General features: G+C 65.6%; 47 protein-coding genes, 1 pseudogene and 1 CRISPR repeat array (2 of these 49 running past the window's edge). Of the genes and pseudogenes, 24 read left to right on the forward strand and 24 right to left on the reverse strand.

What is annotated here, in order from left to right; all coding sequences use genetic code 11:
- The 3 genes from SRAA_RS05795 to SRAA_RS05805 all read right to left on the reverse strand — a co-directional run.
- Positions 1–1,468: the 5' portion of an amidase gene (locus tag SRAA_RS05795; protein WP_045531427.1), read on the reverse strand. The gene continues 38 nt to the left of window position 1, outside the view; 1,468 of the gene's 1,506 nt are visible here — the first part of the coding sequence; it begins with the start codon at positions 1,466–1,468; its stop codon lies beyond the left edge, outside the window.
- Positions 1,469–1,554: 86 nt separating this feature from the next.
- Entirely contained in the window at positions 1,555–4,146 is a 2,592-nt protein-coding gene (locus SRAA_RS05800; protein ID WP_082039938.1) for an ABC transporter permease, read from the reverse strand.
- A gap of 44 nt (positions 4,147–4,190) precedes the next feature.
- Entirely contained in the window at positions 4,191–6,050 is a 1,860-nt protein-coding gene (locus SRAA_RS05805) for an acetate--CoA ligase (protein WP_082039939.1), read from the reverse strand.
- A gap of 26 nt (positions 6,051–6,076) precedes the next feature.
- Here SRAA_RS05805 and SRAA_RS05810 point away from each other — a divergent pair, with 26 nt between their 5' ends.
- The 9 genes and pseudogenes from SRAA_RS05810 (at position 6,077) to nadB (ending at position 15,713) form a co-directional block, all read left to right on the forward strand.
- Positions 6,077–7,057, forward strand: a complete 981-nt coding sequence (locus tag SRAA_RS05810; RefSeq protein ID WP_045531428.1) for an alpha/beta fold hydrolase — start codon at positions 6,077–6,079, stop codon at positions 7,055–7,057.
- A gap of 72 nt (positions 7,058–7,129) precedes the next feature.
- Positions 7,130–7,506: pseudogene (locus tag SRAA_RS05815) on the forward strand (type II toxin-antitoxin system RelE/ParE family toxin).
- Positions 7,487–7,813, forward strand: coding sequence for an XRE family transcriptional regulator (locus SRAA_RS05820; RefSeq protein WP_029461519.1), 327 nt, complete (start codon positions 7,487–7,489; stop codon positions 7,811–7,813). Before SRAA_RS05815 ends, SRAA_RS05820 begins: the two are co-directional and overlap by 20 nt.
- A 96-nt stretch (positions 7,814–7,909) precedes the next feature.
- A protein-coding gene (prfB, locus tag SRAA_RS05825) for a peptide chain release factor 2 (RefSeq protein WP_144318716.1) occupies positions 7,910–9,014 on the forward strand; the annotation gives its coding sequence in 2 pieces (ribosomal slippage) (positions 7,910–7,990 and positions 7,992–9,014; 1,104 coding nt in all).
- Positions 9,015–9,050: 36 nt separating this feature from the next.
- The gene (gene pepN / locus SRAA_RS05830) at positions 9,051–11,798 is read left to right on the forward strand and encodes an aminopeptidase N (protein ID WP_045531430.1); all 2,748 of its coding nucleotides are present in this window, start codon (positions 9,051–9,053) and stop codon (positions 11,796–11,798) included.
- Between the two features lie 62 nt (positions 11,799–11,860).
- The gene (locus SRAA_RS05835) at positions 11,861–12,922 is read left to right on the forward strand and encodes a class 1 fructose-bisphosphatase (RefSeq protein ID WP_045531431.1); all 1,062 of its coding nucleotides are present in this window, start codon (positions 11,861–11,863) and stop codon (positions 12,920–12,922) included.
- Positions 12,923–12,981: 59 nt separating this feature from the next.
- On the forward strand, positions 12,982–13,194 hold the full coding sequence (locus SRAA_RS05840) for a DUF3460 family protein (protein WP_045531432.1): 213 nt from the start codon (positions 12,982–12,984) through the stop codon (positions 13,192–13,194).
- 54 nt (positions 13,195–13,248) lie between these two features.
- Positions 13,249–14,082, forward strand: coding sequence for a segregation and condensation protein A (locus tag SRAA_RS05845; RefSeq protein ID WP_045531433.1), 834 nt, complete (start codon positions 13,249–13,251; stop codon positions 14,080–14,082).
- A complete protein-coding gene (nadB, locus tag SRAA_RS05850) occupies positions 14,079–15,713 on the forward strand; it encodes an L-aspartate oxidase (protein WP_045531434.1) in 1,635 nt (544 codons plus the stop codon). The genes SRAA_RS05845 and nadB overlap by 4 nt, the downstream gene beginning before the upstream one ends.
- 17 nt (positions 15,714–15,730) lie before the next feature.
- On the opposite strand, the gene panD is transcribed toward nadB, so the two are convergent.
- The 4 genes from panD to SRAA_RS05870 form a co-directional block, all read right to left on the reverse strand.
- Complete coding sequence (gene panD / locus SRAA_RS05855; protein ID WP_045531435.1) at positions 15,731–16,111, reverse strand: aspartate 1-decarboxylase; 381 nt, start codon at positions 16,109–16,111, stop codon at positions 15,731–15,733.
- Positions 16,112–16,215: 104 nt separating this feature from the next.
- Positions 16,216–18,147, reverse strand: coding sequence for a phosphomethylpyrimidine synthase ThiC (gene thiC / locus SRAA_RS05860; RefSeq protein WP_045531436.1), 1,932 nt, complete (start codon positions 18,145–18,147; stop codon positions 16,216–16,218).
- Positions 18,148–18,253: 106 nt separating this feature from the next.
- Positions 18,254–19,351, reverse strand: coding sequence for a quinolinate synthase NadA (gene nadA, locus SRAA_RS05865; protein ID WP_045531437.1), 1,098 nt, complete (start codon positions 19,349–19,351; stop codon positions 18,254–18,256).
- 41 nt (positions 19,352–19,392) lie between these two features.
- Positions 19,393–19,626 carry a TIGR04438 family Trp-rich protein gene (locus SRAA_RS05870; protein WP_045531438.1) on the reverse strand — a complete coding sequence of 78 codons (234 nt, stop codon included), beginning with the start codon at positions 19,624–19,626 and terminating at the stop codon, positions 19,393–19,395.
- A gap of 126 nt (positions 19,627–19,752) precedes the next feature.
- Between SRAA_RS05870 and SRAA_RS05875 the strand changes: the two genes are divergently transcribed.
- On the forward strand, positions 19,753–20,076 hold the full coding sequence (locus SRAA_RS05875; RefSeq protein ID WP_045531439.1) for a c-type cytochrome: 324 nt from the start codon (positions 19,753–19,755) through the stop codon (positions 20,074–20,076).
- Positions 20,077–20,255: 179 nt separating this feature from the next.
- Here the strand turns inward: SRAA_RS05875 and acs are convergent, their stop codons facing one another.
- Positions 20,256–22,250 (reverse strand): acetate--CoA ligase, encoded by a 1,995-nt coding sequence (gene acs, locus SRAA_RS05880; RefSeq protein WP_045531440.1) that lies wholly within the window; start codon positions 22,248–22,250, stop codon positions 20,256–20,258.
- 170 nt (positions 22,251–22,420) lie between these two features.
- Here acs and SRAA_RS05885 point away from each other — a divergent pair, with 170 nt between their 5' ends.
- A complete protein-coding gene (locus SRAA_RS05885; RefSeq protein ID WP_045531441.1) occupies positions 22,421–23,971 on the forward strand; it encodes a fumarate hydratase in 1,551 nt (516 codons plus the stop codon).
- Between the two features lie 48 nt (positions 23,972–24,019).
- Here SRAA_RS05885 and SRAA_RS05890 read toward each other — a convergent pair whose 3' ends face one another.
- The gene (locus SRAA_RS05890; protein ID WP_045531442.1) at positions 24,020–24,643 is read right to left on the reverse strand and encodes a DUF6806 family protein; all 624 of its coding nucleotides are present in this window, start codon (positions 24,641–24,643) and stop codon (positions 24,020–24,022) included.
- Positions 24,644–24,840: 197 nt separating this feature from the next.
- On the opposite strand from SRAA_RS05890, the gene SRAA_RS05895 reads away from it, so the two are divergent.
- The 7 genes from SRAA_RS05895 to mnmC1 all read left to right on the forward strand — a co-directional run bounded on the left by SRAA_RS05895 (position 24,841) and on the right by mnmC1 (position 32,912).
- Positions 24,841–25,113, forward strand: coding sequence for a type II toxin-antitoxin system TacA family antitoxin (locus tag SRAA_RS05895; protein ID WP_045531443.1), 273 nt, complete (start codon positions 24,841–24,843; stop codon positions 25,111–25,113).
- A complete protein-coding gene (locus SRAA_RS05900; protein WP_045531444.1) occupies positions 25,110–25,604 on the forward strand; it encodes a GNAT family N-acetyltransferase in 495 nt (164 codons plus the stop codon). The genes SRAA_RS05895 and SRAA_RS05900 overlap by 4 nt, the downstream gene beginning before the upstream one ends.
- Before the next feature lie 117 nt (positions 25,605–25,721).
- Positions 25,722–27,404 (forward strand): site-specific DNA-methyltransferase, encoded by a 1,683-nt coding sequence (locus tag SRAA_RS05905; protein WP_045531445.1) that lies wholly within the window; start codon positions 25,722–25,724, stop codon positions 27,402–27,404.
- Positions 27,401–28,474 carry a virulence RhuM family protein gene (locus SRAA_RS05910; protein ID WP_045531446.1) on the forward strand — a complete coding sequence of 358 codons (1,074 nt, stop codon included), beginning with the start codon at positions 27,401–27,403 and terminating at the stop codon, positions 28,472–28,474. The genes SRAA_RS05905 and SRAA_RS05910 overlap by 4 nt, the downstream gene beginning before the upstream one ends.
- On the forward strand, positions 28,471–31,242 hold the full coding sequence (locus SRAA_RS05915; RefSeq protein WP_045531447.1) for a DEAD/DEAH box helicase family protein: 2,772 nt from the start codon (positions 28,471–28,473) through the stop codon (positions 31,240–31,242). Before SRAA_RS05910 ends, SRAA_RS05915 begins: the two co-directional genes overlap by 4 nt.
- Positions 31,243–31,373: 131 nt before the next feature.
- The gene (locus SRAA_RS05920) at positions 31,374–31,649 is read left to right on the forward strand and encodes an oxidative damage protection protein (RefSeq protein WP_045531448.1); all 276 of its coding nucleotides are present in this window, start codon (positions 31,374–31,376) and stop codon (positions 31,647–31,649) included.
- Between the two features lie 27 nt (positions 31,650–31,676).
- Entirely contained in the window at positions 31,677–32,912 is a 1,236-nt protein-coding gene (mnmC1, locus tag SRAA_RS05925) for an FAD-dependent 5-carboxymethylaminomethyl-2-thiouridine(34) oxidoreductase MnmC1 (RefSeq protein ID WP_231849347.1), read from the forward strand.
- Here the strand turns inward: mnmC1 and SRAA_RS05930 are convergent.
- On the reverse strand, positions 32,890–34,743 hold the full coding sequence (locus tag SRAA_RS05930; RefSeq protein WP_082040088.1) for a PHA/PHB synthase family protein: 1,854 nt from the start codon (positions 34,741–34,743) through the stop codon (positions 32,890–32,892). The genes mnmC1 and SRAA_RS05930 overlap by 23 nt on opposite strands.
- Before the next feature lie 265 nt (positions 34,744–35,008).
- Here SRAA_RS05930 and SRAA_RS05935 point away from each other — a divergent pair, with 265 nt between their 5' ends.
- The 6 genes from SRAA_RS05935 to SRAA_RS05960 all read left to right on the forward strand — a co-directional run bounded on the left by SRAA_RS05935 (position 35,009) and on the right by SRAA_RS05960 (position 41,912).
- Entirely contained in the window at positions 35,009–36,838 is a 1,830-nt protein-coding gene (locus SRAA_RS05935) for a nitrite/sulfite reductase (RefSeq protein ID WP_045531449.1), read from the forward strand.
- Positions 36,839–36,866: 28 nt separating this feature from the next.
- On the forward strand, positions 36,867–37,295 hold the full coding sequence (locus tag SRAA_RS05940) for a DUF934 domain-containing protein (protein WP_045531450.1): 429 nt from the start codon (positions 36,867–36,869) through the stop codon (positions 37,293–37,295).
- Positions 37,292–38,977: a sulfate adenylyltransferase subunit CysD gene (cysD, locus tag SRAA_RS12850; RefSeq protein ID WP_082039940.1), complete on the forward strand. Its 1,686-nt coding sequence runs from the start codon at positions 37,292–37,294 to the stop codon at positions 38,975–38,977. The genes SRAA_RS05940 and cysD overlap by 4 nt, the downstream gene beginning before the upstream one ends.
- Positions 38,977–40,302 carry a sulfate adenylyltransferase subunit 1 gene (locus tag SRAA_RS05950; RefSeq protein WP_052467505.1) on the forward strand — a complete coding sequence of 442 codons (1,326 nt, stop codon included), beginning with the start codon at positions 38,977–38,979 and terminating at the stop codon, positions 40,300–40,302. The genes cysD and SRAA_RS05950 overlap by 1 nt, the downstream gene beginning before the upstream one ends.
- Positions 40,303–40,419: 117 nt before the next feature.
- Positions 40,420–40,749 (forward strand): ferredoxin FdxA, encoded by a 330-nt coding sequence (fdxA, locus tag SRAA_RS05955; protein ID WP_045531451.1) that lies wholly within the window; start codon positions 40,420–40,422, stop codon positions 40,747–40,749.
- A gap of 41 nt (positions 40,750–40,790) precedes the next feature.
- Positions 40,791–41,912: an NAD(P)/FAD-dependent oxidoreductase gene (locus SRAA_RS05960; protein ID WP_045531452.1), complete on the forward strand. Its 1,122-nt coding sequence runs from the start codon at positions 40,791–40,793 to the stop codon at positions 41,910–41,912.
- Between the two features lie 94 nt (positions 41,913–42,006).
- Here the strand turns inward: SRAA_RS05960 and SRAA_RS05965 are convergent, their stop codons facing one another.
- From SRAA_RS05965 to cas3, 14 genes are all read right to left on the reverse strand, one after another.
- Complete coding sequence (locus tag SRAA_RS05965; protein ID WP_045531453.1) at positions 42,007–42,942, reverse strand: LD-carboxypeptidase; 936 nt, start codon at positions 42,940–42,942, stop codon at positions 42,007–42,009.
- A 110-nt stretch (positions 42,943–43,052) separates the two neighbouring features.
- Positions 43,053–43,337, reverse strand: a complete 285-nt coding sequence (locus tag SRAA_RS05970; protein WP_045531454.1) for a phage protease — start codon at positions 43,335–43,337, stop codon at positions 43,053–43,055.
- A 203-nt stretch (positions 43,338–43,540) separates the two neighbouring features.
- Complete coding sequence (locus tag SRAA_RS05975) at positions 43,541–44,005, reverse strand: phage virion morphogenesis protein (protein WP_045531455.1); 465 nt, start codon at positions 44,003–44,005, stop codon at positions 43,541–43,543.
- On the reverse strand, positions 44,002–44,730 hold the full coding sequence (locus tag SRAA_RS05980; protein ID WP_045531456.1) for a DNA methyltransferase: 729 nt from the start codon (positions 44,728–44,730) through the stop codon (positions 44,002–44,004). Before SRAA_RS05980 ends, SRAA_RS05975 begins: the two co-directional genes overlap by 4 nt.
- A 191-nt stretch (positions 44,731–44,921) precedes the next feature.
- Positions 44,922–49,292: a CRISPR direct-repeat array (repeat unit 29 nt; unit sequence CGGTTCATCCCCGCGCGAGCGGGGAACAC).
- 178 nt (positions 49,293–49,470) lie between these two features.
- Positions 49,471–49,767 carry a type I-E CRISPR-associated endoribonuclease Cas2e gene (cas2e, locus tag SRAA_RS05985; RefSeq protein ID WP_045531457.1) on the reverse strand — a complete coding sequence of 99 codons (297 nt, stop codon included), beginning with the start codon at positions 49,765–49,767 and terminating at the stop codon, positions 49,471–49,473.
- A complete protein-coding gene (gene cas1e, locus SRAA_RS05990) occupies positions 49,748–50,668 on the reverse strand; it encodes a type I-E CRISPR-associated endonuclease Cas1e (RefSeq protein ID WP_197538522.1) in 921 nt (306 codons plus the stop codon). The genes cas2e and cas1e overlap by 20 nt, the downstream gene beginning before the upstream one ends.
- A complete protein-coding gene (locus SRAA_RS05995) occupies positions 50,668–51,036 on the reverse strand; it encodes a DUF5615 family PIN-like protein (RefSeq protein ID WP_052467506.1) in 369 nt (122 codons plus the stop codon). The genes cas1e and SRAA_RS05995 overlap by 1 nt, the downstream gene beginning before the upstream one ends.
- Positions 51,033–51,272, reverse strand: coding sequence for a DUF433 domain-containing protein (locus SRAA_RS06000; RefSeq protein WP_045531459.1), 240 nt, complete (start codon positions 51,270–51,272; stop codon positions 51,033–51,035). The genes SRAA_RS05995 and SRAA_RS06000 overlap by 4 nt, the downstream gene beginning before the upstream one ends.
- A gap of 35 nt (positions 51,273–51,307) precedes the next feature.
- Positions 51,308–51,934, reverse strand: coding sequence for a type I-E CRISPR-associated protein Cas6/Cse3/CasE (gene cas6e / locus SRAA_RS06005; RefSeq protein WP_045531461.1), 627 nt, complete (start codon positions 51,932–51,934; stop codon positions 51,308–51,310).
- Complete coding sequence (gene cas5e / locus SRAA_RS06010) at positions 51,925–52,605, reverse strand: type I-E CRISPR-associated protein Cas5/CasD (protein ID WP_045531462.1); 681 nt, start codon at positions 52,603–52,605, stop codon at positions 51,925–51,927. The genes cas6e and cas5e overlap by 10 nt, the downstream gene beginning before the upstream one ends.
- A gap of 4 nt (positions 52,606–52,609) precedes the next feature.
- Entirely contained in the window at positions 52,610–53,737 is a 1,128-nt protein-coding gene (cas7e, locus tag SRAA_RS06015; protein ID WP_045531463.1) for a type I-E CRISPR-associated protein Cas7/Cse4/CasC, read from the reverse strand.
- The gene (gene casB, locus SRAA_RS06020) at positions 53,734–54,192 is read right to left on the reverse strand and encodes a type I-E CRISPR-associated protein Cse2/CasB (RefSeq protein WP_045531464.1); all 459 of its coding nucleotides are present in this window, start codon (positions 54,190–54,192) and stop codon (positions 53,734–53,736) included. Before casB ends, cas7e begins: the two co-directional genes overlap by 4 nt.
- Entirely contained in the window at positions 54,189–55,703 is a 1,515-nt protein-coding gene (casA, locus tag SRAA_RS06025) for a type I-E CRISPR-associated protein Cse1/CasA (protein ID WP_045531465.1), read from the reverse strand. The genes casB and casA overlap by 4 nt, the downstream gene beginning before the upstream one ends.
- Positions 55,690–57,540 carry the 3' portion of a CRISPR-associated helicase/endonuclease Cas3 gene (gene cas3 / locus SRAA_RS06030; protein ID WP_045531467.1) on the reverse strand. Its footprint extends 801 nt past the window's final position, so only the last 1,851 of its 2,652 coding nucleotides appear in the window; its start codon lies beyond the right edge, outside the window; the stop codon is at positions 55,690–55,692. The genes casA and cas3 overlap by 14 nt, the downstream gene beginning before the upstream one ends.

The raw sequence follows: 57,540 nt of genomic DNA on the forward strand, positions 1-57,540 counted from the left end.
GCAGTTCGCGCTCCAACTGGCCGGCCAGCCGCAGCAGGCAAGCCTCATCAAGGTAGCGGGCGGTGAACATCATGCCTATGGGCAGCCCCGCGCTGCAGTGCTGCAAAGGCAGCGAGATACTGGGGTTGCCGGTGAGGTTGGCCAGCGGCGGCGCGGCCACCCAGTCGAAGTTTTTTTGCACCAGCGTGGGCAGCATGGAATCGAGCAGCCGCGTCAGCGGCCCCAGGCCGGTGTGGGTCGCGAGCCAAGCGGCTATTTTGTCCATACCGTGCAACTCAAATTCGCCGTGCGGCACCGGCGGCTTGGCCAGCGTGGGTGTGAGGAACGCATCGAAACCCTGCATGAAGCGCTCGAACAAATAGCGCTGCTGGTGCAGATCGCGCGCCACCAGCTCCAGCCGGGCGCAAGAGAGCGATTCACCAAAGCGCGCCAGCAGCCAGGTGGCGGGCTCGAAATCGTCGGGCTGCAAGCGCCGGCCGAGCAGGCGGCGCGCTTCGCGCAGGTCGGCGGCGGCGGCGCACATCACGCGCAGCACATAGCTTTGGCCCACCACGGCGCGGTCGATAGTCGGCGCGGCCTCGACCAGCTCGTGCCCCAGCGCCTGCAACTGCGCCACCGTCTGCTGCAAGGCGCGCTGGCACTCGGCGCTGATCTCGCCCTGGCGCAGCAGGGGTTGCGCGCTCCAGGCAATGCGCAAGCGGCCCGGCGGCTGCGCGACTTCCTGCAAAAAGGGCCTAGGCGGCGCAGGCGCGGTGTAGGGGCAGCCTAGGTCTGGCCCACAGGTGGCGTCGAGCGCGGCGGCGCTGTCGCGCACGCTGCGGCTGATCACGCCCTCTTGCACCTGGCCAAACCAGGGCTCGCCGACCAGCGGCCCGTAGGGGTTGCGGCCGCGCGAGGGCTTGAGCCCCACCACGCCACAGGCCGAGGCCGGAATGCGCAGCGAGCCGCCGCCGTCGCCGCCGCTGGCCATGGGGACGATGCGCGCCGCCACCGCCGCCCCGGAGCCGCCGCTGGAGCCGCCGGCCGAGCGCTGCAAATCCCAGGGGTTGCGCGTGATGCCGTGCAGGCGCGATTCGGTGCTGCCCAAGTAGCCGTTTTCGGGGCAACTGGTCTTGCCAAAAATCACCAGCCCGGCGGCCTTGAAGCGGCGCACCATTTCGCTGTCGCGGTCGGGCACGTAGTGCCTCAAGGCGCGGCTGCCATGGGTCAGCGGCACCCCGGCGTAGGCGGCCAGCAGGTCTTTGAGCAGAAAGGGCACGCCATGAAAAGGCCCCTCGGGCAGGCCGGCTTCGATGGCCGCATAGGCCTGCTCGTCCATGGCCTGCACCACCGCGTTGAGCTGCGGGTTGAGCGCGTCGCGGCGGCGGATCGCCTCGTCGAGCAGGTCGCGTGCGCTCACCGCGCCCTCGCGCACCAGTTCGGCCAGGCCGAGGGCGTCGTGTAGTTCGTAGTCGGTGAAGTTGGGCATTGGGCTGACCGTTGTAAAACCGCGTTGCCCGGTATTAGAGCGCAGTTGCGCCCTTGGGAGGCTGCGCACAACCCCTACCGGGCACCCTACTGAGCGGCCTGGCGCAGTGTCTGCACCACTGGGGTGCGCAGCACGGAGCGCAGCCCAGCCCACCCCGCCGCCAGCGCCAGCACGGCGCCCGCCACGGCACCGGCCAAGGGCACCCACAGCGCCGGCGTCCAGTCAAAGCCAAACACCCAGCGCGCCAGCGCCCAGTTCGTGGCCAAAGCCGCCAGCCCCGCCAGCAGGCCGGCCAGCAGACCGACCCCGGCCAATTCGGCCCGCTGCACACCCCGCAACAGGTCCGTCTGAGCCCCTAGGGCACGCAGGATCGCGTACTCGCGCTCGCGCTCGCTGCGCGTGGCCCCAATGGCGGCAAACAAGACCACCAGCCCCGCCGCAAGGGTGAAAGAAAACAGGAACTCCACCGCACGGGTCACTTGCGTGAGCACCTGCTGCAACTGCGCCAGCGTGCCGCTCAGGTCGATCAGCGTGACGTTGGGGTAGGCGCGCACCAAGTCGGCGTCAAAGCCTGGCGTGGCCGGGGCGCGAAAGGCGCTCAGGTACGTCACCGGCACATCGGGCAACTGCGACACCGGAAACAGCACAAAAAAGTTGGCCCGCATCGACGACCAATCGACCTCGCGTAGGCTGCTGATGCGCGCCTGCACCGGCGCCCCGGCGATCTCGAACGTCAGGCGATCGCCCAATTGCAGGCCCAGCTCTTCGGCCAAACCCTCCTCCACGCTGATGCTGCCTGCCTCTTCGGGCTGCCAGCGGCCGGCCACGATGGCGTTGTGGGTGGGCGCCAGCGCGCTGTGCGAGAGGTTGAATTCGCGCTCCACCAAGCGGCGGCCGCGCTCGGTCGGGAGCGCATCGGCGTCCACCGGCTGATCGTTGATGGCCACCAAGCGGCCACGAAACATCGGGTACCAGTCAAAGCCTTCGATGCCCTGCGCGCGCAAACTGGCCTGAAAGGCATCGGCCTGATCGGGCTGGATGTTGATGACGAAGCGGTTCGGGGCGTCGGCGGGCGTGGCCTGCTGCCAACTGCTGATGAGGTCGGTGCGCAGCAGCACCAGCAACAACAGCGCCAGCAAGCCGATGCCCAGCGCGCTGATTTGCAGCACCGCATAGGCGGGCCGGGCCGCGATCTGGCGCGTCGCCAGGCGCAGCCAGGTGGGGGCGGTGGCTTCATTGACAAAGCGGCGCAGCAGCCGCACCGCCGCATAGCTGGTCACAGCAAAGAGCGCCGCCGCCGCCGCAAAGCCGCCCACCGCGATCAGGCCCATTTGCAGGTCGTGGCTGACGCCCAGCAGCAGCGCGGCAAAACCCAGCCCCCCCAAAAGCAAAACCCCGAGCGAAGCCGGCTTGATGCCGCCCACCTCGCGCCGGATCACGCGCAGCGGCGGCACCCGCGCCAGTTGCAACACCGGGGGCAGGCCAAAGGCCAGCATCAGGGTCAGGCCCACCCCCAAGCCAAACAGGGCCGGCCAGCCGCTGGGGGCGGGCAAGTCGGCGCGCAGCAAATCGGCCAACAGCAGCACGAAGCCGTGGTGCACCAGGTAGCCCAGCAAGACCCCGATCAGGCTGGCCAGCAGGCCCACCAACACGAACGACAGCGCGTAAGCGCGTGCCATGGTGGCCTGCGACAGGCCCAGCACGCGCAGCATGGCGCAGTCGTCGAGGTGGCGCGTGGCGTACACGCGCGCGGCGATGGAGACCGCCACCGCACACAACAGCGCCGCCAGCAGCGCCACGAGGCTGAGGAACTGCTCGGCGCGTTGCAGGGTTTGCTGCAACTCGGGCCGCCCGGTCTCGAAAGATTCGAGTTGCGCCCCGCGCACGCCGCTGCGCTCGATCTCGGCTTGGGCCCAAGCCACGTATTGCTGCACGGCCGCATCTTGGCCGGCCACCACCAGCCGATAAGCGATGCGGCTGGCTGGTTGCACCAAGCCGGTGGCGGCCAAATCGCTCTGGTGCAGCAGCACCCGGGGTTGCAGGCTCATGAAACCGCCACCGCGATCGGGCTCCAGCACGATCAGGCGCTCGATCGTCAGGCGGCTGTCGCCCAGCCAGAGCACCTGCCCCACCTGCACCCCGAGCGCCGCCAACAAGGCCGGATCGACCCAGACCGTGCCCGGGCGCGGCACCTCGGTGGTGGCCTGCCCCGGGTCGCCCAGGGCCGTACCCACCAGCAATTGGCCGCGCAGCGGGTAGTTGTCTTGCACCGCCTTGAGCGCCACCAGCCGCACGGTGCCGCCTTGGGCGTCGTCGGCGCGCGCCATGGTGGGAAAGCCCAGGTGCTGCGTCAGCTCCAGCCCCAGCGCCTGCGCCTGCTGCACAAAGGCCGCCGGCAGGGGCTGGTCGCTGCGCACCACGGCGTCGCCGCCCAGCAAATGGCGTGCATCGCGCTGCAAGCCCTGTTGCAAGCGGTCGGAAAAGAATCCCACCGCCGTCAGGGCCGCCACCGCCAAGGCCACCGCCAGCAGCAGCAGGTGCAGCTCGCCGGCGCGGGCGTCGCGCCGCAGGGCACGCCAGCCGATGCCCCAAAACGAGGCGGATCGGGGGGCTGGTGGAATCGGGGGCGCAGGCGCTGAGGCGGGCGCAGGCTTGGAGGCGGAAGCGTGGTCGTTCATGGACCCCCAAGCCTAACCCAAAGCCGATAACCCAGCGGACGGCTCTACTGGCGCCCGCCCGCAGCCGGTTGCGCCCGCTCCAGCTCTTGCAGCCGCAGCAGCCGGCGCTGGACCTTACCGCTGCTGGTCATGGGCAAGGCCTCGATGAACTCGATTTCTTTGGGGTACTCGTAGGGTGCCAGCCGGCCTTTGACGTGGGCCTGCAATTCGGCCACCAAGGCGGCGTCGAACTCCTGCGCTGGGTCGATGCAGCGCGCGCGCCGCTGCGCCGCCTCCTGCGCCAGCACCACATAAGCCTTGACCAAGGCCCCGCGTTGCGCATCGGGCTTGGGCACCACGGCGGCGTAGAGCACGGCCGGGTGCTTGATCAGGCAGTTCTCGATCTCGCCAGGCCCGATGCGGTAGCCGGCCGACTTGAACAGGTCGTCGGCACGGCCTTGGTACCACAGATAGCCGTCGGCGTCGCGCTGCGCCAGGTCGCCGGTGCGGCACCAACTGGAGGCCGGGTCGGCGCTGAACTTGGCGCGCGTGGCGCCGGGGTTGTTCCAGTAACCCAGAAAAAACACCGGATCGGGCTGGCCGTGCCGGTCCAGCCGGTGCACCGCCACCTCGCCGATCGCGCCCTCGGCGCACTCCTGGCCCTGCTCGTCAAGCAATGCCACGCGGTGCCCAGGGTAGGCCTTGCCCATGCTGCCGGGGCGCGCTGGCCACAGGCGCGCGCAGTTACCCACCACGTAGTTGATTTCGGTCTGGCCATACATTTCGTTGAGCGTCACGCCGAGCTGCTGGCGGCAGTAGTCAAACACCGCATCGCCCACCGCCTCGCCCGCGCTCATCACGGCCTGCAGGCGCAGCCGGTAGCGCTGGCGCGGCTTCGGGCAGTCTTTCATCATCGCCTTGAGCGCAGTCGGGAACAAGAAGGTGTGCGTGACGCGGTGCCGCTGCAGCAGCGCAAAGGCCGCCTCGGCGGAAAAACGCCCGCTCCAAGCCACGATAGGGCGGCCAAAATACAGCGTCGGCAGCAGCGCATCGAGCAGGCCGCCGGTCCAGGCCCAATCGGCCGGGCTCCAGAACACCGCCTGCGAGGGCTGGCTGGCATCCAGCGGGTCGAAGCCAAACCAGTTTTGGCTGCAGACAAAGCCGCTCAGGTTGCCGATCAGCGCCCGGTGCGGGATCAAGGCGCCCTTGGGGTTGCCCGTGGTGCCGCTGGTGTAAATCAGCAGCGCCGGATCGTCGGCGCGGGTGGGAACCAGCGCAAAATCCGCACTAGCCGCCTGCTGCACCGCCGGCCAAGCTATTATTTCGGGGTCGCAAGGGCCGGTCAAACCCAGCACATGGCGCAGCGCCGGGCACTGGGCGCGCAAACCCTGCACCGCCGCACCGCTGCCGCCGTCCACCAGCGCCACGCTGGCGGCGCTGTCTTGCAGCCTGAACTCGAGCGCCTCGGGGCCAAACAGTTGCGACAGCGGCACCGCCACCGCCCCCAGTTGCAGCACCGCGATGTAGGCCACGGCGGTTTCGAAGCACTGGGGCAGCGCGATCGCCACCCGCTCGCCCGCGCGCACCCCGAGCAAGCGCAGGCCGTTGGAGAGGCGGTTCGCCGCTTGTTGCAGCTCGGCGTAGCTGTGCGCGCGCGGCTTGCGCTCGGGCCCGTCGGCAATCACTGCGGTCTGGCTGGCGCTCTGCGCCTGCTCGGCCCAGCGGCGCGAGCAGACCTCGGCGATGTTGAAAAACTCGGGCACCTGCCAATGAAAATCGGCGTGCAGGGCGGTGTAAGGGTCGGCGCCGGCAGGGCCGGATGAATGGGGCGCGTTGCCGCGCTGGGCGTCACCTGCACCCGATGGTTTGCCGGGCTTTTTGTCTGGCTTGGTGTGTGGCTTGTCCGCTGTTTGACAGCTGGGCATGGTCGGTCTCCTGAATAATCCCTCCAATGTACCCAATCCGCCACCCCAGCCACAGCCTATCCCTGCCCCTGCGCGGGCAAAACCACCATCTGCGCCAATGGGGCCGCCACCTGCCGGGCTCGACCCCGCTGCTGCTGCTGCACGGCTGGATGGATGTGTCGGCCTCGTGGCAGTTCATGGTCGATGCCTGTCCCCAAGCCTGGCTGGACCAGCGCCTGGTCACCGCCCCAGACTGGCGCGGCTTTGGCCAGACGCGCCCGCTCGCGCCCGCAGCCACCCACCCGGCCGAAAACCCGCAAGCCTACGGCAGCGCCGACCACTACCAGTTCGCCGACTACTTGGCCGACCTTGACGCCCTGATCGAGCACCTCAACACCGATCTGGGCCGCCCGGCCGAGGCCCCGATCGACCTCGTCGGCCACAGCATGGGCGGCAATGTGGCCATGCTCTACGCCGGCATCCGGCCCGAACGGGTGCGCCGGCTGGTGAACGTGGAAGGCTTTGGTCTGCCGCCCAGCCAGCCCGAGCAGGCCCCGCAGCGCTACGCGCGCTGGCTGGACGAAATCCGCGCGCTGCGCCAGGGCACTCTGGCGCTCAAAAGTTACCCCAGCGCACAGGCCGTGGCGCAGCGGCTGCGCAAAACCAACCCGCGCCTGGCACCCGAGAGGGCCGACTGGCTCGCCACCCACTGGGCCGCCCCCGATGCCAGCGGCCAGTGGCAGATACTGGGCGATGCAGCGCACAAAATCGTCAACCCGCAGTTGTACCGGGCCGACGAGGTGCTGGCGGTGTGGGCGAGCATCCGCGCCCCGCTGCTGGTGCTGGAGGCCGAGGCCGACAGCCTGGGCCAGTGGTACCGCCAGGGCGAATACACCCGGGCCCAGTTCCACCAGCGCCTGCAGGTGCTGCCCCAATGCCGCATCGAGCGCTTGCCCGAAGCCGGCCACATGCTGCACCACGACCAGCCCGAGGCGCTGGCGGCCTTGCTGCAGGAGTTTTTGGCCTAGCTCGCCCAGTGCCTCACGACTTCGGGGCGCAACCCACTTGACCACATATTCCCTGCAGGTTATATTTCAGCCATGATCTGGGACATCGAATACACCGATGAATTCGGTCGCTGGTGGGGCACGCTGTCTGAGGCAGAGCAGGAGTCGCTGGCGGCCTCGGTGCAGTTGCTCGAAGCACGGGGCCAAATTTGGGCTTTCCGCACAGCAGTGGAATCAACGGCTCGCGGCACAGTCATATGCGGGAACTCAGGACACAACACCAAGGCCGCCCCTACCGCACGCTCTACGCCTTCGACCCACGCCGCTGTGCGATCTTGCTGCTCGGCGGCGACAAGACCGGGGACGAGCGCTGGTACGAGGTCCAGGTGCCGGTGGCAGACCGGCTCTACGACGATCATTTGCAACAACTGCTCAAGGAAGGGCTGATCCATGGCCAAGAAATTCGCTGATCTGCGCGCTCAAATGTCGCCCGAGGCGCGCGCTCGGGCCCAAGCCCAAGCGCAGGCCATGTTGGCAGAGATGCCACTCAACGAACTGCGTCAGGCGCGTGGGCTGTCGCAAAAAATGCTGGCCGAGGTGTTGCACGTGCAGCAGCCCTCTATTGCCAAAATCGAGAAACGCACCGACATGTACCTCTCCACCCTGCGCAGCCACATCGAAGCGATGGGCGGCGAGCTGGAGGTGGTCGCGCGCTTCCCCGACGGTGCGGTCAAGATCACCAATTTCTCCGATCTGGGCAAGGCCGCGCCAGTTTGATCCACGCTTGCCCCAAGCCAGCCGCCCCCAGCGCATGAGAAAATGCGCGATTGCCCGCGCACCGCCGCACCCAAATCACAAAACCGAGCCCGAATCATGGAAGCCGAACGCCAAAATACCCTCTCCGCCCTGCTGGCCGACCTGAGCCAGCGCACGCTCGAGCTGCGGAGGTATCTTTGACTACGATGCCAAAGCCCTCAAACTGAGCGAAGTCGAAAGCGCACTGCAAGACCCGGCGGTCTGGAACAACCCCAAGCGTGCCCAAGAGCTTGGGCGCGAAAAGCGCAGCCTCGAAAACGTGGTGCTGGTGCTGGAGCGCCTCACCTCAGACTTGGCCGACCACAGCGAGTTGTTCGAGCTCGCCGCCGCCGACGGTGACGAAGCCGCGCTCGAGACCATAGAGCTTGAAGTCGCGCAGTTGCGCGCCGAAGTCGAAAAACTCGAGTTCCGGCGCATGTTCAACCACCCGGCCGACTCGCTCAACTGCTTTCTCGACATTCAAGCCGGCGCCGGCGGCACCGAAGCCTGCGACTGGGCCAGCATGTTGCTGCGACAGTACCTGCGCTACGCCGAACGCAAGGGCTTCAAAACCACGCTCGAAGACGAAACCGCGGGCGACAGCGCCGGCATCAAGGGCGCCAGCATCAAAATCGAGGGCGACTACGCCTTTGGCCTGCTGCGCACCGAAACCGGCGTGCACCGGCTGGTGCGCAAAAGCCCCTTCGACAGCTCGGGCGGGCGCCACACCTCCTTTGCCTCGGTGTTCGTTTACCCGGAAATCGACGACTCGATCGAAATCGACATCAACCCCGCCGACGTGCGCACCGACACCTACCGCGCCAGCGGCGCCGGCGGCCAGCACATCAACAAGACCGATTCGGCCGTGCGCCTAACCCACCTGCCCACCGGCATCGTGGTGCAGTGCCAAGACAGCCGCAGCCAACACAGCAACCGCGACCTCGCCTGGCAGCGGCTGCGCTCGCGCCTGTACGACTACGAAATGCGCAAACGCATGGAAGCGCAGCAAAAGCTCGAAGACAGCAAGACCGACGTCGGCTGGGGGCACCAGATCCGCTCCTACGTGCTCGATCAGAGCCGCATCAAAGACCTGCGCACCAACCTCGAAATCTCCAACACCCAAAAAGTGCTCGACGGCGACCTCGACCCCTTCATCGAAGCCTCGCTCAAGCAAGGCGTTTGACCCCCTCCTGCTCACTGCCATCCACCGAAAGCCACCATGACCCTGCGCGAAGGCCCTGCCCACCTGGTGCGGCGCCACGACTACACCGCCCCTGCGTTTTTGATCGACTCGGTGGATCTGACGCTGGACCTCGACCCCGCCAAAACCCGCGTGCTCAACCGCATGCGCCTGCGCCGCAACCCCGCCGTGCCCGCGCAGCCGCTGCGCCTAGATGGCGTGGAGATCAACCTGGCGCGGGTGCTGCTCAACGGCAGCGGCTGCAGCTTTCGCATCGAAGGCGCGCAACTGGTACTGGAGCGCCTGCCCGAGGGCCCGGAGCCCTTCGATCTGGAGCTGTTTAGCACCTGCTCGCCCCAAAAAAACACCCAGCTCATGGGCCTTTACCTGAGCCAAGGCACCTTCTTCACCCAGTGCGAGGCCGAGGGCTTTAGGCGCATCAGCTACTTTTTGGACCGGCCCGACGTGATGGCGCGCTTTCGCGTCACCCTGCGCGCCGACCGGGCCGCCTACCCGGTGCTGCTCTCCAATGGCAACCTAGTCGAACAAGGCGATCTCGAGGGCGGGCGTCACTACGCGGTGTGGGACGACCCGCACCCCAAACCCAGCTACCTGTTCGCCCTGGTTGCGGGCAAGCTGGTGCAGCGCGAACAAAAAATCATCAGCCGCAGCGGGAAAGCACACACCCTGCAAATTTACGTGCGCCCCGGCGACCTCGACAAAACCGAGCACGCCATGAACGCGCTCATGGCCGCCATCGCCTGGGACGAGGCCCGTTTTGGCCTGCCGCTGGACTTGGAGCGCTTCATGATCGTCGCCACCAGCGACTTCAACATGGGCGCGATGGAGAACAAGGGCCTCAACATCTTCAACACCAAATACGTGCTGGCCAGCCCCGCCAGCGCCACCGATGCCGACTACGCCAACGTCGAGAGCGTGGTCGCGCACGAGTACCTGCACAACTGGAGCGGCAACCGCGTCACCTGCCGCGACTGGTTCCAGCTCAGCCTCAAAGAGGGGCTGACGGTGTTTCGCGACCAGGAGTTCAGCCAAGACATGGCCGGCAGCGTCTCGGCGCGCGCGGTCAAGCGCATCGAAGACGTGCGCCTGCTGCGCAGCAACCAGTTCGCCGAAGACGCCGGCCCCATGGCGCACCCGGTGCGCCCCGACCAATACGCCGAAATCAACAACTTCTACACCCTCACTGTCTATGAAAAAGGGGCCGAAGTGGTGCGCATGATGCAAACGCTGGTGAGCGATGCCGCCCTCGACCCACTCGGCCGCGCCGGCATGGCACGCGGCTTGCGTCTGTACTTCGAGCGCCACGACGGCCAAGCCGTGACCTGCGACGATTTCGCCCAGGCCATGGCCGACGCCAACCCCGGCAGCGCGCTGGCGCAGCAGCTCGACGCCTTCAAGCGCTGGTATGCCCAAGCCGGCACCCCGCGTGTGCAAGCCTGCACCGAGTACGACCCGGCCCTCGGCCACTACACCCTCAGCCTAAGCCAGCACTGCCCGCCCACGCCGGGGCAGCCGCACAAAGAGCCGTTCGTGATTCCGGTCACGCTCGGCCTGCTCGGCCCCGATGGCCGTGCCCTGCCCTTGCAGCTCGAAGGCGAGGGCCAAGCCGTGGCCGACAGCCGCACCCTGGTGCTGAGCGAGCCGCAGCAGCGCTGGGTTTTTACCGGGCTGGCCGGGCTGCAAAGCGCCCCCACGCCCTCGCTGCTGCGCGGCTTTAGCGCCCCAGTGATTTTGCAGGGTGATTTCGATGCCGCCCACTGGCTGGCCCTGCTGGCGCACGACAGCGACCCGTTCAACCGCTGGGAGGCCGGCCAGCAACTGCTGCTGCGCCAGATGCTGGCGGCGCTGCGCCAATCGGCCGAGAGCGACGGCACTATCCCGGCCACCGTGCTCGACGCCACCACCGTGCAGGCCCTGAGCGCCGTGCTGCGCCAGCCCGGGCTCGACCCGGCCTTCAAAGAACTGCTGCTCACCCTGCCCAGCGAAGCCTACTTGGCCGAGCAAGTGCAACAGGTTGACCCACCGCGCATCCACGCCGTGCGCCAGGCCGTGCGCAGCCAGCTCGCGCAGGCGCTGTATGTGGATTGGCTCTGGGCCTATGAAGCGCACCACGAACCCCGGGCGGCCTACCGGCCCGACCCGGCCTCCAGTGGCCGCCGCGCCTTGGCCGGTTTGGCGCTGGGCATGTTGTGCCTGGCCGCCCGCAGCAATGGCGATACGGTCTGGCCCGGCCGCGCCTACCAGCGCTGCAAAGACGCCGCCCACATGACCGAATTGCAGCAGGCGCTGCAAGCCCTGCTGCACAGCGGCCACGCGCTGGCCGAACCGGCGCTGGAGCGCATGCACCAGCGCTACCGGCACGACGAACTGGTGCTCGACAAATGGTTTGCCTTGCAAGCCAGCGCCCCCGACCAAAACGGCACGGTGCTGGCGCGCGTCAAGGCGCTGCTGCAACACCCCGACTTCAAGCTGCGCAACCCGAACCGCGCGCGCAGCCTGATCGGCACCTTTTGCCACGCCAACCCCGCCGCCCTGCACCGCCCCGACGGCGCCGGTTACGCCTTCTGGCGCGAGCGCGTGCTCGAAATCGACGCCTTCAACCCGCAAGTGGCGGCGCGGCTGGCGCGTGCGCTCGAGCGCTGGCAACCGCTGGTCGAGCCCTACCGCAGCGCCGCCCGCCAGGCCTTGGCCGACGTGGCACGCCACCCCGGCCTGAGCCCGGACGTACACGAAATCCTCACCCGCGCCTTGGCCTCGGATGCCTGAACGCGGGCTTAAACTCGCTTCCACAAAACCGACCGCCCAATCCAGAGCAAACAGCCCGCGCCATGAACCCACGCACCTCCCTCACCCGCTACCTGATCGAGCAACAGCGCGTCCACGGCCGCATCCCACCCGAGCTGCGGCTGCTGATCGAAGTGGTGGCGCGCGCCTGCAAGCGCATCGCCATCAGCGTCAACAAAGGCGCGCTGGGCGAGGTGCTGGGCAGTGCAGGCAGCGCCAACGTGCAAGGCGAGGTGCAAAAAAAGCTGGACCTGATCGCCAACGAGGTGCTGATCGAGGCCAACGAGTGGGGCGGCCACCTGGCGGCCATGGCCTCTGAAGAAATGGACGGCATCTACGCCGTCCCCAACCGCTACCCCCAGGGCGAGTACCTGCTGCTGTTCGACCCGCTCGACGGCTCCAGCAACATCGACGTCAACGTCAGCATCGGCACCATCTTTTCGGTGCTGCGCCGCCAAAACGACGACCCGCTGCGCATCGAGCCGGTGGCCGAGGCCGACTTTTTGCAAGCCGGCGCGCAGCAGGTTGCAGCCGGCTACTGCATCTACGGCCCGCAAACTACGCTGGTGCTCACGGTGGGCAACGGTGTCGCCATGTTCACGCTGGAGCGCGAGCAGGGTTCTTGGGTTTTGACGCAAGATGGGGTGCAGATACCAGAAGATACCAGCGAATTCGCCATCAACATGAGCAATATGCGGCATTGGGATGCGCCCGTGCGGCGCTACATCGACGACTGCCTGCAAGGCCGCGAAGGCCCGCGCGGCAAGGATTTCAACATGCGCTGGGTTGCGTCCATGGTGGCCGACGTGCACCGCATCCTTTCGCGCGGCGGCGTGTTTCTGTATCCATGGGACAAGCGCGAACCGCACAAGCCTGGCAAACTGCGCCTGCTCTACGAAGCCAACCCCATGGGCTGGATCGTCGAGCAAGCCGGCGGTGCCGCCAGCACCGGGCAGCAGCGCATCCTCGATGTGCAGCCGCACACCCTGCACCAGCGCGTGAGCGTGATCTTGGGCTCGCGCAACGAGGTCGAGCACATCGTGCGCTGCCACCAAGCATTCGCAGCGACTGCAACCCCTGCTTCGCCGAGCTCAGTTATTTCATAAAATCCCGGCCAAGGGCTTGCGCCTGTCTTGCCCCAGCAGCCATTCAATCGGAACGCCCCATGCCATTCTTTGCCCGCCCGCACTACCGCTCCGACACCACCCAATTTCTGGACTCGCTCAAAAGCCGCCAGCCCGAGCTGGAGGCTCTGCAGCGCCAAGGCCGTGCCTTGCTGTGGGACAAGCCGGTGGACCGCCCATTCTGGCATCAGGTCCAGGCTGCGAAAGTGGCCCAAAAGCCCTACGTGTATCAAACCGAGCCGACGCTGCGCTGAGTCTGCAGTCGCCGCCGCAGCCCTGCCCATCGGCCCTGCCGGGTCTGCGCACGCATGAACCCTTCGCCCAGTGGAGCGACTGCGCTGGCGCGGCTGTACGGCGAGCCGCTGTTTGAGCTACCGCCCGATCTCTACATCCCCCCCGAGGCGCTGGCGGTGTTCCTCGAGGCCTTCGAAGGGCCGCTGGATTTGCTGCTGTACCTGATTCGCAAGCAGCACTTCAACATCCTCGACATCCCGATGGCGCAGGTCACGCGCCAATACCTGAGCTACGTGGAGCAGGTGCGCGCGCACAATTTCGAACTGGCGGGCGACTACCTGCTCATGGCGGCGCTGCTGATCGAGATCAAATCGCGGCTGCTGCTGCCGCCCCAACGCAGCAGCCCCGAGGCCGAAGCCCAAGACCCACGCGCCGAACTGGTGCGCCGCTTGCTCGAATACGAGCAGATCAAACAGGCGGCGCAAAAAATCGATCAACTGCCGCAGCTCGGGCGCGACTTTTGGCTGGCGCAGGCCACCGCGCCTGTGGTTGGGCCACCGGCGCTGCCCTCCATCAGCCCCAGCGAGCTGGCGCAGGCGTGGAGCCGGCTGCTGCAACGCGCCCACTTGGTGCAACACCACCGCATCGATGGCCCGCGGCTGAGCGTGCGCGCCTTCATGAGCCAGATGCTGCGCCAGTTGCAGCGGCGCCGCTTCGCCGAATTTGGCGAGCTGCTCCAACCCGAGCACGGTTTGGCGGCGCTGATCGTGAGCTTCATCGCCCTGCTCGAACTGGCGCGCGAAGGGTTGATCGAGCTCACCCAGGCCAGCGCCTATGCGCCGATTTATGTGCGCCTAGGGCCCGCCACCGGGCTTGAAGCGCCCGATAATTCGGCCCACACACCATGAGCCAGACCCAACCCCCCACCTGCGCACCGACGCGTGCTTTTGATGTGCTGATCGTCGGCAGCGGCTTGGCTGGCTTGGCCACCGCGCTGCAGCTGCCCAGCCACCTGCGCATCGCCATCCTCACCAAGCGCACCATCGAGGACGGCTCCAGCGGCTGGGCCCAAGGCGGCATCGCCGCCGTGCAGGCCGACGACGACAGCTTCCAGGCCCACATCGACGACACCTTGGTCGCCGGAGCCGGTCTGTGCGACCCTGCCGCCACCCGCTACACGGTTGAAAACGCCCCCGCCGCCATCGCCTGGCTGCGCCAGATGGGCACCCGCTTCACCCTGCACGAGGGCGAGCTGCACCTGACGCGCGAAGGCGGCCACAGCCACCGGCGCATCGTGCACGCCGCCGATGCCACCGGCGCCGCCGTGCAGCAAACGCTGATCGAGCGCGTGCGCGCCGCCCCCAATGTCCAGGTGTTCGAGACCCACAACCTGGTCGATCTGATCCTGAGCGACCGCCACGCCCTGGCCCCGACCTGGCCCAGCCGGCGCTGCCTCGGGGCCTACGCCTTCGATGAGAGCGCCGACGAGGTGCAAGCCTTCGTGGCCCCGCACACCGTGCTGTGCACCGGTGGCGCGGGCAAGGTTTATCTCTACACCTCCAACCCCGACACCGCCACCGGCGACGGCATCGCCGCCGCTTGGCGCGCCGGCTGCCGCGTGGCCAACATGGAGTTCATCCAGTTCCACCCCACCTGCCTGTATCACCCCAAGGCCAAGAGCTTCCTCATTAGCGAGGCGGTGCGCGGCGAAGGCGGTCGCCTGCTGCTACCGGCCGCACTCGGCTCGCGCCGCTTCATGCCCGAGCACGACCCGCGCGCCGAACTGGCGCCGCGCGACGTGGTGGCGCGCGCCATCGATTTCGAGATGAAAAAACACGGCCTGGACTGCGTCTATCTCGACATCTCGCACCAAAGCCCGGCCTTTTTGCAAGAGCACTTTCCCACCATCCTGGCGCGCTGCGCCGAGCTGGGCATCGACATCACGCGCGAACCCATCCCGGTGGTGCCGGCGGCGCACTACACCTGCGGCGGCGTGCTCACCGACCTGCGCGCCCGCACCGACCTGAGCGGCCTGTACGTGGTCGGCGAAGCCAGTTGCACTGGCCTGCACGGGGCCAACCGGCTGGCCAGCAACTCGCTGCTGGAGTGCGTGGTGTTCGCGCGCGCCGCCGTGGCCGACATCGTGGCCCAAACGCCGTCGGCGCTGGCACCGGTGCGCCCGTGGGACACCAGCCGCGTCAGCGACGCCGACGAGCAGGTGGTGATCGCCCACAACTGGGACGAACTGCGCCGCTTCATGTGGGACTACGTCGGCATCGTGCGCACCGACAAGCGGCTCGAGCGCGCCGCGCACCGCATCGCGCTGTTGCGCGCCGAAATCCAGGAGTTTTACCGCAGCTTTCACCTCACGCGCGACCTGCTGGAGCTGCGCAACCTGGTCGAGGTGGCCGATTTGATTGTGCGCAGCGCGCAAGCGCGCCACGAAAGCCGCGGCCTTCACTACAGCCTAGACCACCCGCACTCCCTGGCCGAAGCGCGCCCGACGGTGCTGGACCCGGCAGCGCGCTCGCGCGCTTAAAGCCCGCCCCACCCTGCTCAGAGCGCCTGCGTAGGCACGTGGTGGCGCAGCGCGGTCTGGCGGTTCTGCGCATCCACAAACACCAGTTGCGGCTCGTGGCGCGCCACCTGGTCTTCGTGCACTTGGGCGTAGGCGGCGATGATCACCAAATCGCCCACCGCCGCCCGGCGCGCCGCCGAGCCGTTGAGCGAGATCATGCCGCTGCCGCGCTCGCCCTTGATGGCGTAGGTGACGAAGCGCTCGCCGTTGTTCACGTTCCAAATGTGGATCTGCTCGTTCTCGCACAAGTTGGCGGCTTCGAGCAGGTTTTCGTCGATGGCGCACGAGCCCTCGTAGTGCAGCTCGCAGTGGGTGACGGCGGCGCGGTGAATTTTTGATTTGAGCAGGGTGCGAAACATAGGACAGGACTCCGGGCGGCGCAAAGGCCGCACTACAGCACGGCACAAAGTAGCCGCAAAACCGGCGCGATTGTGACAGAAAGCGCGCCGCCTGGGGCAACGGCTCAGTCCACCCGCTGCAAGGGAATATAAACCTCGCCCCCGGCCCGCCGGAACGCCTGCGACTGCGCCTGCATGCCCTGCTCCAGCGCCTGCGTTTCGTCTATGCCCTGGGCGGCGGCGTAGTCGCGCACCTCCTGGGTGATTTTCATGCTGCAAAAATGCGGCCCGCACATGGAGCAAAAGTGCGCCACCTTGGCCGAATCCTTAGGCAGGGTTTCGTCGTGGAATTCGCGCGCTTTGTCCGGGTCCAGCCCGAGGTTGAACTGGTCCGCCCAGCGAAACTCGAAGCGCGCTTTGGAGAGCGCGTTGTCGCGTATCTGCGCTCCCGGGTGCCCCTTGGCCAAATCGGCGGCGTGGGCGGCCAGCTTGTAGGTGATGATGCCCTCTTTCACGTCCTGCTTGTTGGGCAGCCCCAGGTGCTCTTTGGGCGTGACGTAGCACAGCATGGCGGTGCCGTACCAGCCGATGGTCGCCGCCCCGATGCCGCTGGTGATGTGGTCGTAGCCGGGCGCGATGTCGGTGGTCAGTGGCCCGAGCGTGTAAAACGGCGCCTCGTGGCACTGCTCAAGCTGCAAATCCATGTTTGCTTTGATGAGTTGCATGGGCACATGGCCGGGCCCCTCGATCATCACCTGCACATCGTGCTTCCAGGCCACCTGCGTCAGCTCGCCCAGCGTGCGCAGCTCGCCCAGTTGGGCGGCGTCGTTGGCGTCGTAGATGCTGCCCGGGCGCAGGCCGTCGCCCAAGCTAAAGGCCACGTCGTAGGCCTTCATGATCTCGCAGATGTCCTCGAAATGGGTGTAGAGGAAGCTCTCGCGGTGGTGCGCCAGGCACCACTTGGCCATGATCGAGCCACCGCGGCTGACGATGCCGGTCAGGCGGTTGGCCGTGAGCGGCACGTAGCGCAGCAGCACCCCAGCGTGGATGGTGAAGTAATCCACCCCCTGCTCGGCCTGTTCGATCAGGGTGTCGCGGAAAATCTCCCAGCTCAGCTCCTCGGCCTTGCCGTTCACTTTTTCCAGCGCCTGGTAGATCGGCACCGTGCCGATGGGCACCGGGCTGTTGCGCACGATCCACTCGCGCGTTTCGTGGATGTGTTTGCCGGTGGACAAATCCATCACCGTGTCGCCGCCCCAGCGGATGGCCCAGGTCATTTTGTCCACTTCCTCGTTGATCGAGGAGCCCAGCGCCGAGTTGCCGATGTTGGCGTTGATCTTGACCAAGAAGTTGCGGCCAATGATCATGGGCTCGCTCTCCGGGTGGTTGAGGTTGGCCGGGATGATGGCGCGCCCGCGCGCGACTTCGCTGCGCACGAATTCGGGCGTGATTTCTTCGGGCAGGCTGGCCCCGAAATGCTGCCCTGGGTGCTGGCGCAGCAGCACCTCGGCCATGCGCTGGCCCGTGGGGCCGGCGGCGCGCAGGCTCTGCACGTAGTGCTGGCGGTTTAGGTTTTCACGGATGGCGACGAACTCCATCTCGGGCGTGATGATGCCGCGGCGCGCGTAGTGCATCTGCGTCACGTTGGCACCGGAGCGGGCGCGGCGCGGCTGGCGTTGCAGGCCCGGAAAGCGCAGCGCCGCGAGCTTGGGGTCGGCGGCGCGCTCGCGCCCAAAGGCGCTGCTCAGGCCGCCCAGTACCTCGGAGTCGGCGCGTTCCTCGATCCAGCGCTGGCGCAACGCCGGCAGACCGTGGCGGATGTCGACCGCCGCTGCCGCGTCGCCATAGGGGCCGGAGCAGTCGTACACAAAAATGGGCGGATTCGGCTCGGCCCCCAGACTGGCCGGGGTGTCGGACTGGCTGATCTCGCGCATCGGCACCTGCACATCAGGGCGCGAACCGGGCACGTAGATTTTGCGCGAATTGGGCAGCGGCGCGATGGCGGCTTGGTCCACTTGGGCGGCGCTGGCCAGAAAGGGTTCGGCGGGGGCGTTCATGGAAAAGGCGTTCTTTCTAAAGTTGTGCTCGCGCGCTATTATCGAAGGCTAGGGCCGGTGGCTGCCCGCTAGGGCTATTTGCCGCATGCCAATCGGCCCCCGGCTCTCAGGCCGCGCCCAGGTGCGGCACCAGCGCCCCGGCATCGTGACCGGCCCGTTGTGCTGCCGTGAAGGCCAGCATGCGCTCGATCGGCCGCCGTGCGCGCTCGATCAGGTCGACCGGCACCTCGATGGCGCCGCTGCCGCTTTGCAGCGCCTGCACCACCCCGGCCAGGCTGTTCATCGCCATCCAGGGGCAGTGGGCGCAGCTCTTGCAGGTGGCGCTGTTGCCCGCGGTGGGGGCTTCGATGAAGCGCTTGCCGGGGTTGAGCGTGCGCAGCTTGTGCAGCATGCCTGCGTCGGTGGCGACGATGAATTCGCTGGCCTCGAACTGCTGCGCCGCGCGCAAAATGGCGCTGGTCGAGCCCACCGCATGGGCCAGGGCCACCACGTCGGCCGGGCTTTCGGGGTGCACCAGCACCTTGGCCGCTGGGTGCTGGCGCATCAGCTCCTGCAACTCAAAAGCCTTGAACTCGTCGTGCACGATGCACGAGCCCTTCCACATCAGCATGTCGGCCCCGGTTTCGCGCTCAATGTAGGCGCCCAGGTGCTTGTCTGGCGCCCAGAGGATTTTGTGCCCGCGCTCCTTCAGCGTGCGCACGATGTCGAGGGCGCAGCTCGAAGTCACCAGCCAGTCGGCGCGCGCCTTCACGGCTGCGCTGGTGTTGGCATAGACCACCACCGTGCGCTCGGGGTGCTGGTCGCAAAAGGCCGCAAAGTCGTCGATCGGGCAGCCCAAGTCGAGCGAACAGGTGGCATCGAGGTCGGGCATGAGCACGGTTTTGTGCGGCGACAAAATTTTCGCCGTCTCGCCCATGAAGCGCACGCCGCTCACCAGCAGCGTTTGCGCTGCGTGCTCGCGCCCAAAACGCGCCATCTCCAGGCTGTCGCTCACCAGGCCGCCGGTCTCCTCGGCCAAATCTTGCAAATCCGGATGCACATAGTAGTGCGAGACCATGACTGCGTTGCGCTGGCGCAACAGGTGCCGGATTTGTGCCTTTAAGGCTTGGCGCTCATCTGGGGCGGGCTCGACCGGCACCCGGGCCCAAGCGTGGCGGGTGCTGCAAGCGGGTTGCTCGAAATCGACTGTGATGCGTGGATCCATAGGACCGACATTGTCCCTCAGAGCGCCGGCCTCGGCGCCGCTCATTTCTTCATACCATATAGGCGTTTTTTGCTCTCGCTGATGCGGTCGGCCTTGCGCTGCGCGTCTTCCTGCATCGCCAACCGCTTGGTGCGGCCCGACAGGTCGGACAACAACCACCACAGCGCCGCCAGCGCAAAGGGGCTCAGCACCCACCACCAGCTCCATTGCGCCACTGGATCGACCCCGGCCAGCTTCAAAACCAAGAAAATCAATCCCAAAATGAGAAAAGCCATTGCATGCTCCTGTAACGCGGCCCGTATCGATTGCAACCAGACGTAATTACACCATTTCAAAGGCGCAGTTGTCGCTAAAATCGTGTCCACAAGCCTTTCAATTCCCACCATACCCAGGAGTCAGCCATGAAACGCACCTTGTTTGCCCTTGCCGCCGCCACCTTGGTCACGCTGCCGGCCGTCACGGTTCCGGTCTTGGCCGATGAGGCCGTTTTCGCTCGCTCCAGCGGCTGCATGGCCTGCCACGCCGTCGATCGGCGCATGGTCGGCCCCTCGTTTCGTGACATTTCAGCCCGTTACGCCGGCCAAGCCGATGCCGTGGCGCGCATGACGGTCAAGATCCAACGCGGCGGCTCCGGCGTCTGGGGCCCGGTGCCGATGCCCGCCAACCCACGCCTGAGCGAAGCCGATGCGCGGCGCTTGGCGGTCTGGTCGCTAAGCCACCGCTAACCACCGCTGAGCGCTTTGCCCCGCCGCCGGCGGGATCAAAAGCCGTGCCAACAAAGTCAAGGGGCCCCGAAGGGCCCCTTTTGTTTACACCCGGCACCGGATGCGCGCACCGACAGGGGCGCCGCCATCCAAGGCAGCCGCCACCAGCCGGTTGCCGCGCATCGGCTGCCCCAGTGGCCTCAGTTGCTCTTGGACAACTGCTCCAGGATGTGCGGGTTTTCCAGCGTCGAGGTGTCTTGCGTCACCGCTTCGCCCTTGGCCAGCGAGCGCAGCAGGCGGCGCATGATCTTGCCCGAGCGCGTTTTGGGCAGGTTCTCGCCAAAACGGATTTCCTTGGGCTTGGCGATCGGGCCAATTTCTTTGGCCACCCAGTTGCGCAGCTCGGTGGCCAGCGCCTTGGCTTCGTCGCCGGTGGGCACCGGGCGCTTGAGCACCACGAAAGCCACGATGGCCTCGCCGGTAAGCTCGTCTGGGCGGCCCACCACGGCGGCTTCGGCCACCAAGTCGGTCTTGCCCACCAGCGCCGACTCGATCTCCATCGTGCCCATGCGGTGCCCCGAGACGTTGAGCACGTCGTCGATGCGGCCGGTGATGCGGAAATAGCCCCGGTCGATGCTGCGCACGGCCCCGTCGCCGGCCAGGTAGTAGCCTTTGAGTTCTTCTGGGAAGTAGCTCTTTTTGAAGCGCTGCGGATCGCCCCAGATGGTGCGGATCATCGAAGGCCAAGGCTTTTTGACCACCAGAATGCCGCCTTGGCCGTTGGGCACGTCGTTGCCCATTTCATCGACCACGGCGGTGATGATGCCCGGCAGCGCCAGCGTGCACGAACCCGGCACCAGCGGGGTGGCGCCCGGCAGCGGGGTGATCATGTGGCCGCCGGTCTCGGTCTGCCAGAAGGTGTCCACCACCGGGCAGCGCTCGCCGCCGATGTTGCGGTAGTACCACATCCAGGCTTCGGGGTTGATCGGCTCGCCCACCGAACCCAGAATGCGCAGGCTGGTGAGGTCCCAGTTTTTGGGGTGCACCTTGGCGTCGGTTTCGGCGGCCTTGATGAGCGAGCGGATCGCCGTGGGCGCGGTGTAGAAAATGGTGCAGCGGTGCTTCTCGATGGTCTGCCAGAAGCGGCCGGCGTGCGGGAAGGTGGGCACGCCTTCGAATACGATCTGCGTCGCGCCAGCCGCCAGCGGGCCGTAGGCGACGTAGCTGTGGCCGGTGACCCAACCGATGTCGGCGGTGCACCAGAACACATCGTTGTCCTTGAGGTCGAAGGTCCAGTCCATGGTCTGCTTGGCCCACAGCAGGTAGCCCGCGGTGCTGTGCTGCACGCCCTTGGGCTTGCCGGTGGAGCCCGAGGTGTAAAGGATGAACAGCGGGTGCTCGGCCCCCACCATGACCGGCGCGCATTCGCTGGACTGCGCGGCCATGACTTCGTGCATCAGCACATCGCGCCCGGCCACCATGTTGCAGGCGCTGGCGGTGCGCTGGAACACCACCACGTTTTTGATCGAATCGCAACCGCCCAAGGCCAGCCCCTCATCGACGATGGCTTTGAGCGGCAGCTCCTTGCCGCCGCGCATCTGGTAGTTGGCGGTGATCACGGCCACGGCACCGGCGTCTTGGATGCGCTCTTGCAGCGCCTTGGCCGAAAAGCCGCCGAACACCACGCTGTGCGTGGCCCCAATGCGCGCACAAGCCTGCATCGCCACCACGCCCTCGACGGTCATGGGCATATAAATCACGACGCGGTCGCCCTTTTGCACCCCCATGGCCTTGAGTGCATTGGCCAATTGGCTCACTTTGGCCAGCAGTTCTTTGTACGTGACTTTGGTCACGGCACCGTCGTCGGCCTCGAAGATGATGGCGGTTTTGTGCTCGGTCGGGGTGCCCATGTGGCGGTCGAGGCAGTTGGCCGAGGCGTTGAGCTCGCCGTCTTGGAACCACTTGTAAAAGGGCTTGTTGGACTCGTCGAGCACCTCGGTGAAGGGTTTGTGCCAGACCAAGCCTGCACGAGCCAAGCGGGCCCAGAAACCTTCGAAGTCCTGCTCGGCCTCGGCGCACAGGGCGTGGTAGGCATCCATTCCGCCAATGCGGGCGGCCGCCACCGTGGCGGCGTTGGGCTCAAACACCCGGTTTTCGACAAGGGTGGACTCGATGGCAGACGATGACTCAGGCATGGAAGGCTCCTCTGTTGGTGGTAAAAAACGACAACCGTTAACTGTGCGCATGCTCTCTGACGAGGCTCTTACACCCGACATCATCGCCAGAAAATGGCGGTCGCGCAAATTTTCTACACTAATTACACTCTGGGCTTGGATCAACTGTTTTTTTAGCGAGTTCCCACACCATGACCGCCATCCGCCAGCAAGACCTGATCGATTCGATCGCCGACGCCTTTCAGTACATCAGCTTCTACCACCCGCTGGACTACATCCAGGCGCTCGGGCGCGCGTGGGAGCGCGAGCAGGGGGCGGCGGCCAAGGATGCGATTGCGCAGATTTTGAGCAACTCGCGCCTGAGCGCCGAAGGGCACCGCCCGATCTGCCAGGACACCGGCATCGCCGTGGTATTCCTCAAAGTGGGCATGAAGGTGAGCTGGCCCGACGCCACCCTGAGCCTGCAACAAATGGTCGATGAGGGCGTGCGCCGCGCCTACCTGAACCCGGACAACCCGCTGCGCGCCTCGGTGTTGGCCGATCCGGCCGGCGCGCGCAAAAACACGCGCGACAACACGCCGGCGGTGGTGCATTTCGAGATCGTACCGGGCGACCAGGTCGAGGTGATCTGTGCCGCCAAGGGCGGCGGCTCCGAGAACAAAGCCAAGTTCGCTGCGCTCAACCCCTCGGATTCGATCGTGGACTGGGTGCTCAAAACCGTGCCCACCATGGGCGCGGGCTGGTGTCCGCCGGGCATACTGGGGCTGGGCATCGGCGGCACGCCCGAAAAAGCGCTGCTGCTGGCCAAAGAGTCGCTCATGGCCCCGGTGGACATGCACGAGCTGATCGAGCGCCAGCGCGCCGGGGCCTCGCTCACGCGCCTGGAAGCGCTGCGGCTGGAACTGTACGAGAAGGTGAATGCGCTCGGCATCGGGGCGCAGGGGCTGGGCGGGCTCACCACGGTGGTGGACGTGAAAATCCTCGACTACCCGACCCACGCCGCTTCGCTGCCGGTTGCCCTGATTCCCAACTGCGCCGCCACCCGGCACGTGCATTTTTACCTCGACGGCAACGGCCCGGCCCGGCTGGAGCCGCCCAAGCTGGCCGACTGGCCCGCCGTGAGCTGGAGCCCCGACCTGCAAACCGCCAAACGGGTGCAGCTCGACACCCTGAGCAAGGAAGAAGTGGCGAACTGGAAGGCGGGCGACAAGCTGCTGCTCAACGGCAAGATGCTCACCGGGCGCGACGCCGCGCACAAGCGCATCGCCGACCTGCTGGCCAAGGGCGAGCCGCTGCCGGTGGATTTTCGCAACCGCGTGATCTACTACGTGGGCCCGGTGGACCCGGTGCGCGACGAGGTGGTGGGCCCCGCCGGCCCGACCACCGCCACCCGCATGGACCCGTTCACGCGCATGATGCTGGAGCAGACCGGACTGATCGCCATGATCGGCAAGTCCGAGCGCGGCCCGGTGGCGGTGCAGGCGATTCAAGACAACCGCAGCGCCTACCTCATGGCAGTGGGCGGGGCCGCCTACCTGGTGGCCAAGGCGATCAAATCGGCCAAGGTGGTGGGCTTTGCCGACCTCGGCATGGAAGCCATCTACGAGTTCGAGGTGCAAGACATGCCGGTCACGGTGGCCGTTGACTCAAACGGGAACAACGTACACGAAAGCGGCCCGGCCGAATGGCGCCAGCGCATCGCCAGCGGCGAATTCAAGGGCATTGCGCTGGCGGTGGGCTGACCTTGCGGCGGCGGCCCTGGGCCCTTGTGGGCCTAGGCAGCGCGGCGGCTAGTGCAGATGGCGCGGCTTGCGCGGCCCGCCATGTCCGCCGCTGGGGCCGGAGCCGCGTGGCGGGCGGCCCAGTTGCATCGAGCTCACCAGCGAGTCGAAGCGGCTGCCAAACAGACGGTCGATAGCAGCCACCACATCGCCCAACTCGGAGGCGTCGAAGTGGCGCTCCATCAGGTTGACCACGTCTTGCACCAGCAAATCGCGCTGCACCTGCATGATCGCCGCCGGTGTCGGGCCGACGAAGCACAGCACGAAATCATCGCGCGCTTCTTCGTCTTCGGGGGCGTCTTCTTCATCGAACTCAATGTCGTAAAACGAGACTTCGAGCGCGGCACCAGTGGCGGCGATTTCGTTGAGGCCCATGCAGGCTTCGTCGATGGCGAGGCGAAAATCTTCGTCGCCTTCGAGGGTCCAGCAAATCTGCAACATGCGCTCTTTGGCCTCGAAGCGGATGCCGGGCTCTTCTTCGTACTGGCTGGCCGCGGCGTCAACCAGCGAGCGCGCGCCCACGTATTTCCACAAGGGCTTGAGCGCGTCTTGAATCTGCGGGTAGTCCACCTCTTCGCGCAGGGGCACGTCGCCGTGCACGTGAATCTCAAAAGGGGGGTGTTGTTGACTCATGGTCTTGCTCGCAAAAATAATGGGCACTTGAAAAACCAGCCCCTCATATCAGGGCTAGATTGTATGCCCTGCTATGCGTGGGCGTCCACTGGCTCAAGGCCGGTTTTGGCACCACACATCCTGTCGCGTATTGACATCGGCTACACATGCGGTGATAATCTGCGTATCTGTTGTGTATGCACCAATAGGAGCCGCCCATGCGTGACGCCGCCATCAACCTGCGGGCCCTGCCCGAACAGCGCAATCTGATCGATCACGCTGCCAGCCTGCTCGGCAAGAGCCGTTCGGACTTCATGCTCGAAGCGGCCTGCGACCGCGCTCAGGCCGTGGTGCTGGATCGGGTCTTTTTCAGCCTCGATGCCGACAAGTTCCAGCAGTTCACGGCCATGCTCGATGCGCCCCCAGGCCCGAATCCCGGGCTGGAACGCCTCATGGCGGTCAAGGCGCCTTGGGGCAGCGGCGCCGCATGAGTTTGCAACTCAGTGCGCCGCAGCCACTGGCCACGGCCCATCGGCTGGATGGCTTTGCTTGTGGCGAAGCGACATTGGACGAATGGCTCAAGCGCCGCGCTCTGTCCAACCAGTTGGGTGGAGCCAGCCGTACCTTCGTCGTGGCCGATGCCGCGCAATGCGTATTCGGCTACTACGCGATGGCGGCGGGCGCGGTCTCGCACCAGGCCGCCACCAGCGCCGTGCGCCGCAACATGCCAGATCCGGTTCCGGTGATGGTTCTGGCCCGACTGGCCGTTGACCATCGGGCCCAAGGCCTCAAGCTTGGAGCATCCTTGCTGCAAGACGCCGTGCATCGGGCGGTGGCGGTTTCGCACAACTCCGGTGTTCGGGCCCTGCTGGTGCACGCCCTACACGAGCGCGCCAAGACGTTCTACGAACACTGCGGTTTTCAGGCATCGCCGCTCCATTCGATGACGCTGATGTTGCGCTTGCACTCCGTCAAGGCTTGATCGGGCCTGCAGCCCATAACCAATAAGGAATGAATGTGGGCGAATTAGCCAGACTTGGCAGCCACATTCCATTGAGGCCGGTACGGCCTGCGCCAAAGAAAAGCTGGAGCCCTGCTGATGAGCAAACAAAAACTCGAACTCACCTGGATCGGCAAGGAAAAGCGGCCCAAGCTGGAGCCGCGCATTTTGCTCGAAGACCCGGAAAAGTCTTACCACGCCAAACACCGGGTGTCGGACAAGGACATCTTTGACAATCGACTGATCTTTGGTGACAACCTGCTCGCGTTGAAGGCACTTGAACAGGAATTCACGGGCAAAGTGAAATGCGTGTTCATCGATCCGCCGTATAACACCGGTAGCGCATTTACGCATTACGACGATGGGTTGGAGCATTCGATTTGGCTCGGATTGATGCGGGATCGGCTGGAACTAATTCATCGCCTGTTGGCCGAGGACGGCTCGCTATGGATCACGATTGATGACAATGAAGCTCACTACTTGAAGGTTTTGTGTGACGAGGTGTTTGGGCGACGAAATTTTGTTGCCAATGTGGTTTGGCAGAAAAAATATTCGGTTTCCAGTGATGCCAAGGGCATTCCTCCCTCTCATGACCATATTTTGGTATTTTCAAAAAGTGGGGCCATGACGCGAAATATATTGCCTCGTTCCGAAAAGCAAAATGACCTCTATAAGTATAATGATCATGACGGACGTGGCCCCTGGCGAACGGACAACTTGAGCGTAAAAACAATATCTCAAGCGTATCTATATGAAATTACCAATCCTAAAACAGGTATTTCATACGCGCCACCTACAGGTCGAGCGTGGATGACCAGTCAAGACAGGATGCAAGTGCTGGTTGATGAACGACGTGTTTTTTTTGGGCGGGGCGGGAACGGTGCTCCGCAATTGAAACGATATCTTTCAGAGGTTCAACAAGGGGTCGTACCAACAACTTGGTGGACATTTGACGAAACGGGGCACAACGATGAATCTCGTAAAGAGCAAAAAATCTTGATTCCAAGCGATCCGTTTGCAACACCCAAGCCTGAGCGTCTTCTTCATCGCGTTCTAAGCATCGCAACTAACCCCGGCGACCTCGTTCTCGACTCCTTCGCTGGCTCCGGCACCACCGGCGCAGTCGCCCACAAAATGGGCCGCCGCTGGATCATGATTGAACTCGGTGAGCATTGCCATACGCACATCATCCCACGTCTGCAAAAAGTCATCAATGGCGAAGACAAAGGCGGCATCACGGAAAGCGTTGGATGGCAAGGCGGCGGCGGCTTTCGGTACTACCATCTGGCACCCAGCCTGATCGTCAACGACCGCTGGGGCAATCCGGTCATCAATCCGGAATACAACGCGACCCACCTTGCAGAAGCGCTTTGCAAGCTGGAGGGCTTTACCTACGCACCTTCAGAGGTCATTTGGTGGCAGCACGGCCACTCCAGCGAACGCGACTTCATCTACGTGACCACGCAGAACCTGTCCGCAGAGCAATTGCAAGCGCTCTCCGACGAGGTCGGCAGCGACCAAAGCCTGCTCGTGTGCTGTGCCGCCTTCCACGGTGTCACGGCAGCCCAGGCGTCGGAGCGCTGGCCGAACCTGACGCTCAAGAAGATTCCCAAGATGGTGCTGGCCCGCTGCGAATGGGGCCACGACGACTACAGCCTGAATGTGGCCAATCTGCCGATGGCAAAACCTGAAGCCGCGGACAAGGTGCCCGCGCGTGACCCGCGCGGGAATGCCCGGACCCTTGATTTGTTTGGTGGCACGGGCGGTGAGGTGGCGCAATGAACAACAAGCCCCAGCCCACTGTTGGGCCAAGTGAATTCCTGCTGTATCAGACCGAAGATGCCCAGACGCGGGTTCAGTTGCGGCTCCATGGCGAGACGGTTTGGATGACACAAAAGCAATTGGCCGATCTGTATCAGGTGAGCGTGCCGACCGTCAATGGTCATTTGCGCGTGCTGTTTCAGGATGCGGAGTTGCCGGCAGATCGAACTATTCGGAAATTCCGAATAGTTGCCCGCGAAGGCACACGGGATGTGGAACGGCTGGTGGATCACTACAACCTCGAAGTGATCCTGCAACTGGGTTACCGGGTGCGTTCGCACCGCGGGGCGCAGTTCCGCCGGTGGGTCACGGAACAACTGCGCAGCTATCTGGAACAGGGTTTCTTGCTGGATGACGAGCGCTTCAAGGGCGGGCAAGACAGTGCCTATTTCGACGCGCTGCTGGAGCGGATCCGCGACATTCGCTCATCCGAAAAAATATTTTGGCGCAAGGTGCTGGACATTTACGCCACCAGCATCGACTACGACCCGAACACGGAAACATCGAAGCAGTTCTTTGCCACAGTGCAAAACAAGATGCATTGGGCGGCGCATGGACACACGGCCGCAGAGCTGATCGTACTGCGCGCCGATGCGCAGGCACCGCAGATGGGCTTGACCAGTTGGCAAGCGCAGGGCAGGGGTGGGCCGCCGCGCATGACGGATGCGGCGATTGCCAAGAACTACCTGAACGCCCAAGAATTGGATACGCTCAACCGCATCGTCACAGCCTATCTTGAGGTGGCCGAGTTGCAGGCGAGTGCGCAACAGGCCATGACCATGCGGGACTGGGCTGTGGAGTTGGACCATTTTTTGCGCATGACGCGCCAGGACATTCTGACCCATGCGGGCAAGGTCTCGGCGGATGCGGCTCTGGCTAGGGCGCAGGCAGTGTATGAGCAGCACCAGCAGCACATGCGCACGTTGCCGTCGAAAGTGGAACAAGACTTTGAGGCAGCCATTGCCAAGCCGCTGAAGCAGATTCAGCAGAGCAAAAGCGCCTTACCACGAAAAGCAGGGGGGAACCAATGAACGCACGCGTACAAAACCACGTGACCGGGCGCCTGTCGTTGCGCCCGCCGCAGGCCGAGTCGTTGGCAAAGCTGGTGCGCGCCATCGAAGCCGCGCCCAATTTGCTCGGCCACGCCCAGGATGTGCCATCCATCCTGGCTACCCTCAAGGCAGAATTTCCGACCTTGCAAGACTTCGAGCGCGAGTTTCCCTCCTTGTGCTTCGCGCTTGCCACCGGTGTTGGCAAAACCCGCCTGATGGGCGCCTTCATCGCCTACCTGCATCTGGCGCACGGCATCAACAACTTCTTTGTGCTGGCCCCGAACCTGACGATCTACAACAAGCTGATCGCCGACTTCACGCGCAACACGCCCAAGTACGTTTTCAAGGGGATCGCCGAGTTCGCACAACAGCCCCCGCTGATCATCACTGGCGACAACTACGACCAAACCGGCGCGGTGGTGCAGGATCAGACGGTGGGCTTTGCCCACGATGTGCGCATCAACATCTTCAACATCTCCAAGATCAACTCCGAGGTGCGTGGCGGCAAGGAGCCGCGCATCAAGCGGATGAAGGAAGTGCTGGGTGACAGCTACTTCAACCATCTGGCCAACTTGCCCGACCTGGTGCTGCTGATGGACGAGTCGCACCGCTATCGCGCCAGCGCGGGGGTGCGCTCCATCAATGAGCTCAAGCCGCTGTTCGGCCTGGAGCTGACGGCGACACCGTTCGTGGAATCCAATCGCGGCCCGGTGCCGTTCAAAAACGTGGTGATGGACTACCCGTTGGCACGAGCGATGGAAGACGGCTTCGTCAAAGAGCCCGCTGCCGTGACCCAGCGCAACTTCGACGCCAAGGCGCACACGCCCGAAGAGATCGAAAAGGTCAAACTGGAGGACGGCGTGCGCCTGCACGAAACCACCAAGGTGGAACTGCTGACCTACGCCCGCCAAAACAGTGGAAGCGGCGGCGTGAAGGTGGTAAAGCCGTTCATGCTGGTGATTGCGCGCGACACCACCCACGCCGGGCAACTGTTGGCGCTTCTGGAATCAGAGGCCTTCTTTGATGCGCGCTATCGGGGCAAGGTGATCCAGGTTGACTCCAGCCGCACCGGCGCGGAAGAAGAAGAGATGATCACGCGCCTGCTCGCAGTGGAAAGCGTGGACGAGCCGACCGAGATCGTGATTCACGTCAACATGCTCAAAGAGGGCTGGGACGTGACCAACCTCTACACCATCGTGCCCTTGCGTGCGGCCAATGCGCGCACGCTGATTGAGCAGTCCATTGGCCGTGGGCTGCGGCTGCCCTATGGCAAACGGACCGGCGTGGCAGCGGTTGATCGCCTCAACATCGTCGCGCACGATAGGTTTCAGGAAATCATCGACGAAGCCAACCGGGGCGATTCACCGATCAGGCTGCAACAGGTGATTCTCGAAGCACCGAGCGCCGACGACAAGAAGGTGAGCGTCCAAGTCGGCTCGGGTGCGATGACGCGGCTGGGGCTTGCCGATGCGCCCATTGTCATGATGCAAGCGGCCAGCGCCCCGACCCACGCGGGCACGGCCCCGGCCAGCCCCCACTGGTCAAATTCACCCGTGCCCGTATTCGCTACGGAGCGCGAGCGCCAAGCCGCTCGCGTTGTGATGGAGGTCATCGGCCAGTACGAGGTCAAGCGCGATCTCGTCCCGACCAGCGGCGCACTGCTCAACGCAGAAGTGCAGGCGGCCATATTGGCTGAGGTGACCGAGCGCCTCAAGCCTGCCCAAGGTGAGCTGCTGGCGGGTGCCGACGACGGCATGCCTGCGCTCGACCTCTCGGCCGTGGTGGCCAAGACCACCGAGATCGTCGTCCAGCAAACCATCGACATTCCCCGCATTGCAGTGGTGCCAAGCGGCGAGGTCAGCACGGGCTTTCACCCGTTCAAGCTCGACGTCGCTCGGTTGCATCTTCAGCCCGGCGAGCGCGAGATCATCATTCACAACCTGCACACCAACGAGCAGGATACGCTGGGGTCGGAAGTCGGCCTCGAAGCGCAGCGGCTGGAGGACTGCCTCGTCCACGCGCTGGTGGACTTCGACGACATCGACTACTTCACGCACGCCGATCTGCTCTATGAGCTCTCTGGGCAGATGGTGCAGCACCTGTTGGGCTACCTATCGGAGGCGGATGCCAGAAACGTGCTGGATCGGGATCGCCGCCTGATCGCTCGTGAAATTCACGCGCAGATGATGGCGCACTTCTGGGAGGAAGCGACCGAGTACGAGGTGCAGGTCAGCCGTGGTTTCACGGAGCTGAAAACCTGCAACTACACGGCCAGCGCAGGTCAGGCGGCGCACCACTTTCGGGAAACCGTTACCGAGCTGGGCCGGATCAAACAGATGCTGTTCGGGGGCTTCGCACGCTGTCTCTACCCGTTGCAGAGGTTCGACTCCGACACGGAACGTCGCTTCGCTGTCATCCTGGAGCGCGACGCGTCGAAGTGGTTCAAGCCTGCCAAGGGCCAGTTCCAGATTTACTACAAGCTGGGCACGGAGCAGCCGGAGTACATCCCCGACTTCGTGGCGGAAACGGACTCGATCATCTTCATGGTGGAAACCAAGGCCAGAGCCGACCTAGATACCCAAGAGGTTCAGGCGAAAGCTGCGGCGGCTGCGCGCTGGTGCCAGCATGCTTCGGATCACGCGGCCACAGTCGGCACCAAACCGTGGCGGTACTTGCTGGTGCCGCACGACGAGATCGCCGAATCCAAGCGGCTCACCGACTTTTTGCGCTTCGAAGTGCAGAACTGAGGCAAAGAACAGCACACCCTGAACGCGCTGTGTGCATCTCATCGCGGCTCGCCGCGTCGCGGCCAAAGCTTGCTAAAGTCGCACCCTCTCACAGCCTCTCGCACCACCGCACTTTGAAGGACACCGCACCCATGACACGCACGGTTCAATGCATCAAACTCGGCCAAGAAGCCGAGGGTTTGGATTTCCCCACCTACCCGGGCGAACTGGGCAAACGCATCTACGAACAGGTCAGCAAACAGGCTTGGGCCGACTGGCTCAAGCACCAAACCATGCTGGTCAACGAAAACCGGCTCAATCTGGCCGATGCGCGGGCGCGCCAGTACCTGGCGCGACAAATGGAGCAGCACTTTTTTGGCTCGGGCGCAGACCAGGCCGCCGGCTACGTGCCGCCCAGCCCGCGCTAAACGGCCCCGCTACCGCAGGGCCGCAAGGTGTCAAATCCTGTAGGCGCACAAGCTGCACCGGCGCCCTTACAAGCGGCGCTGCTGGCACAGCCGCGCCGCGCCGTGGTCGTGGGGGCCGGGCTGGCCGGTTCGGCCGCTGCCTACAGCCTGGCGCAGCGCGGCTGGCAGGTGCAGGTGCTCGACGCCGCTGTTGCGCCGGCCGCCGGGGCCTCGGCCCTGCCTGCGGGCTTGGTCGCCCCCCATGTGTCGCCCGACGATGCACCGCTGTCGCGCATCAGCCGCGCTGGGGTAAGCGCCACCTTGGCGCGTTTGGCAGCCCTGCTGCCCGATGGCACCGACTGGGCCGCCACGGGCGTGCTTGAGCGCCGGGTGGAACATGCACGCGCCTTGCCGCCTTGCGCCCCGGGTCGCCCCAACGGGATGGAAGGCTGGAGCGTGGAGGCCAGCCCCGAGCGCCTCGCCCTGGCGCAGCTCGACCAACTGCAACCCGCCACCAGCGCCCTGTGGCACCCTTGTGGCGCATGGATGCGGCCGGCGCGGCTGGTGCAAGCTCAGTTGGCGCAGCCCGGCATTGAGTGGCGTGGGGGTTGTTCGGTGGCACGCTTGCAGCCCACGCCCGAGGGCTGGGCGCTGTTCGACGCCCAAGGGCAAACCTTGGCACAAGCGCCATGGGTGGTGCTGGCAGCCGGCTTTGCCGTTCGGGGACTTCTTGCAAGCACCGATTGGGCAGGCAGCCCCCTGCCCTTGCACGCCTTGCGCGGCCAAGTGAGCTGGGGCCTGCTAGACGATCTCCCGGCAGCGGCACGCGCCGCCTTGCCGCCGTGGCCGGTGAATGGCTACGGCAGCTTTTTGCATGGCATGAACGGCCCCAGCGGCGCGCCGATGTGGATCGTGGGCTCCACCTTCGAGCGCGGCAACACCTCGGCGGCCGTGACCGAGGCCGACCACGCCGCCAACCAAGCGCGCTTGCAGCGCCTGCTGCCGCGCTTGGGCACGCTGATGCAGCCCGCTTTCCATGCCGCCCAAGGCTGGGCCGCCGTGCGCTGCACCCTGCCCGACCGGCTGCCCGCCGTGGGGGTGCTGGACGCCGTGCGCTGGCCCGGGCTGCACGTGCTCACCGGGCTGGGCGCGCGCGGCCTGACGCTGTCGGTGCTGGCCGGCGAGGTGCTGGCGGCGCAGTTGCACGGCGAGCCGTGGCCGCTGGAGCCACGGCTGGCGCAGATGCTGCTGGCGCAGCGCTTCAGTCGCCGTAGCAAACCCTGACGTACTGGCCCGGTGCAGCGCCCAAGGCCGGGTCGTGCAGCGGTGTGCGCGCCGCCACCTTGCGACCACTGCCTTGTTCGCCCAGCCACTGGCTCCAAGCCGGCCACCAACTGCCCTCAAAGCGCGGCGCCTGCGCCAGCCACTCGTCGGGCGTGCGCCACGTCTGGTGCGCGGGACTGTGCAACCAGTGGTAATGGCGGCGCGGGCGCCCCGGCTCCGAGACGATGCCGGCGTTGTGCCCGCCATTGGTGAGGGCAAAGCTGACCTCGCCCGACACCAAACGGTGCACCTTGTACACCGAACGCCACCGGGCCACGTGGTCTTTGACGGTTCCAACGGCCAGCACCGGGGTGCGGATGTCGCGCAGCGAGATCGGGTGCCCCTCATAGAGGTAGCGCCCTTCGGCCAGATCGTTGTTCAAGTAGCAGCCGCGCAGGTACTGGCTGTGCATCAGCGCCGGCAAGCGCGTGACGTCGGCGTTCCAGAGCATCAGGTCGTTGGGCAAGTCCTGCTCACCCAGCAACCAACGCTTGGTTTGGTTGGACCAGACCAAATCGCGCGAATTCAGGAACTGAAACGAGGCCGCCATCTGCTTGCCGGTCAGGAAACCTTTGCTGGCCATCAGGTCTTCGAGCAAGCGCACCTGCGCTTCGTCGATCAGCACCCCCATGTCGCCTGGTTCGGTGTAGTCCACCTCGGCGGCCAACAGGCTCAGGCTGGCCAAAGGCGATTCGGGGTTTTGCGCATCGTGCGTGCTCAGCACCGCATCGCCCCCGGCCAGCGCCGCTGCCGCAATGGCGGCAAAGGTGCCACCCAGGCAGTAGCCCACCAGGTGCACCGCCTCGTGGTCGCGCGAGTGGATGAAATCGAGCGCCGCCAGCACGCCGTCGCGCACGTAATCGTCCATGCCCAGCAAGGCGTCGTTTTCATCGGGGTTGCGCCACGATACGATGTGCACCGTATGCCCCTGCGCCACCAGCCAGCGCACCATCGAGTTGTGCGGCGACAAGTCGAGGATGTAGTACTTCATGATGCATGAGGGGATGATCAGCACCGGCTCGGCCTGCACCTCGGGCGTGCTGGGGCGGTACTGGATCAGCTCGATCAGGTTGTTGCGCAGCACCACCTCGCCCTCGGTCATGGCCAAGCCGCGACCTACGCCCAGCTTGGCGTCATTGGAGCGCAGCGCCGGCAAGCCTTTTTGCTGGCGCCATTCGTCGAGCGCCATGCCCATGCCGCGCACCAGCGTCTGGCCGCCGCTGCGCCACGCCGCTTGCAACGCCTGCGGGTTGCTCCAGAGCCAGTTGCTGGGCGAGGCCAGATCGAGCAACTGGCGCCCGTAAAAGTGCATCTGGTGGCGGCTGTGGTCCTGCATGCCGCGCAAGCTGCTGGCCTCTTGCCACCACTTTTCGTTCACGATATTGGCCGTTGCCAGCGCCCGCCAAGGCCAGTTGTGCCACTCGGGGGCGCTGAAGCGGCTGTCGTCATCGAGCATTTCATCGAATGGATTGTCGGCTGGCGCACTGGGTTGCGGCGTCGCGACGGGCAGCACTGCCTTGGTGCAATCTTGCGTCCAGCGCATGCCTTGCTCGACCGCACGGCGCGCCAAGCGCGCCTGTGAGCCGGGTGAGGAGGCCAGATGCAGCGCCCAATCGGTCCACGCCAAAGCCAGCGAAATCGGCGAGACGCCAGAGGTCCAATGGGCCATCTGGGTCATGGCTTGTGCGTCCAGTGCCGCCGCGCTGCGGGCGGCGACGTTTTCGCTGGCTCCGCGCCGGTCGACCGCAGGCACCGTGCTGCCGGGCGGGTATAGGGTTTCGTTTCGGCTCATGGTGTTCATGGGGTGAAAAATAGCATGGTCTGGTGACACAACGATGTCCGAATCATGACCTACTGCGGCCATGCACGCAAGGGGTGGCTGCAGCGGCAGGCGCTGGCAAGGGGTGAGTCAGAGAGCAGGGATGGGTACTGCAAGGTTTCTTTATAACCTAATTATGCAGTTCTATAAAAAAACAGTAGTTTGATTTTATTAAGGCCACGCTAACATCCGCCTCCAAGCCGCGTACACGGCCACCCCTTTTCCTAGACTGCGCTCCATGTACCAATATACCGATTTCGACCGCCAGTTCATCCGCCAGCGCGCGGCCCAGTTCCGCGACCAGTGGCAGCGGCACCGCGACGGCAGCTTGTCCGACGAGGCCTTCCGGCCGCTGCGGCTGCAAAACGGCTGGTACATCCAGCGCCACGCCCCCATGCTGCGCGTGGCCGTGCCCTACGGCGAGCTTTCCAGCGCGCAAGTGCGGGTGCTGGCGCGCATTGCACGCGAGTACGACCAGCCCGGTGCGGCGGTGTTTCAGGGGGCGGTGGCGGCGCAAAACCGGCTCGGCACGGTGCAACTGCGCGACGGCCGCGCCATCGCCAGCCGCTTAGCCACCGGCTACGGCCACTTCACCACGCGCCAAAACGTGCAGTTCAACTGGATCGCGCTCGACCATGCGCCCGAGGTGATGGAGCTGCTGGCCAGCGTGAATATGCACGGCATCCAGACCAGCGGCAACTGCATCCGCAACATCAGCACCGACGCACTGGCCGGCATCGCGCCGGACGAAGTGGCCGATCCGCGCCCCTATGCCGAAATCCTGCGCCAGTGGAGCACGCTGCACCCCGAGTTTGCCTTTCTGCCGCGCAAGTTCAAGGTTGCCATCGTTGGCGCACTGGAAGACCGGGCCGCGCTGCACTGGCACGACGTCGGGCTGCAACTGCGGCGCAATGCGGCCGGCGCGCTGGGCTTCAAGGTGCTGGTGGGCGGCGGCATGGGGCGCACGCCGGTGCTGGCCAGCACCATTTGCGATTTTTTGCCCTGGGATCAACTGCTCAACTACTTGGAAGCGCTGGTGCGCATCTACAACGCCTGGGGCCGGCGCGACAATATGTACAAATCGCGCATCAAGATTTTGGTGCGCGCCCAAGGGCAGCGTTTTTTCGACGAGGTGCAGGCCGAGTACCAGCGCATCGTGCTGCAAGACGGGGCCCCGCACACCATCAGCGCGGCCGAATTGGAGCGCGTGAGCGCCTGCTTTGCGCCCCCTGAGCGACTAGGTAGCCAGCCCTGCGCCGACGAGCGCGTGGCGCGCCTGCTGCGCCTGAGCGCCGAGGACGACCTCGAGTTCGAGCGCTGGCTGCAGCGCAACGTGCACGCGCACCAGAACCCGGCGCTGCGCGCCGTCACGCTCTCGTTCAAGCGCCTGGGCCAGGCCCCGGGCGACGCCAGCGCCAGCCAGCTCGACGCCGTGGCCGAACTGGCCGAACGCTACAGCGCCGGCGAAGTGCGCGTGACACACCAGCAAAACCTGCTGCTGCCCTGGGTGCGCTGCGAAGAATTGCCCGAGCTCTGGCGCGCAGCACGCCGCCTTGGATTGGCGCAAGCGCACATCGGGCTGCTCACCGACCTCATCGCCTGCCCCGGCGGCGATTTTTGCGACCTCGCCAACGCGCGCTCGCTCACCATCGCCGAAGCGCTCAGCCAGCGCTACCAGGACCTGGACGAACTGCACGACCTCGGCCCGATCGACCTGCACCTGAGCGGCTGCATCAACTCCTGCGGCCACCACCACAGCGGCCACATCGGCATCTTGGGGGTCGATAAAGACGGCCAGGAGTGGTACCAGATCGCCCTGGGCGGCTCCGACGGCTCGCGCCTGAGCGGCGCGCCCGCAACCGGCAAGGTGCTGGGGCCCGCCTTCACCGCCAGCGAGGTCTGCGACGCGATCGAAGCCATTTTGGAAACCTACCAGGCCTTGCGCACGCCGGGTGAGCGCTTCCAGCAAACCCTGCAACGCCTCGGCCACGAACCCTTCAAGGCCGCCGCCAACGCGGTGCGCGTGGCCACCGCACGCAGCCTAGAGCCGGCCGCCGAGGCGCTTTGATCAATCCCCCCGATCTGGATTTTCCCCCATGAAACTCTTGACTCCACACGAGGCCGCAGCGGCCCCGGCCGACCCCCGCAGCGTGCTCACGTTGGCACCCGATTTCGAGTTGCTGGCCGAGCCCCTCGCGGGTACGCAGGCGCACGACCTGCAAGGCGTGCAGCGCATCGACTTGCAGTTCCCCAAGTTCACCGACGGCCGCGCCTACAGCCAGGCGGTGCTGCTGCGCCGCCGTTTGGGCTACCGGGGCCTGCTGCGCGCCACCGGCGAGGTGCTGATCGATCAGTTGCTGCAACTGCAGCGCTGCGGCTTTGACGAAGCGCTGCTGCGCGCCGACCAGAACCCGGCGCACGGCCAGCGCCTGCTGCAGCAGTTTGACGGCTTTTACCAGGGCGACGCGAAGCAGCCGCTGCCGCGCTTTGCCGCCACCCCCACCGCCACCGGAGCGCACCCATGAGCAACGCCCAACTGGCCCTGCAGCAGGCCCAGCCCAGCGCCGATTTCGAGGCCAAGCTGGCGCGCAGCCGCGCCCTGCTGCAACAAGCCGCCCGCGAATTCCAGCCGCTGGTGCAAGCCTCCAGCCTGGGGGCCGAAGACGTGGTGATCCGGCACCTGATCGAAACCCTGGATCTGCCGATCCCGATGTTGGTGCTCGACACCGGCACCCTGCACCCCGAAACGCTGGAACTGCTGGCACGCACCGAGGCTCGCGCGGCACAGCCAAGCGCGCAACCGGTGCAAATTTACCGCCCGCAAGCCGGTGCCGCCGAGGCCTTCGTGGAGCGCGAAGGCCCAGACGCCATGCGCCGCAGCGTGGCGCTGCGCCAGGCCTGCTGCGCCATCCGCAAAGTCGAGCCGCTGCGCCGGGCGCTGCACGGCCAACGGGGCTGGATTACGGGTTTGCGGCGCGAACAATCCGCCACCCGCGCCGAGGTGCCGCTGATCGACCGCAGCGACCTCGACCCCGCGCGCGCCGATCGGCCCAGCGCCGGGCTGCTGCAATTCAACCCGCTGGCCGACTGGAGCTGGGGCGATGTCTGGCACCACATCGCCCACCACAGCCTCGACTACAACCCGCTGCACGACCGCTTCTACCCCAGCATCGGCTGCGCGCCCTGCACCCGCGCCGTCAGCGTGGGGGAAGATTTTCGTGCCGGGCGCTGGTGGTGGGAACAAGACAACGCCAAGGAATGCGGCCTGCATGCGTCCAAGGAAGGCGAGCCGCATGCGGCTACGCCGCGGCTCGACAACAGCCAGCTCGACGCGCTGGAGGAAGAAACCATTTTCATCCTGCGCGAAGTCGCCGCCGCCTTCGAGCGCCCGGCGCTGCTGTTTTCCGGCGGCAAAGACTCGCTGGTGCTGCTGCGCTGCGCCGAAAAAGCCTTTGGCCAGGGCCGCCTGCCCTATCCGCTGCTGATGATCGACACCGGCCACAACTTCCCCGAGGTGCTGGCCTTTAGAGACCAGCGCGCGCACGAACTGGGGGCCGAGCTGATCGTGCGCCGGGTCGAGGACTCGATGGCGCGTGGCAGCGTGCGGCTGGCGCACCCCGGGCAGAGCCGCAACGCGCACCAGTCTGTCACGCTGCTGGAAGCGATCGACGAATTTCGCTTCGACGCCCTGATCGGCGGGGCCCGGCGCGACGAAGAAAAAGCGCGCGCCAAAGAGCGCCTGTTCAGCCACCGCGACGCCTTCGGCCAGTGGCAGCCCAAAGCGCAGCGCCCCGAACTCTGGAACCTCTACAACACCCGGCTGCAACCGGGCGAGCATTTCCGTGTGTTCCCGATCAGCAACTGGACCGAGATCGACGTCTGGCAGTACATCGAGCGCGAGCGCATCGCCCTGCCCAGCCTGTACTACGCGCACCTGCGCCAGGTGGTGCAGCGCCGCGGCCTGCTGGTGCCCGTGACCGAACTCACCCCGCCGCTGCCGGGCGAGCAGGTGCTCGAGTGCAGCGTGCGCTTTCGCACCGTGGGCGACATCACCTGCACCTGCCCGGTTGCCAGCACGGCGGCCACCGCGGGGCAGATCGTCGCCGAGACCCTCAACGCCCAACTGAGCGAACGCGGCGCCACCCGCATGGACGACCAGACCAGCGAGGCCTCGATGGAAAAACGCAAACTCGAAGGATATTTCTAATGGACGCCCTGCGCTTCATCACCTGCGGCTCGGTCGACGACGGCAAGAGCACGCTCATCGGCCGCCTGCTGCTCGACAGCAAAGCGGTGCTGCAAGACCACCTGGCCGGCGTCACCTACAGCAACGCCGGCGCGGTCGAGCAAATCGACCTGGCGCGCCTGACCGACGGCCTGATCGCCGAGCGCGAGCAAGGCATCACGATCGACGTCGCCTACCGCTACTTCAGCAGCGAGCGGCGCAAGTTCATCATCGGCGACGCGCCCGGGCACGAGCAGTACACGCGCAACATGGTCACGGCCGCCTCCAGCGCCGACGCCGCCGTGCTGCTGGTCGATACCACCAAGCTCGACTGGCAGCGCCCCGACCTGACCTTGCTGGCGCAAACGCGCCGCCACGCCCTGCTCTGCCACCTGCTGCGCGTGCCCAGCTTGGTGTTTGCCGTCAACAAACTCGATGCGGTGGCCGACGCCGCGCTGGCTTTTGCGCACATCCGCGCCGCCTTGCAGCGCTTTGCCGAGCAGGCCGGGCTGGCGGTGCACGCCGTGCTGCCGATATCGGCGCTCAAGGGCTGGAACGTGGTCGATCGCGGCCACCTGCACGAGGGCTGGTGCGGCTACCACGGCCCCACCCTGCTCGAAGTGCTGGAGCAGTTGCCCAACACCGCCCCCCCACCCGAGGCCGCGCTGGCGTTCCCGGTGCAGTGGGTCGAAAAACCCGGTGCCGCCGATGTGGGGGCCGGCGAGCTGCCCGTGGCATCCTCCCCCAGCGGGCGGCGCGTCTTTTGGGGCCGGGTAGCGGCCGGGCGCATCCAGGCCGGCGACGAGGTGCAGATCTTCCCCAGCGGCCAGCGCGCCCGTGTGGCGCAGGTGCTCAACCGCTGCCGCCAGCCGCAGGCCGTGGCGGCGGGCCACAGCGCGGGCGTGCTGCTGGAGCGCGAGCTCGACGTGTCGCGCGGCGACTGGCTGCTGGCCAGCGCCCCCAGTACTGCCCCCAACGAAGCCACCGCCTACCCGGCGCGCCAGCACCTGAGCGCCACCCTCGCCTGGCTCGACGACGAGCCGCTGCAAGCCGGCCGCCTGTACTGGGCGCTGCACCAGCACCGCTGGGTCAAGGCCAAGGTGGTGCGGGTGCTGCACCGGCTCGACATCCACACGCTGGAGCAAGTGCAGGCCGAACGGCTGGAAGCCAACGCCATCGGCCGCGTCGAGCTGCAACTGCAGGCGCCGCTGCCCAGCGTGGCCTACGCGCGGTCGCGCGCGCTCGGAGCGCTGATCTTGGTGGACAGCGCCAGCCACCGCACCGCCGCCGCCGTGCTGCTGGATTGAAGCCCCGGCGGGCTTTGACCTCTGGCAAAGCAGGGCATGAGCCCGGCCGCGCGCCAAAGCCCTAAAATCGCCTCTTCGCCCTCCCCCTTTTTGCCCGCGCCCCCGAGTCACCGAGTCATGACCCACGTTGTTACCGAAGCCTGCATCGCCTGCAAATACACCGACTGCGTCGATGTCTGCCCCGTGGATTGTTTCCGCGAAGGCCCCAACTTCCTCACCATCGACCCCGACGAGTGCATCGACTGCGCCGTCTGCATCCCCGAATGCCCGGTGAGCGCCATCTACGCCGAAGAAGACCTGCCCAGCGACCAGCAGCACATGATCGCACTCAACGCCGAACTGGCGCGGCTGCCGGGCTGGAAAAGCATCACCAAACGCAAAGGCCCGCTGCCCGACGCCGACGCGCACAAAGACCAGCCCGGCAAGCTGCCGCTGCTCAAACGCTGAGGGCGCTGCGGGCACCGCCCGGGTGCCTGGGCTGCACCACCTTGAACCCCGCCGCCGCAACGCCGCCCATCGAGACCGAGGCCCTGATCATCGGCGCCGGGCCGGCGGCCCTGTTTCTGGCCTTCCAGCTCGGGCTGCAAGAGATCGCCTGCCAGCTGGTCGATGTGCTGCCCGCCCCCGGCGGCCAGTGCCACGCGCTCTATCCCGACAAACCCATTTACGACCTGCCCGGCCTGCCCGTGTGCAGCGGGCGCGAGCTCACCGAACGCCTGCTGCAGCAGTTGCGCCCCTTCAACCCGCCGCTGCACCTGGGCCAGCTCGTGAGCGGCTTGCAACGCCGGCCCGACGGGCGCTGGCACCTGCGCAGCATTGACAGTGGCGATAGCGGGCAGGAGTGGATCGCGCCGCTGGTGTTCATCGCCGCCGGCGTGGGGGCGTTTTTGCCACGCAAGGAATCCGTGGCGGGCCTGGAGCGCTTCGAGCGTGGCCCGGCCCCGCAGGTCTGCTACCACGGCCTGCCCGCTGCCTACACCGCCGAGGCCATGGCCAAGCGGCACATCATCGTGCATGGAGGCGATGCGGCGGCCGTGGAGCTGGCACTGGAGCTGGCGCCGCCCCTGGGCGCAGACGCACCCGGCCGCATCACCCTGCTGCACCGCAGCCCTCGTTTCCAGATCGAACCCGCGCTGCAAGCCGCGCTGGAGCAGGCGCTGGCTATGGGCAGGCTGCAACTGGTGCTGGGCCAGCCGGTGGGCTTTGACACGGTTGCGAATGACCCGGCGGCCCTGCAAGCCCTGCAACTGGCCACCCCCGGCGACGGCCACGCCACCCTGCCTTGCGACTGGCTGCTGCCGCGCCTGGGCCTGAGCCCCAAACTCGGCCCGCTGGCCGACTGGGGGCTGGCGCTGGAGCGCAAACACCTGCCGGTGGACAGCGCCACCATGGCCACCGCCGAACCGGGTCTGTTTGCCGTGGGCGACATCAACCACTACCCCGGCAAGCGCAAACTGATCGTCTGCGCCTTCCACGAAGCCACCTTGGCCGCCTTCGCCGCCGCCGCGCTGCTGCGCCCCGGCCAGCGCCAGTTGCTGCAATACACCACCACCAGCCCGCGCTTGCAGCAGTTGCTGGGGGTGGCGGGGGCATCGGCTGCGGCTGGCTAGTCCTTGCAGCCTGCCCAAGGTGAGGCACCTTGCTCAGTGCGTCAAGCCGAACGGGTGTTCAAACGACGCACTCAGACCCCTTTGGGTATTTCGTTCAGCCCCAAAACAGCAGGCAGTCGCGCCCCTGCACCAGCAACTGCACCGGGCGGCCCAGCGGCAGCAGCACCTTGGTTGGCACGTGGCCAAAAGGCAAGCCGGTGAGCACCGGCACGCTCACTTGGCTGCGCAGCCATTGCAGCACGGAGTCCAGCTTGTAGCCCCGGTCGTGCGGCGTTAATTGGAAGCGGTTGAAAGCGCCCAGCACGATGGCGCGTTGGCGCTGCAACAGCCCGGCGTGCAACAACTGGCTGAGCATGCGCTCGATGCGGTAGGGGTGCTCGCCCACGTCCTCAAGGAACAAGATGCCGCCATCGATGGCGGGCAGGTAGGGGGTGCCCACCAGGCTGCTGAGCACGGACAGGTTGCCCCCCCACAGCGCAGCGGCCTCGACCGACCAGCCCTCGGCTTGGGCGGCTTGGGCCAACTCGGGGTGGGCGCGCAAATCGGCCGCAGGCAAGCGCCAGCCAGCCCCCTCGCCCACCCCGGCGCACAAATCCTCGAAGCAGGCTTGCATGATTTCGTCTGGCGGATCGGGCGCGGCCCAGTCTTCCAGCAGGGCCGGTCCGGCCCAGGTGCTGCCGCCGGTTTGCGCCAGCACCGCCAGTTGCAAGGCCGTGAAGTCGCTCAAACCCACCCAGGCGCTGCCGCGCTCGATCGAGCTTTGGATGGCGGCGTAGGGTAAGTTGGCCAACAGCCGCGTCAGACCATAGCCGCCGCGGGTGGTGAGCAACACCTCGGCCCGGCTGGCGGCGGCGCGGCCGATGGCGGCCAGACGGGTGGCGTCGTCGCCGGCAAAGCGCTGCGCGCTGGCCAGCGCGCCGGGGTCGATTTCCACCTCATGGCCCAAGGCCTGCAGGCGTTTGACGGCGCGTTTGAAGCCGGGCCGGTCGCGCACGGCCCCGCTGGGGGAATACACATAGAGGTGGCTCATGGGGGTTGATTATGCGTTGGGCCGTGCCAGCTAGCAGCCTGTCGGACTTGGGGCCACATCCGCAGCACGGTTCATCCCCGCGCGAGCGGGGAACGGGCCATCAACCAAATTCAGCCCCTGCATTTGATGACTTTATCCCCGCGCGAGCGGGGAACGGGCACCGGCCCGGCCTTGTCGGCCGCATCCAGCGTCTGGTGCTCAAAGTCCACTGGCAAGTCGATGGCCCCGGCGGCAAAGGCGGCCAGCACGGCGTCGGCATCGAGCTCGTAGGGGCCGCGGCCGTCGCGGCCGCTGAAGCGCCCCGCCGGGATGATCTCGACCCACTCGGGCAGGCTCGCGTCGGCCTGCGCTTGAGCGGGTAGCAGGGTGATGATGTGGGTGGCTCGGTGCAGCATGGGCCACAGTTTGGCGGCCCTTGCCGATGCCGTGGAGCTTGAAGCGCTTCAGATCAGCCCTGCCGATGCCCCTGCGGCGCGTTTTGACCCGTTGAATGGGGTTGAATAAAGACCCCCCTAGGGGCTAGGTAGCCACCAGACCCGAAAAGCGCTCCTGGGCCGTTTTAAGGGCTCGGCACTTTGGGCGCTGCCCGGCGGGCCGTTTAGGCCGGGCCGAGGTGTTCGGCCAGCGCGTCGAGCAGGGCCGAGCGATCCGCCGCCGACACACCCAAGAATGGCCGCGCCGGAATGTCGCCCCAAGGTATTTTATGCCCGCGCCGGGTGCGCCCAAAGGCCCCGGCCTTGGCCCCGAACTGCTGCGTGGCGGCGTAGATGCGGCTGCTGCCTACCTCCACCTGCTCGCGGCCCGCGCGGTAGTCGATGCCGCGCGACAGCTCGCGCGTCTCGCCAATGAGCGGCTTGCTGCCGCGCTTGCGCGCCAGGGTGCTGGGGCGGTTGGGGGCCCAGCGGCTGCCGTCCGGGGCCACGCCACGGCCAAAGCGGTCGATGGTGGACTGGCTCAGCAGCTCGCCCGCCTCGCGCATGAAGGGCCCCAGGTCGCCCACCCGCTGCTGCAGCCGCCGCAGGGAGGCGCGCAGTTCGCGGTCATTGAGTTCGATGCGGATCATGGTAGGATTGCTCGCTTAGAGGCCGGTTGCATCCGATCGTCGTGCTCATACCACGAAGCGTCACGGGCGTAGGGTTGGGGGACGGCCTCTGATCCACATAGACTGCAGCGCAAGCATCTGCCGCCCCGACCGGAAAGCAGGGCGGCCACGCCCGTGGAGCCAGCGCCCATGTACGGGTCCAGCACCACCTTGTCTAGCCCGATGCGGGCGTGCTCGATGCACCAAGCCATGAGATTCACCGGCTTTTGCGAGACGTGCGCCCGAGCTTTGCTCTTGGCGTCAAAGCCGTCGCAAGACCGCGTTGCGCCCGTCCAAAAATGGCGATAGATGCTGCGCGCGTTGCGCCGGTTCGTCCAAGCAAACTCGGCATCAGAGGACGCGGCCGCCGCGCCTTGCCCGCAGGACTTGTCCCAACAGATGAATCGGCCGCCATCGGGTAGCCGGGTCTTGTAGTGGTCGGCACCAAAGAGCACGATGGCCGAGCCGTTCGCATGCTCGACCCAGGGCGCCGGGTCGAAGGGTTGATCGTCGCCGATGATCTTGCCGGTGTAAATAGGCGCGGATATCCCGCCCGCCCCCCCCGCGCCACGCTGATACCCGATCCCATACGGCGGGTCGCTCACAATCGCGTCGCATTTCAGCAGACCAGCCTTCAGCAGCTCTAGGCTGTCGCCGCGATAGAGCACGGCGCGGCCGTCGGCCAGTTCGGTTTTTTCAAAGTCCATTGCTTGCTCGTCCTCGTTGGTCTATACTGAAAAAGCTTTGCTGCGGTGTAGCGTGATGGGTAAACGACGAAGGCGCTCCGGCGCTTTGAATGATGCCGGTTCGAGTCCGGCCCCGCATCAGAGCACCCCATCGATCAGGGTGTAGCCCTTGCCAATCTGGCCGCGAATCCCGGACACACCCACCTCGCCGCCGGTCTCTCCCCGCGCGAGCGGGGAACACAGGCATTTATGGCTGGTGCGCCAGCGTGAAGGCGGTTCATCCCCGCGCGAGCGGGGAACACCAAACCGCCACTTGGCCGGCCATGCGCTCCAGCGGTTCATCCCCGCGCGAGCGGGGAACACTTTACCGGCAGTACACCGATGAACTGGAATAACGGTTCATCCCCGCGCGAGCGGGGAACACCCTACGCCCGCCGAGCGCATCAGTTTCGAGAGCGGTTCATCCCCGCGCGAGCGGGGAACACGTGCCCAGCCGCACGCCTTGCGCGTCTTGGAACGGTTCATCCCCGCGCGAGCGGGGAACACTTTGCATTTGGGGGCGAGGCAGACTACTCCGGCGGTTCATCCCCGCGCGAGCGGGGAACACTGCTGCTCATCCTCGTTGACCGCCGCAATCAGCGGTTCATCCCCGCGCGAGCGGGGAACACAGAAGCGGCCCGACGAAATCGAGGCCTCACTAAGGTTCATCCCCGCGCGAGCGGGGAACACAGGATGGTGATGCCCAGGGTTTTGGCCAGCGTCGGTTCATCCCCGCGCGAGCGGGGAACACGTAGCGCTGCGTTGCGGCAGCAGGTCGAGCCGCGGTTCATCCCCGCGCGAGCGGGGAACACGTCACCCCATGCGCGCAACAGCCGGTCAAAACGGGTTCATCCCCGCGCGAGCGGGGAACACGCGCAACGAGCTTGGCGTCACCGGCGCGCACCCGGTTCATCCCCGCGCGAGCGGGGAACACAGGCTGAACAAGTGCAGCAATGTAGGTACCGACGGTTCATCCCCGCGCGAGCGGGGAACACTTGAGCGTGCCGGGTACGTGCTCCACTGATTTCGGTTCATCCCCGCGCGAGCGGGGAACACGATAACGCCAACGTCGTGTCGGCAGCCAACGGCGGTTCATCCCCGCGCGAGCGGGGAACACAAGAACGCGGCGCTGACGGCGTTTTGCGAAGGCGGTTCATCCCCGCGCGAGCGGGGAACACCAGTCCAGTCAGCCCGGCTTGGAGCGTGGTTACGGTTCATCCCCGCGCGAGCGGGGAACACAGATGCCAGCGCCTCGGGTACGCTCTGGATGCCGGTTCATCCCCGCGCGAGCGGGGAACACCCAAGTCGGGCTGCAAGCGGGTGCGCTGTACGCGGTTCATCCCCGCGCGAGCGGGGAACACGACCTCGACGATCAGGCCACCGGCGCGAACGAAGGTTCATCCCCGCGCGAGCGGGGAACACTGGGCGGCGGCGGCCCGGTCTTGCGTGATGGTCGGTTCATCCCCGCGCGAGCGGGGAACACCCGCGCGGGCTCTGCGTCGATGCCGACCGCTTCGGTTCATCCCCGCGCGAGCGGGGAACACATCGCGCAACACGTCGAAGTCGTCAACCGCGCCGGTTCATCCCCGCGCGAGCGGGGAACACGCTGACACCGCGCTGTCGCAGCAACTGACGACCCGGTTCATCCCCGCGCGAGCGGGGAACACACTCAGGGCATCCAATCCCGCCCCGGTCATCGCGGTTCATCCCCGCGCGAGCGGGGAACACTCGCGATCAGCGCGCAGTTTATTCGTAGCGAACGGTTCATCCCCGCGCGAGCGGGGAACACCACAGCCCATGCGCTGAGGTATTGGCCCTGAGCGGTTCATCCCCGCGCGAGCGGGGAACACGAGCAGCGTGCACCGCTACGACCAGCGGCTGCAGGGTTCATCCCCGCGCGAGCGGGGAACACCACGTTCGAGTTTGGTCAAGACCCGCTGCAAAGCGGTTCATCCCCGCGCGAGCGGGGAACACAGCCCGCAAGCAGCTCGCCAGTTGGCATCCAGCGGTTCATCCCCGCGCGAGCGGGGAACACCGGTATTCGCGCCGGATGATGCGCAGTAGATTCGGTTCATCCCCGCGCGAGCGGGGAACACGGGCCGTCGGCCACGATCTTGACCTTGGCCGGCGGTTCATCCCCGCGCGAGCGGGGAACACCCCGCGCCATGCGGGCTCTTCCTTTTGAGCCGCGGTTCATCCCCGCGCGAGCGGGGAACACGATCGACACATACAAGGCCTAGTAGGTCGTCATCTGGTTCATCCCCGCGCGAGCGGGGAACACGGGTTTGGCCCACTGGTGCCAATCACGCAGACCGGTTCATCCCCGCGCGAGCGGGGAACACGTTTGCACCGGCTGTGGTGATGCCAGCAGTGACGGTTCATCCCCGCGCGAGCGGGGAACACGTTTGCACCGGCTGTGGTGATGCCAGCAGTGACGGTTCATCCCCGCGCGAGCGGGGAACACAGCGCCAGCAGCGCCAGTTCCTGCTCCTCGGCCGGTTCATCCCCGCGCGAGCGGGGAACACGCGGCGTCCGATCCCAGCTCGAAAGCGGCGCGCGGTTCATCCCCGCGCGAGCGGGGAACACATAGGCGAAGATGCGCAAGGTGCCCTGATGGGCGGTTCATCCCCGCGCGAGCGGGGAACACCACGCCGTCGTCGTAAGCGCGGTCCCTGAAGCCGGTTCATCCCCGCGCGAGCGGGGAACACACCGTCACCCCGGCCGGGGCGTCGATCAGGGCCGGTTCATCCCCGCGCGAGCGGGGAACACTCCAAAACCCACACCATGCCGCGCTTGGCCGGCGGTTCATCCCCGCGCGAGCGGGGAACACGTCGGCGCAGCAGGCATAGTCTCGGAGGCCGGTCGGTTCATCCCCGCGCGAGCGGGGAACACGAACGCCAAATGAAGGCCTGCCTGCCGCCGCTGCGGTTCATCCCCGCGCGAGCGGGGAACACGCCTCAAAGCCCTTCCATCCCTTAGCCATCACCGGTTCATCCCCGCGCGAGCGGGGAACACCGGTATTCGCGCCGGATGATGCGCAGTAGATCCGGTTCATCCCCGCGCGAGCGGGGAACACTGGACAACGAAATCCGTGGCTACAATGGATCGCGGTTCATCCCCGCGCGAGCGGGGAACACCGGCGGCTGACTGCGGTGATCTGGCGGCCGGGCGGTTCATCCCCGCGCGAGCGGGGAACACCTCGTACAGGGTTGACCTGTAGCCGCTCCATGCGGTTCATCCCCGCGCGAGCGGGGAACACAATACCATGGAGGGCGCAAGCTGTGGCACCCACGGTTCATCCCCGCGCGAGCGGGGAACACGCACATTTCGGTGCGCAGCATGGGGGCGGTGACGGTTCATCCCCGCGCGAGCGGGGAACACTAGCAAACTAAATTGTAACAGATTGTTACAAGCGGTTCATCCCCGCGCGAGCGGGGAACACACGAGCTGGCCCGGCGGGCGGAGGACTACCCGCGGTTCATCCCCGCGCGAGCGGGGAACACCATGCCGCCTTGGGGGATGTAGAACCTGACACCGGTTCATCCCCGCGCGAGCGGGGAACACCTGCCGGGGCCGTAGATGGTGACGCTCAGCGGCGGTTCATCCCCGCGCGAGCGGGGAACACACGATTCGACGTGCCGCACCGCTACATCAACCTCGGTTCATCCCCGCGCGAGCGGGGAACACGCTGGTGCTCGGGGTGGCAGCAGGTCGAGCCGCGGTTCATCCCCGCGCGAGCGGGGAACACTCCAGCCCATCTTTGGTCTCGACCAGAGTCGCCGGTTCATCCCCGCGCGAGCGGGGAACACCTCGATCCAGCGAACGGCACGTTCAGCGCAGGCGGTTCATCCCCGCGCGAGCGGGGAACACACGCTTGAGCGCATCAACACCACAAACCCAACGCGGTTCATCCCCGCGCGAGCGGGGAACACGGCGTGACCACAGAGTCGCTGAGCAAACTGCGCGGTTCATCCCCGCGCGAGCGGGGAACACATACAAGCCGGGCTATGGCCGCAGGTCGAAGCCGGTTCATCCCCGCGCGAGCGGGGAACACCGTGACCCAGCTTGCCCGACACCCAGATTGGTCGGTTCATCCCCGCGCGAGCGGGGAACACACCAATGCCAGCAAATGAGACTGCCCCGAAGGCGGTTCATCCCCGCGCGAGCGGGGAACACGCCGGAGACCCCGCCGGAATGCTCGCCCACGTGCGGTTCATCCCCGCGCGAGCGGGGAACACATTAGTGCAGTCACGCATCAGCAGGCCATCGACTGGTTCATCCCCGCGCGAGCGGGGAACACTCCGGTGCCACGGAAGCCAAGGCCCGGAAATACGGTTCATCCCCGCGCGAGCGGGGAACACAACGATGAGCCAGTCACAGTAAATGCCGACGGCGGTTCATCCCCGCGCGAGCGGGGAACACTTTCATTTGGCACCAGCAAGCCCTGGGCCTGCTGGTTCATCCCCGCGCGAGCGGGGAACACTTGCGGACATGGACGCCGCGTAAAGGGTATGCCGGTTCATCCCCGCGCGAGCGGGGAACACACTTCTTCCAACCTGTTGATTCACTGATAAAAATCAACCCCCAGAAATTCTACCGATTTTTCGGAGCGTTTCGGCGGCTGATTTATCCACGTTGTCAAATGTCACGGCCCGAACGATCATAAGGTTTTTGGCGCAACAGGCGGGGGGATGTGAGTGATACCAGTCTTTCATGGTCTGCTCAACGGGCATTTTTGTCGTCCAGCGGCAGAAAGCTTACGAGCTTTGCGCCGTCGAGCTCAACCGGGATTCGCCGGTTTTGCCCCAGCGTGACGAAATCGAACCCGGCTTCGTTGTTCACCCGCCAGGCCATGACGGCGTTGCCTTCGTCCAGGCCGGCTTCGACCTGCGCCCAGATGTGTTCACGCACTTTGGCCGAGTAATTGCCCACGTATACCCCGGCACGGATTTCCAGCAGCCAGATGGCGAGCCGACCGCGCAGCCTCGGCGGGGCGTTTTCAAGCACGATGACCAGCATCGCCGATGGAGTCCGGGTTTGGGATGGCGGGGCCGACTTGTTCTTCGAAGCGTTCGGGCGGCTCGATTTCGCCGGCGGCTAGCATGTCTTCGATGCCGGGGATGATTTTTTCCAGCAGTTTCGATTCGCGGAACACGTCGCGGCAGGCAAGCCGCACTTGCTGCTCGGGGTTGTGCGGCTTACGGGCGGCAATGCGAAAAGCCAGAGGCACGACGGTGTCGAATTTGTACACGTCGGCCACGTCGTAAACGAACGACAACGGCTTGCCGGTGTGAATAAAACCAATCGCGGGCGCATAGCCGGCTGCGAGCACGGCGGCCTCAGTCACGCCGTAGAGGCAGGCGGTGGCGGACGACAGGCAGCGGTTGGGCAGGTCGCTTTTGTCCCAGTCGCTGGTGTCGTAATTGCGCGCTTTCCATTCCACCCCGTACCTGGCGGCGATGCGTTTGTAGGTCTCGCGCACGCGTGCGCCTTCGATGCCGCGCAGTTGTTCGACCGAACGGCGTTGCGGCGGCTCTTCGCCGAAGCGCAGCGCATACATCTTGCGCACGACCTTGAGCCGCAGGCTGTCGTCGAGCGCAAGCCGCGCCTGATAGAGCAGCTTGTCGGAACGCGCACCGCCCGGCTGCCCGGCGGAATACAGCCGCACGCCCGCTTCGCCGATCCACACCAGCAGCGTGCCGACGCGAGCAGACAATGCACAAGCCGCGTGCGACACGCGGGTGCCGGGTTCCAGCATCAAACACACCACGCCGCCAACTGGAATGTGCGTGCGCACGCCCGTTTTATCGACCACGACAAACGCGCCGTCAAGCACGTCCAGGTTGCCGTACTCAATGTAGAGAATCGACAAACGATCCTTGATCGGGATGGGTTTGAGTGGGGGGAGCAGACCGGCCATCAGACCACTCTCGGCAAAGGGCGAAGTCGGGTGGTTTTGCTGCCGAGCGTGATGAAAAACCCCGGTTTTAGATCGGGGTTGGACATCAGGCTGGCCAACCATTCGGCGGGTGCATCGGCTGGAATGGGCTCCTGCCGCAGGTAAATGATCGCGGGCGGCGACGGCAGATCGTGCAAAAACACCAGTTCACCATAGTCGCGGTCGAACGTACTCAGCCAGCGTCCTAGCTCGCGCGCACGCTCAAGTACCCGTCGGTCAGACGCGCCGGGCATGTCTTCGGTCACGGCAACCACATCGAAACCCTGAGCCCGCAGGCGCTTGAGCGCTGGTGCAGGAAAGTTCTCGTTAACCAGCAACAGCGGTTTCACGCAGCGGCCTTATGGCGGGCGATGTATTGCTCCTCCTGCATCATATCGGCCGCAAAAGCCAGCGCCGCCAGAATGTCTTCACGGGTTATGTGTGGGTAAGATTCCAGCAGTTGCTCAAACGTCCAGCCGTTTGCCAGCCAGCCGATGATCAGCTCGACGGATATGCGCGTCCCCTTGATGATCGGCTTGCCCACCAGAATTTCCGGATCGGAAACGATGCGGTCTCTCCATTCCATGATTCGCTCCTTTTCAACCGTGCAGTGTCAGAAATTTAACCCAGGCGGCGCACCAGCAGCAAACCGCAGCCGAAGGACTTGGCGGGGCCGACGCCGTTTTCCAACAGATGCGCCAGCCACTTGGGTTCGTTTACCCGTAACACGCCTTCAAACGTACACGTCACCAGTTTGCCAGCGCGTTTGACTTTGCGGAAATACAGCGGCGCGTGCGGCAGGATGTCTGCGCTTTCCAGCGTGGCCGCAGAGGCTAACTTGCGCACCAGCCAGCTACGTTGATCGTCTTCCTTGATGAGTGGGACACGGCACTTTTCCGACTGCTTGCCGGGTTTGGCGTCACGCTCGGCGTCGGTAATGGTCTTGACCGGGTTGGCCGTAAGCAGAAAGGCCAAACGTTGGCCGGTGCTGGGCGTTGGCTGGATTTCGCGGCTGCCGAACAACAGCAGGCCGTCGGCGCGTGTCGGCGTCCGGCGAGACTGCACCAGTAGCCGGGTGGGTCGCCCCGTGCTCTGGTCTTCGATGCGGAACAAGAACCCCTGCCTATCCTGTTCGCTGCATTCCCGTGTTTCGCGGTCTTCGCCGGGGAACAACCGCCACAGTTGCCGGTGGAGGTCGTAGGGGTTGCGCGCGGCCTCCCAGGGGATTTCGACGCGACTTATGAACATGGCGCTTCCTTGTTTTTATGCAGGTACACGAGCCGCGTGCCGAACTGGCGCTTGTTGCCGTGCAGGGGCACGTCGCGCAGACGCAGGGGCTGGCCGGATTCCAGACTTTCGCTGTAGATCAACGCTCCGTTACCGCTGGCATTTAGCAATGCTTCGACGCCGTTGGCGGCTTCGGCTTCGCCGTCGAACACCGGCCGCGCGGGCGGGCAGGCGCGACGGCCTAGGGTCGGCGTATACAGCGGGCGGCGCAGCGCAGCGGCGAGGGTGTCCTGTGTAAACGGTGCATCCGGCTTGATTCCGACGGCCACAGTAAACGCGGCATCGTACAGGTATTCGCGGCGCGACACCACGGGGAATTTGTTGGCTTTGCCATCGACCTTGCGCGCGTCCATCACGGTGTGGAAATCCGGCAGCTTCACGCCGGGTTTCTTCACGGGCTGTTTGCGATCAAGCCGCCCGACAGCGGTATCGACGCGCACACTGAATTCGACGCTCGCCGCGAGCGCTGCTTGCCCGGCGTGGTCGCTGCGCTCGATGCCGAGGCAGGCCGCAAGCAAGCCGAGCAGCCCGCTGCGCGTGGGATAGAGGTTGGAGGGCCGGAAGTCTTCGAACGTGTGCGTCCCCCAGGCCTGCATCGGCCCGTCGAGTCGCAGGATCAGATAGCGCGGCATGGCCTCAACCCTGCCCGCCGCTGGCAACCCAGCTTTCCAGCTCCGCCAGCGTGGCGGCAGGTTTTCCGTTCAATTCCACGTCGCCCTGGACGGCGAACGCGCGCGCGTTTTCGTCCAGCCCATAAGCCGCGTTGATGCGCGCCCAATACGCCGCCAGCGCCGCAATCGAAGGTTTTAGGAAGCCGCCGTTGCGGTCGCGCTTGATCGGTTCTTCAAACGCATTGGCGAGTGAAATCGGCTGATCGGCAAAGCTCGCCACGGCAAAGTCGGCTAGGTTGTGCGCAGCGAACGACTGCTGCTTGGCCGAAGGCACCACGGTCGCCAGCAAGTGCAGCACATGGCGGGCGACAGCCAGCGCCTGCGCGCGCGATTCGGCGGTTTCCTCGCTCTTCATGTCGGCGATCAGACCCAGATTGACTTGCAATTGTTTGAGGTTGAGGCTGGCATAGCGGTAGAACACGCCGGACGAAAACTGCTGGGTATCGAGGTGGCCCGCGCCGGTTTCGCCCGCGTCCTGAGTCAGGTCATCCACGGCGGTGAACCAGTCCACGTCCTGCGGCTCGACCGCGTGGGTGGTGATGGCGTGGGCGATGGCCATTGCGCCGTCCACCGGCAGGTTGCTCATCAGCCCGCTAGTCGCCATCCGCCCAGACAAGGCAATGTCCACCGCCTGCGCCATCGCGGCACGGAAAGACCTGGCGTCTTTTTCGATCTGCTTTTCCAGCTTTTTGAGGTCTTGCCCTTCTTCACCCAGCAACTTGCAGTAATGCGCGACTTCTTCCAGCGTCCAGGGTGCGACCGCATCGCTGCCCGTACCCCCGGCAATGCCCTCCTTGCCTGACATCCATTCCAGCGTTTGCGCTACGCGCGCCGCGTCGTAGCGATCTTTCAGCGCCTCGGTAAAGCGCGCCTGAAGCCGGGGCAGGTTGCGCGTGCGCACCGACGGCTCGCCGAGATGCCGACCGTAATATGCGCTGGTGCGCATGGCGCGCTTGAGCGACTGGCTCGACACCCGCACCCGGTTGACGCCGCCGAACACCGCCGTTTTCTGCATGTTCATGTCGTCGCGGTTCAGACACGACGGGCTGTGCGAAATCAGGACGTGAAAATTGATGAAGTTCTTGGTGGTCATTGTTGGGCTCCTTTGGCGAGTGGGAATTGGGCAAGGTAATAGTCTTCGACGAGCTGGCGACGGGCGCGATCGCCCCAGTACCAGAGCGTTTTTCCAAACTCCGCCCAGTTCACGGCGGGTTCGGCGTGCGTCAGCAAGCGGCGCAGTTGAATCAGATCCAGCGGCGAATGCGCCCGCGCGACCTGCAACACGCGCGCTTCACTCACTTTGGCCTTGGCAAGCTGTGTGCCCAGCGACTTGGCTTTGGCGTCGTGCTTGCAACACGGCAACAGAAACGCGAGCCGCAGGTGGCGGTCGTCCGGCTTCTGGCCGGGAAACAGGCGGTACAGGGCGGGACACAGCGCGACGGATTCCATATCCGGCAAGCGCCGCAGTTCGGCACGCGCACCGTTCGAAAACGCCTCGCTCTCAAAGCGCGCCCGCAGCGCGACGAAATCAGGCAGTTCGACACTCATGCAGTTTCCTCCGTCAGTTTTTTCAGATCGATGTTGAGCGCGCGGCGCGACCAGGCGATGACCGGGATCAGCTCGGGTTTCAAGGCATAAGGATCGGTCAGTTCTTCAAAAATAGCGCGGCAGTGGTCGGCAATCTGCTGCGCGTAGTGGCGGCGTGCTTCGCCCCATTCTTTGAACGTTGCGTCGCTGGAAAAGGTCTGGTGGATGAGGCTTTCGGTGCGCGCGTAGAACAGCTTTTCGGCGGTTTCATGCACAGTTGCACCCAAGCCTTTCAAGCCCTTGTCCTTGTTCCCCTGCACGGCAAAATAGAGCTTGCCGCGCAGGGCTTTTTTGGCGTCCTTGCCGATCCCGACGAGTGTGAAGAGTCGCTTTTCCATTCCCCAGCCTGGCGCGAGCCCGATCAATTCGTGTCGGCGTTCGAGCACCGAAGCCTGATTCGTGCGGTAGCCGCCGACAAGAATGTTCAATGGTTCGTCGATGGTTGTCGCATGGAACTGGCTGATCGGTCCAGCAGGCGTAGAGCCTTCCTTGGCGTCCTTGTCATTCAAACTGCGCGGGATGACGAACTCGCTCAAATGCGTCCAAGCCGGCGCGGTGGTGGTGAAGCTGGCGAAACGTTGTTCCAGCTCGCCTTTTTTTAGGCTCATGGTCATCGCGCCGTGCGGGTGCGGCCACACGCCTTCGACCGTGAAATTGAATTTCTCCTTGTGAAACCCGCTGTAGCCCGCCGTCGCCTCGCCACCCAGTACGTCGCACGAGCGAGCGCCATCGACCTTGACCAGCTCGACGCGCGCGGGCTGCCAGAACAAACCACGCATCAGGCCGATCTGGTTCCAGTGCATGGCCGATTTCTCGGCGATGGGAGAAACCCAAGTTGGCTGATCCTGCGCTAGGCCGGGCACTGCGATCTGGCGTTCTTCCACGCGCGGGCGCGTCAGCACATTGCGCCAGACCATGTGGCACAGGTCGCGGTCGAACACCAGCGTGGTGATCGGGGCACCGCCGCGCAGGCTGCCCTTAAATCCGCCGCCGAAGCTGGGGCAGTTGCTCGCCTGATTGAACAAGGCAATTGCCGCGACCGGCCCGCTGAGGTGCCGGACTTCGCCCGCTTCGTTGAAAAACGTGTGGTTGTTGCCTTCCGGCAAGCCGATCAGCAGCTTCTGGATTGGCGTCGGCTCCGCTGCCTTGACGCCGCGCGCCTGCATGAAAGGCTGGGTGGGATGGTCAAGATCAAACCAGTCGAGACAGGGCGCAATAGCGGCATCGAACTCGGCTGGCGTGAGCGGCGCGGACAGCCGCTGACGCAATGCGGCATCGTTGTCCGGCAGGAACATCACCTGCGTCATGCACACCAGCAGTTGCAGGCAGGCCAGTTCCAGGTCGTCGCGCGGCAGGCTGATCTGCCAGTTCTCACTCGTCTCGCACAGCAGAGCGCGGTAAGTCAGAAGCTGGAACGCGCCTGCGCCGTGGTCGGCGCGCACGGGAATCCACGGGTCATCAAGCAGGTTCATGGTGGCGTTTCTCCAGCCCGAAATCTTGCGAATAAGTAAATTGACCGTCGCTACTTTGCCACATGCCGGGCGCGGCCTCGTCTGTGACGAGTTGCCACAGACCCGCCAGCAAGCCGTCAGCTTCTTTGTGGCAATCGTGCAGGCGCTTTGCCCAGCTCGCCGGGCAAGGCACGATGTTGAGGTTGAGTTGTTCGGCCAGATCGCGTTCGGCGATGGCTTTGATACGCTGACCATCGAGCAGGCAGCCGGCGGTAGTCAACGGCAACACGCTCAGGCTCATTTCGCCGTCTCGGGTCAGGCTGGTGATGCGCCCGTCTTCGTCGCGGAAGCTGCTGACCGTCATGCTGGTCAGTTGTTGGGCGTCCTTTTCGCGGCGCCGTTGTTCCGCGCTGAACTTGTTGAAATCGCAGGCGATTCTCTCTGGTTCATCGTCCCAGTCGTCGTGCTGATACACCCGTTCGATTCCATCGCGATACGCTTCGGGAAAAACCAGCTTGTCTGAGCGGTTCAGCAGCACATCGGTGCGCCACAGCACGCGGGCGTTGCCGTAGATCAGTTCGAACACGCCGTAGTCGTCACGCTCGACCGTCAGCACAGTGCAGCGCGGGGTATCGAAACCCGGCGGGCGTTGCTCGCGTTGGTGGCGGTGCAGTCGACCGAGACGCTGGAACAGCAAATCCACCGGACATATCTGGGTAATCAGCCAGTCGAAATCGAGGTCGAGGCTTTGCTCGACGACCTGGGTGGCGACCAGAATCCGGCCAGTCGTGCGCAGGGCGTGACGTCCGTAGTGTTTGAGTGTGGCGGCTTCCTTGTCCTGGCGGTCGGCGAAGCGGTAACGGGCGTGGAAGATGTCCACTTCGATTTCGGGGCTGTCGCTGACGAGTTCGCGCAGTGCGCGCGCCAGCCGCTGGGCATCATCGACCAGATTGACGACGATGGCGACTAGCGCGCCGTGCTTGGCGGCCTCGGCTATGCGCGTGCGCAAGTCGCCGTCAGGGAAGGCGCCAGCCAGCCGCATGCATTCGATGCCGACTTCGCGGCGCGGCGGGCGGTGTTCGTCTGCCACGGTCAGCGGCGTTACCGCACCGCCCATGGCGTGCCAGAGCGCTGGATAGGGTGCGTCCGGCGTTTCGCTGGCGGTGTGCGATTCCCAGGCGGCGAGCAACTTGCTGCGCAGCGGGGCAGAGAGTGTGGCCGAGAGCAGGATGGCGCTGCCGCCGCAGGCGTGCTGGTTTTTCAGCACTTCGCCGAGCAGGCCGTACATGTAGGCGTCGTAGGCGTGGACTTCGTCGACGATGAGCACGGATTTGTTGAGCCCGAATCCGCGCACGAACTTGTGCCGCACCGGCAGCACCGAGAGCAAGACCTGATCGACGGTGCAGACGCCGATTTGCCCGAGAAACACCCGCTTGCGGCTGCTGGCGAGCCAAGCGGCGCATTGCACGCTGGCTTCTTCGTCGCCTTGCCGGGTGCGGCGCTGGCCGCGCTCGACAAGCTGCTGAAAACCGGCGTTGAAATCGCGCTTGCCGTGGGCGAGGACGACGTTGGCCTGGCCGTAGGCTTTCGCGGCGAAGGCTTCCACACGTTGGAACATGGCGTTGGCCGTAGCCTGCGTGGGCAGCGCGAAGACGATGCTGTCGGCCTCGCCCGCAGTGAGCAAACGCCAAGCGTGGGCCAGCGCAGCTTCGGTCTTGCCGCTGCCAGTCGGCGCTTCGATCAGGGTCAGGCCGGGCGCGGTGGGCAAGGTGTCGATCAGCGTCTGCACGCCGCGCGGTGCTTCGCCACAGCCGAGCAGCGCGGGCAGACCGGCGTAGTCCTGCGCGGGGGCGAGCAG

Source organism: Serpentinimonas raichei (genome assembly GCF_000828895.1).
GTDB classification, from domain to species: Bacteria; Pseudomonadota; Gammaproteobacteria; order Burkholderiales; family Burkholderiaceae_C; genus Serpentinimonas; species Serpentinimonas raichei.

What these genes read in the sequence shown, in the direction of transcription:
- SRAA_RS05800 (WP_082039938.1), bottom strand. Translation starts at nt 4,146, where the DNA reads ATGAACGACCACGCTTCCGCCTCCAAGCCTGCGCCCGCCTCAGCGCCT.
- SRAA_RS05805 (WP_082039939.1), bottom strand. Translation starts at nt 6,050, where the DNA reads ATGCCCAGCTGTCAAACAGCGGACAAGCCACACACCAAGCCAGACAAA.
- SRAA_RS05810 (WP_045531428.1), top strand. Translation starts at nt 6,077, where the DNA reads ATGTACCCAATCCGCCACCCCAGCCACAGCCTATCCCTGCCCCTGCGC.
- SRAA_RS05820 (WP_029461519.1), top strand. Translation starts at nt 7,487, where the DNA reads ATGGCCAAGAAATTCGCTGATCTGCGCGCTCAAATGTCGCCCGAGGCG.
- pepN (WP_045531430.1), top strand. Translation starts at nt 9,051, where the DNA reads ATGACCCTGCGCGAAGGCCCTGCCCACCTGGTGCGGCGCCACGACTAC.
- SRAA_RS05835 (WP_045531431.1), top strand. Translation starts at nt 11,861, where the DNA reads ATGAACCCACGCACCTCCCTCACCCGCTACCTGATCGAGCAACAGCGC.
- SRAA_RS05840 (WP_045531432.1), top strand. Translation starts at nt 12,982, where the DNA reads ATGCCATTCTTTGCCCGCCCGCACTACCGCTCCGACACCACCCAATTT.
- SRAA_RS05845 (WP_045531433.1), top strand. Translation starts at nt 13,249, where the DNA reads ATGAACCCTTCGCCCAGTGGAGCGACTGCGCTGGCGCGGCTGTACGGC.
- nadB (WP_045531434.1), top strand. Translation starts at nt 14,079, where the DNA reads ATGAGCCAGACCCAACCCCCCACCTGCGCACCGACGCGTGCTTTTGAT.
- panD (WP_045531435.1), bottom strand. Translation starts at nt 16,111, where the DNA reads ATGTTTCGCACCCTGCTCAAATCAAAAATTCACCGCGCCGCCGTCACC.
- thiC (WP_045531436.1), bottom strand. Translation starts at nt 18,147, where the DNA reads ATGAACGCCCCCGCCGAACCCTTTCTGGCCAGCGCCGCCCAAGTGGAC.
- nadA (WP_045531437.1), bottom strand. Translation starts at nt 19,351, where the DNA reads ATGGATCCACGCATCACAGTCGATTTCGAGCAACCCGCTTGCAGCACC.
- SRAA_RS05870 (WP_045531438.1), bottom strand. Translation starts at nt 19,626, where the DNA reads ATGGCTTTTCTCATTTTGGGATTGATTTTCTTGGTTTTGAAGCTGGCC.
- SRAA_RS05875 (WP_045531439.1), top strand. Translation starts at nt 19,753, where the DNA reads ATGAAACGCACCTTGTTTGCCCTTGCCGCCGCCACCTTGGTCACGCTG.
- acs (WP_045531440.1), bottom strand. Translation starts at nt 22,250, where the DNA reads ATGCCTGAGTCATCGTCTGCCATCGAGTCCACCCTTGTCGAAAACCGG.
- SRAA_RS05885 (WP_045531441.1), top strand. Translation starts at nt 22,421, where the DNA reads ATGACCGCCATCCGCCAGCAAGACCTGATCGATTCGATCGCCGACGCC.
- SRAA_RS05890 (WP_045531442.1), bottom strand. Translation starts at nt 24,643, where the DNA reads ATGAGTCAACAACACCCCCCTTTTGAGATTCACGTGCACGGCGACGTG.
- SRAA_RS05895 (WP_045531443.1), top strand. Translation starts at nt 24,841, where the DNA reads ATGCGTGACGCCGCCATCAACCTGCGGGCCCTGCCCGAACAGCGCAAT.
- SRAA_RS05900 (WP_045531444.1), top strand. Translation starts at nt 25,110, where the DNA reads ATGAGTTTGCAACTCAGTGCGCCGCAGCCACTGGCCACGGCCCATCGG.
- SRAA_RS05905 (WP_045531445.1), top strand. Translation starts at nt 25,722, where the DNA reads ATGAGCAAACAAAAACTCGAACTCACCTGGATCGGCAAGGAAAAGCGG.
- SRAA_RS05910 (WP_045531446.1), top strand. Translation starts at nt 27,401, where the DNA reads ATGAACAACAAGCCCCAGCCCACTGTTGGGCCAAGTGAATTCCTGCTG.
- SRAA_RS05915 (WP_045531447.1), top strand. Translation starts at nt 28,471, where the DNA reads ATGAACGCACGCGTACAAAACCACGTGACCGGGCGCCTGTCGTTGCGC.
- SRAA_RS05920 (WP_045531448.1), top strand. Translation starts at nt 31,374, where the DNA reads ATGACACGCACGGTTCAATGCATCAAACTCGGCCAAGAAGCCGAGGGT.
- SRAA_RS05930 (WP_082040088.1), bottom strand. Translation starts at nt 34,743, where the DNA reads ATGAGCCGAAACGAAACCCTATACCCGCCCGGCAGCACGGTGCCTGCG.
- SRAA_RS05935 (WP_045531449.1), top strand. Translation starts at nt 35,009, where the DNA reads ATGTACCAATATACCGATTTCGACCGCCAGTTCATCCGCCAGCGCGCG.
- SRAA_RS05940 (WP_045531450.1), top strand. Translation starts at nt 36,867, where the DNA reads ATGAAACTCTTGACTCCACACGAGGCCGCAGCGGCCCCGGCCGACCCC.
- cysD (WP_082039940.1), top strand. Translation starts at nt 37,292, where the DNA reads ATGAGCAACGCCCAACTGGCCCTGCAGCAGGCCCAGCCCAGCGCCGAT.
- SRAA_RS05950 (WP_052467505.1), top strand. Translation starts at nt 38,977, where the DNA reads ATGGACGCCCTGCGCTTCATCACCTGCGGCTCGGTCGACGACGGCAAG.
- fdxA (WP_045531451.1), top strand. Translation starts at nt 40,420, where the DNA reads ATGACCCACGTTGTTACCGAAGCCTGCATCGCCTGCAAATACACCGAC.
- SRAA_RS05965 (WP_045531453.1), bottom strand. Translation starts at nt 42,942, where the DNA reads ATGAGCCACCTCTATGTGTATTCCCCCAGCGGGGCCGTGCGCGACCGG.
- SRAA_RS05970 (WP_045531454.1), bottom strand. Translation starts at nt 43,337, where the DNA reads ATGCTGCACCGAGCCACCCACATCATCACCCTGCTACCCGCTCAAGCG.
- SRAA_RS05975 (WP_045531455.1), bottom strand. Translation starts at nt 44,005, where the DNA reads ATGATCCGCATCGAACTCAATGACCGCGAACTGCGCGCCTCCCTGCGG.
- SRAA_RS05980 (WP_045531456.1), bottom strand. Translation starts at nt 44,730, where the DNA reads ATGGACTTTGAAAAAACCGAACTGGCCGACGGCCGCGCCGTGCTCTAT.
- cas2e (WP_045531457.1), bottom strand. Translation starts at nt 49,767, where the DNA reads ATGCTGGTCATCGTGCTTGAAAACGCCCCGCCGAGGCTGCGCGGTCGG.
- cas1e (WP_197538522.1), bottom strand. Translation starts at nt 50,668, where the DNA reads ATGGCCGGTCTGCTCCCCCCACTCAAACCCATCCCGATCAAGGATCGT.
- SRAA_RS06000 (WP_045531459.1), bottom strand. Translation starts at nt 51,272, where the DNA reads ATGGAATGGAGAGACCGCATCGTTTCCGATCCGGAAATTCTGGTGGGC.
- cas6e (WP_045531461.1), bottom strand. Translation starts at nt 51,934, where the DNA reads ATGTTCATAAGTCGCGTCGAAATCCCCTGGGAGGCCGCGCGCAACCCC.
- cas5e (WP_045531462.1), bottom strand. Translation starts at nt 52,605, where the DNA reads ATGCCGCGCTATCTGATCCTGCGACTCGACGGGCCGATGCAGGCCTGG.
- cas7e (WP_045531463.1), bottom strand. Translation starts at nt 53,737, where the DNA reads ATGACCACCAAGAACTTCATCAATTTTCACGTCCTGATTTCGCACAGC.
- casB (WP_045531464.1), bottom strand. Translation starts at nt 54,192, where the DNA reads ATGAGTGTCGAACTGCCTGATTTCGTCGCGCTGCGGGCGCGCTTTGAG.
- casA (WP_045531465.1), bottom strand. Translation starts at nt 55,703, where the DNA reads ATGAACCTGCTTGATGACCCGTGGATTCCCGTGCGCGCCGACCACGGC.